Below are 57,671 nucleotides of genomic sequence, written 5' to 3' on the forward strand. Positions count from 1 at the left end.
GAACTGCAGCTCGATGTTGTCTTCGCTTTGTGAACGCAGCTCAACGCTGATATCAATATTGCCGCGCTCGGTAAACTTGATTGAGTTACCCACTAGGTTGGTTAGGATCTGCTGAATACGCAGTGGATCGCCCACCACACCTGGCGGTACTTTAGGGTCGATCTTCAGTGTCAGTTCTAGGCCTTTCTCATGAGCGTTGGTTGCTTGAAGGTTTACTACCTCTTCAAGGCTGGCTTGGAATTCAAATGGGATGTTCTCTAGGGCTAATTTACCGGCTTCAAGTTTCGAGAAGTCCAAGATATCGTTGATGATGCTAAGCAGGTTGTTTGCCGAGCGTTCAATGGTTTGCAGGTAATCGGTTTGACTGTTCGATAGGTGAGTCTTGAGCATTTGACGAGTAAAGCCAATCACACCGTTCAGCGGCGTTCTCAATTCGTGAGACATATTCGCTAAGAACTCAGACTTAACACGAGCCGCTTCTTGAGCGCGTTTCTTCGCGATGTCTAACTCAACGTTTTGAATCTCTAGCTGTTCAAGAGTTTCACGCAAATCTGATGTGGCCTGGTCGATACTGTGCTGCATCTCGACGTGATACTCTGATAGCGATACCGCCATCGCATTGATACCGTTTTTCAGCGAGTCTAGCTCACCATGCATCTTACCTTCGATACGCACATCTAGGTGACCTCGACGAATTCGGTCGACCATGTTTTTCATGTGTGTGATCGGTTGAGTGACATCGTGCATTAAGCGGAACGCAAACACGCCCGATAAACCAAGCCCGAGAATCAACACTAAGAATGCAGAGAACACTTCTTGATATTGCTGCAATCGAAGTGATGAAAGATCTAATTCAATCGCAATGTAGCCGATCGCTTGATTAGCTTGAGACTGACCGTTGGCTGAATTGATGTACTGGCCTTCGGCGATGATAGGTGTCCGCAGAATCAGCGTATTATCGAGAAGGTTCGATGAGCTTAAATGCGGGATCGGTTTATCTTTGGGGTAGGTCAGGCTTTCAAAATCGGGGTGGAAGTTTGAGGTTACAAACAACTCATGACGCTCATCAAACACCGCGATACTGCGCACTAGCTTAGAATTCTTTCGATGCGCATAGCTAATAAGCTGACGAACAGACTCTCGACTTTCGAGCTTCATGCCTGATTCACTCGTAATCGCAAGTGGCTCAATGATGCTAGTACCAGTGTTAACCACTTGACCTTCAAGGTCTTGATAGCGGTTAAATGAGAAAAATGCACTCAATAGCAACCCAATAATCAGGGTTGGAGCTAGAGTTAAGGTAATTACACGGGCTCTTAAGCCATATCTGGTCATGTTCTTTAATTACATCGAGGTCTGGATATGGGAAAATAACGCACACAATGGCGGTTAAGTGAACGGTAAGCTTAATCAAAGCCGTGACGTTCGACAATGATTCCAAGACATAATAGTGAGTCCTGGATACCAATTACTTATTAAAAGATACATTAGGCACAAGCAATGGCACGTTTTTTCCAACCAAAAAAGAAAACTCAACTCGAGACCAAGCATCAATCGGTTTTGGTTGAACGAATGGATCACAATGGCGCTGGCATCGCTTATCAAAAGAATAAACCGGTTTTCATTGATGGCGCATTGCCCGGTGAGCAGGTGGTTATTCAACTTACTGAGAGCAAAAGTAAGTTTTCGCGAGCTAAACTCATCAAGTTATTGAAGCCGAGCGAGCAGCGTTTAAAGCCGTTTTGTAAGCACTTTAATCAGTGTGGTGGCTGTCACCTTCAACACCTAGGTTACTCTTCTCAGGTTGAGCATAAATCGCAATCTCTGACGCACCTGATGAGCCAATACCAAACGGCGAACACTGAAGTTGCACAACCTATTGTCGGTGATGAAACCGGTTATCGACGTCGCGCACGTATCAGCCTATTTGTTGATAAGAAGACACAACAGCTTCAATTCGGTTTCCGTAAGAAGCAGAGTAAGCAGATTGAAAACATCACCGACTGTGCCGTGCTTGATCCTCGCCTTAATGTGTTGCTGCCAAAACTGAAAAATTTACTGAACACTTTCAACAGCCTTACGTCTTTAGGACACGTTGAATTGGTGTTGGGCGATACTGGCCCTGTTATGGTTCTACGTCACCTTAAGCCTTTGGTTGAAAAAGATGAGCAAGCGCTGATTGCGTTAGCAAAAGAAGAAGGCGCTACGCTGTACTCGATGCCTGAAACCGATAAGTTGGTCCGTCTGGTTGGTGATGCGCCTAGCTACAGCGAAACTGGCGTGACGTTACCGTTTGAGCCAAACCACTTTATCCAAGTAAACCAGAAAGTGAATCAGCAGATGGTGGCTCAAGCGATTGAGTGGCTAGAACCTCAAGCGGATGAGCGAGTGCTCGACCTGTTTTGCGGCTTAGGGAATTTCAGTTTGCCTATCGCGCAACAATCGGCGTTTGTGGTTGGCGTAGAAGGCGTTGATGAAATGGTTCAGCAAGCCACATCTAATGCAGCGTTAAACCAGTTAAGCAATACGGAATTTTACCAAGCTAACCTTGAAGAAGACTTATCTTCACAGCCTTGGGCAAAAGAGAAATTTGATAAAATCTTACTTGACCCAGCTCGTGCTGGAGCGAGTGGTGTTGTTGATCAAATTTCAGCGTTAGGAGCGAAGCGTGTGGTTTATGTTTCGTGTAATCCTGCTACTCTAGCTAGAGATTCAGAGAGCTTAGAAAAGCAAGGCTACCAATTAGCCAAACTTGGTATGTTGGATATGTTCCCACACACTAGCCATTTAGAATCGATGGCTCTCTTTATCAAGGCTTAAAGGCCCGTAAATAAGGCTTAAAAATGAATGACAAAGGCGCAGGGACACCTGCGCTGATATCAATATGGTCGAACTAACTTGGAACCAGTTAGTCATATTGAATTGGGTATAAAACAGAATAACTAGGAAGGCACGATGGTTGCGGTACGAAGCGCACATTTAAACCCAAGCGAACAGTTTGAGCTAGAAAGTTGGATTGCGTCATTAAAGCAAGACGCAAAAACCTCGAATAAACTGAACAAAGTTTATCGTCACTGTGAAGAGCTATTAAAAGATCATGAGCAAGCATCACTCTTGCTATGGCGTGGACGCGAGATGATTGAAATCTTGGTCACGCTGTCGATGGATCGTGCAACATTAGTCGCAGCACAACTCTTCCCAGTGGTATCAAGTGGCGTTTTTGAACGCGAAGCCTTCGAAGAAAGCTACGGCAAAGAAATCGTTAAGCTGATTGACGGCGTTGAAGAAATGGCGGCCTTGGGCCAGCTAAACGTGACCCTTGAAGGCAGTGCTGCCTCGGGTCAAGTTGATAACGTTCGCCGTATGCTACTGGCGATGGTCGATGATTTCCGCTGCGTAGTCATCAAACTCGCTGAACGAATCTGTAACCTTATCGAGGTAAAAAAAGCGCCTGATGCTGTGCGTCGCGCGGCCGCAAAAGAGTGTTCTAACATCTATGCCCCACTGGCAAACCGTTTAGGTATCGGCCAACTTAAGTGGGAAATCGAAGATTACGCATTCCGCTACCAACAACCAGATACCTACAAGCAGATTGCAAAACAGCTGTCTGAGCGTCGTATCGTTCGTGAACAATACATCACAGATTTCGTTGATGATTTAACCGCAGAAATGCAGCGTTCAAACATCAATGCTGAAGTGAGTGGCCGACCAAAACACATCTACAGTATCTGGCGCAAAATGCAGAAGAAAGGCTTAGCCTTCGATGAGCTTTTTGACGTACGAGCAGTACGTATTATCGCTGACCAGCTGCAAGACTGTTACGCCGGCCTTGGGGTGGTACACACTAAATACAAGCACCTCCCGAGCGAATTTGATGACTATGTGGCGAACCCTAAGCCAAATGGTTACCAGTCGATTCATACCGTAGTACTTGGCCCTGAAGGCAAGACCATTGAGATTCAGATCCGTACTAAGCAAATGCACGAAGACTCTGAGCTTGGTGTGGCGGCGCACTGGAAGTACAAAGAAGGAGCTTCAAGCGGCCGTAGTGGCTACGATGAGAAAATCACTTGGTTGCGTAAACTTATCGACTGGCAAGAAGAGATGTCGGACTCTGGCGAGATGCTGGATGAGGTACGTAGCCAAGTCTTCGATGACCGTGTATACGCATTTACTCCACGTGGTGACGTGGTCGACTTACCAATGGGCGCAACCCCGTTGGATTTCGCCTACCACATCCACTCGATGGTCGGACACCGCTGTATCGGTGCCAAAGTAGCGGGGCGTATCGTACCGTTCACTCATAAACTATCGATGGGCGATCAAGTTGAGATCATCACGCAGAAAGAGCCGAACCCATCTCGTGACTGGTTAAATCCAACCACAGGTTTTGTTCATTCTGGTCGAGCTCGAGCGAAAATCAACGCTTGGTTCCGCGCACAAAGCCGTGAGAAAAACCTAGAAGCGGGTCGTGATATCCTGGAAGTTGAGCTAGCGAAAGTAGGCGCAACCCTAAAAGATGCTGATCAATACGCACTAAAACGCTTTAACGTGAATACGCCAGACGAACTCTATGCAGGTATTGGTAGTGGCGACTTGCGTATTAACCAAGTGGTTAATCACATCAATGCGCTAGTGAATAAGCCAACGGCGGAAGAAGAAGACAAGAAAGCGCTAGAGAAACTGCTTGAGTCGGAAAACAAGCCGGCACAACAGAGTCGTCCGAAGAAAGATGCGGTAGTGGTTGAGGGCGTTGATAACCTAATGACGCACCTAGCGCGTTGCTGTCAGCCAATCCCAGGTGATGTGATTAAAGGTTACATCACTCAAGGTCGTGGTATCTCAGTGCACCGCGCTGACTGTGAACAGCTAGGCGAGCTAAGCGTGCATGCGCCAGAACGTATCATTGATACCGTTTGGGGTAATGGCTTTGTCGGTTCATACATCCTAACGCTGCGTGTTGAAGCGCTAGAACGTAATGGCTTGTTGAAAGACATCACCTCACTGTTCTCGAATGAAAAGATCAGCGTGACCACAATGAAGAGCCGCATCGACTACAAGCGTCAGCTATCGGTAATGGATTTCGATTTGGAAGTGACCAATATTGAAATTCTGAGTCGCGTTACCAGCCGAGTAGAACAAATCAAAGATGTTATGTCTGTCAAAAGGTTGGGGTAGGCCAAAATACTATCCACGTCATTCCCTACAGTGAGGGACGAACGTGATAGGGAATCTCGTAAAGCGATTTGAGATCCCCAACTCGCTCATTCTTCGCTCTTGGGGATGACGGAAAGAATAGAAAGGTGAGTGGTTTTGGCTGCTCGCCTTTTTTAGTTTTAGAAGACGTTATAAATTTAAAAATCAAAGACAGTGAATAGGAAGAAAACGATGAATCACCCGATTGAACAACTTGAACAGATTATGACTAAGCTGCGCGATCCAGAAGGTGGCTGTCCTTGGGATTTGAAACAAAATTTTGAAACAATTGTGCCGCATACTATCGAAGAAACCTACGAGGTGGTGGACGCGATTCACAACAAAGATTGGCCGAACCTACAAGAAGAACTGGGTGATCTGCTATTTCAGGTGATTTTCTACAGCCAGCTCGCCAAAGAGCAAGGGCTGTTTGAGTTCTCTGATGTGGTCGATGGCATCAATGAGAAGCTAACGCGCCGCCATCCGCATGTGTTTTCTGATACTGAGTTTGCCAGTGATGAAGAAATCAATGCCAATTGGGAAGCGGAAAAAGCCAAAGAAAAAGCACAAGCAGGCAAAACTCAAGAAAGTATTCTAGACTCAATACCAAACTCTCTACCTGTACTTTCGCGTGCTACAAAAATTCAAAAGCAGGTCGCGAAATATGGCTTTGATTGGGACTCAATTGGCCCAGTCGCCAATAAGGTATTAGAGGAAGTGGACGAGGTGCTAGAAGAAGCACTTCAAGTGACGCCAAACGAAGAATTGGTTGAAGAAGAGCTGGGGGATTTACTGTTCGCGACCGTTAACTTGGTACGACATTTAGGTAAAAACCCAGAATCGGCACTCAATAAAGCCAATCTCAAGTTTTCGCGTCGCTTTAAAGGGGTGGAACAAAAAGTTCGTCAGCAAGGTAAAAATTTGACCGATTTTTCACTACAACAGCTTGATTCCATGTGGGGTGAAGTCAAAGTGGCGGAGAAAAGATAACCAAAGCTTTTATCATGAATTGATTTGAAGCAAAAAATAAAAAATAGCAGTGTGATAGATTTCACGTTGTGGCGATAAGGGGCTTCTGGTATATTTTCATCCCGTCCAGAAGTAGTCCATTTCCCTCATTCAACCAATTTCAGGTTAAACATGACGACAAATTACATTTTTGTTACTGGCGGGGTTGTATCCTCTCTAGGTAAAGGTATTGCTGCAGCATCTCTTGCGGCTATTTTAGAAGCTCGTGGTCTTAAAGTGACTATGATGAAGCTTGACCCTTACATCAACGTTGATCCAGGCACTATGAGCCCGACTCAGCACGGTGAAGTGTTCGTTACGGAAGATGGCGCTGAAACAGACCTTGACCTTGGTCACTATGAGCGATTCATTCGCACCAAGATGACTAAGCGTAACAACTTCACTGCAGGTCGTGTTTACTCAGACGTACTCGCTAAAGAGCGTCGCGGTGATTACCTAGGTGCAACTATTCAGGTTATCCCACACATCACTAACTCTATCAAAGAGCGTGTAATTTCTGGCGCAGCTGGCCACGATATTGCGATCGTTGAAGTTGGTGGTACGGTTGGTGATATCGAATCTCTACCATTCATGGAAGCGATTCGTCAGCTAGCAGTAGAACTAGGCCGTGAACGCGCAATGTTCATGCACCTTACTCTAGTGCCATACCTAGCAGCTGCGGGCGAAGTGAAAACTAAGCCAACGCAACACTCTGTAAAAGAGCTACTGTCTATTGGTATTCAGCCAGACATCCTAGTTTGTCGTTCAGACCGCAACATTCCTTCGAACGAGCGTAAGAAAATTGCTCTGTTCTGTAATGTGCAAGAAAATGCAGTTATTTCTATGCGCGATGTTGACTCTATCTACAAGATCCCTCAGCTTATTAAAGCTCAAGGTACTGATGAACTTGTATGTAAGCGTTTCGGCATCACAGCTCCAGAAGCAGACCTGTCTGAATGGGAACAAGTAATTTACGAAGAAGCTAACCCAACGGGTGAAGTGACGATTGGTATGGTTGGTAAGTACATTGAACTACCAGACGCATACAAATCAGTAAATGAAGCGCTAAAACACGCGGGCTTGAAAAATCGCCTAAGCGTTAATATTAAATACGTAGATTCACAAGACGTTGAGTCTCGTGGCGTAGAAGTTTTAGAAGGCCTAGATGCAATCCTAGTTCCTGGTGGCTTTGGTGACCGTGGTGTTGAAGGTAAGATTCTTGCTGCTCAATACGCTCGTGAAAACAAAGTACCGTACTTAGGTATCTGTCTAGGTATGCAAGTAGCACTTATCGAGTACGCTCGTAACGTTGCGAAAATGGAAGGGGCACACTCTTCTGAATTCTGTACTGAAACTAAGTACCCAGTTGTTGGTCTTATCACTGAGTGGACTGATGGCGAAGGTAAAGTTGAAGAGCGTACAGAAACATCTGACCTTGGCGGCACAATGCGTCTTGGTTCACAGCTTTGTCACCTAGCGAAAGGGACGAAAGCTTACGAATTATACGGTAGCGCGACGATCCATGAACGTCACCGTCACCGTTACGAAGTGAACAACAATCTTCGTCCACAAATCGAAAAAGCGGGCCTAAAAGTATCGGGTCTATCTGCGGACAAGAAACTGGTTGAAGTTATTGAGAACCCGAACCACCCATGGTTCGTTGCTGCTCAATTCCACCCAGAGTTCACTTCAACACCTCGCGATGGTCACCCATTGTTTGCAGGTTTCGTTAAAGCGGCTGGTGAGTTCCAGCGCGGCGAGTTAGAGAAGTAAAAAGGAATACAGGTAGCTGCGTAAGTTGTGCTGCTACCTTTAAATTTGACATTTATATATTCAACGAGAAGGAAACATTCAATGTCTAAGATCGTTAAAGTTCTAGGTCGTGAAATCATCGATTCACGTGGTAACCCAACTGTAGAAGCTGAAGTACACCTAGAAGGCGGTTTCGTAGGTATGGCTGCTGCTCCATCTGGCGCATCTACTGGTTCTCGCGAAGCTCTTGAGCTACGTGACGGCGACAAATCACGTTTCCTAGGTAAAGGTGTTCTTAAAGCTATTGAAGCTGTAAACGGCCCAATCGCTGAAGCTCTAGTTGGTACTGACGCTAAAGCACAAGCTGACGTTGACCAAATCATGCTTGACCTAGACGGTACTGATAACAAGTCTAAGTTCGGCGCGAACGCTATCCTAGCTGTATCTCTAGCTAACGCAAAAGCTGCTGCTGCTGCGAAAGGCATGCCTCTATACGAGCACATCGCTGAGCTAAACGGTACTGCTGGTCAGTTCTCTATGCCTCTACCAATGATGAACATCATCAACGGTGGTGAGCACGCAGATAACAACGTTGACATCCAAGAGTTCATGATCCAACCAGTTGGCGCTAAAACTCTTAAAGAAGGTCTACGTATCGGCGCTGAAGTATTCCACAACCTAGCTAAAGTTCTTAAGTCTAAAGGCTACAGCACTGCAGTTGGTGATGAAGGTGGTTTCGCTCCTAACCTTAAGTCTAACGCTGAAGCTCTAGAAGTTATCGCAGAAGCTGTTGCAGCTGCTGGTTACGAACTAGGTAAAGACGTTACTCTTGCTATGGACTGTGCAGCATCTGAGTTCTTCGACAAAGAAGCTGGTATCTACAACATGAAGGGCGAAGGTAAAACTTTCACTTCTGAAGAGTTCAACCACTACCTAGCTGAGCTAGCGAACAACTTCCCAATCGTTTCTATTGAAGACGGTCTTGACGAGTCAGATTGGGATGGCTTCAAGCACCAAACTGAACTTCTAGGCAACAAACTTCAAATCGTTGGTGACGATCTGTTCGTTACAAACACTAAGATTCTTGCTGAAGGTATCGAGAAAGGCGTAGCTAACTCTATCCTTATCAAGTTCAACCAAATCGGTTCTCTAACAGAGACTCTAGCTGCTATCAAGATGGCTAAAGACGCTGGCTACACTGCAGTAATCTCTCACCGTTCTGGCGAAACTGAAGATGCAACTATCGCTGATCTAGCGGTAGGTACAGCTGCAGGTCAAATCAAAACTGGTTCTATGAGCCGTTCTGACCGTGTTGCTAAGTACAACCAACTTATCCGTATCGAAGAAGCTCTAGGTTCTAAAGCTCCTTACAACGGTCTTAAAGAAGTTAAAGGTCAATAATTCGTCCTATTTGGCACTGTAGCTGCGTTAACTGCAGAAGATTCACTAAGTCACATAGGAAACTATGCTCCATAGCTGAATCTTCTTTGTTGCCTTGCTACAGCACCAACTAGTTAGAATTATGCACTAATACTTTTGAATGCCTCGCTTATGCGGGGCATTTTTTTGTCTGTAGAAAACTGAATGAAAGAAGCTCTAGGCTCTAAAGCTCCTCCTTGTCACATATAAAGTTCGTCATTCCCTAGACTGACGAAGGAAGGAGTAGGGAATCTCATTGTTTTCCTGACAATGACTCCCCGACTTATTGATTCCCTGACACCACATATCTCGCACCAATAAGCTCATTATGGTATATATGTGCCTTATTCTAGTTCCTTCTTTTTCAACCGGCGAAAGGTGTTATGCGAATTTTTGCTTTAGTACTGCTCATAGTGTTTGGCTGGCTACAACACACACTGTGGCTCGGTAAAAATGGTATCTCTGATTACTACGGTGTGAACAACGAAATCCAAGTTCAACAGCAAGTAAATGAAAAGCTGCATATTCGAAATGCAGAAATGTTTGCTGAAATTGACGATCTACGCCAAGGCTTAGACGCGATAGAAGAACGCGCACGTCATGAACTTGGAATGGTCAAAGAAGGTGAAACGTTTTATCGCATCATTGGTGAGGAATCCCATTAATGTCGACTCAACTTCAAAGCGTGATTGCCGTTGTACCTGCGGCGGGCGTCGGTAGCCGAATGAAGGCAGACCGCCCTAAGCAATATCTCAAGATTCACGGCAAAACAATTTTAGAGCACACCATTGAGAAATTACTGTCTCACCCACAAGTCGCTCAAATTGTCGTTGCGATCAGCGATGATGACCCATACTACCCTGATCTAGCACTCAACCTGAACCCGCAAGTGATCAGAGTGTCAGGCGGAAGCGAGCGAGCGGACTCTGTACTCTCTGCGCTAAACTATATCGCTGAGCAGCAGCTTAGTGATTGGGTAATGGTTCACGATGCGGCAAGGCCGTGTGTTCAGCTAAGTGATATCGACAAGCTAATTTCCGGCGCGATGAGCCATGATGTGGGCGCTATTTTAGCGGCTCCAGTTCGTGACACGATGAAGCGCGGTGCCCAAGGGCAGATCGAGCATACCGTTGAGCGTGCCGATTTATGGCATGCACTTACGCCGCAAATGTTCAGAGCAAAGCCTCTGTGGAAGGCATTAAGTGAGGCGTTGCAACAAGGCGCTTCAATTACTGATGAAGCCTCAGCCTTTGAATGGAAAGGTTTATCGCCCGCTTTAGTGGCGGGGCGTTCAGATAATTTTAAGATTACTCAGCCTGAAGATTTAGCGCTTGCTGAGTTCTATTTAAGTCAGAATAAGGAATAATGATGATTCGTATTGGCCATGGCTTTGATGTACATAAGTTTGGTGGTGAAGGCCCGGTAATTATTGGTGGTGTAAGCATCCCTTACGAGCAAGGTCTTATTGCACACTCAGACGGTGATGTTGCCCTTCATGCGTTGTGTGACGCTCTATTGGGTGCGATTGCTGCGGGTGATATTGGTCGTCATTTCCCTGATACCGATGACGAATGGAAAGGTGCGGATAGCCGTGAGCTACTGAAAGATGTTTACCGTCGAGTAAAAGAACAAGGTTACGTGATTGGTAATGCCGATATTACTATCATGGCGCAAGCTCCAAAGATGGCGCCTCATATAGACTCTATGTGCCAAGCTATTGCTCAAGACCTAGAAACCAACATTAGCAATGTGAATGTAAAAGCGACGACCACTGAGCGTTTAGGTTTTACAGGTCGCAAAGAGGGCATCGCATGTGAAGCGGTGGTCCTAATTACTAAAAGTGCGTAAGCACCAACACGAAAAGAACAGCATGTCAGATATTTTATCTTCATTGGCTTATCTAAACGGTAAACCAACTGCGAAAGCAAAACTAAAAGCAAAAGCCGAACACTTTGTCGTTAATGAAGACTTGGGTTTTGAGTTTGCTGGTGAAGGCGAGCACCTAATGGTTCGTATTCGTAAAACTGGTGAAAACACGAGCTTCGTAGCAAACGAGCTGGCTAAAGCTTGCGGTGTTAAGTCGAAAGACGTGAGCTGGGCGGGTTTGAAAGACCGCCACGCTGTGACAGAGCAGTGGTTGAGCGTTCACCTACCGAAAGGTGAGCCTGACTTTTCAGGGTTCTTAGCACAATACCCAAGCATTGAAATCTTAGCGACAGCGCGACACAACAAAAAGTTACGTCCAGGCGATTTAGTTGGTAACCAATTTGAGTTGACCTTGTCTGAAGTAACGGATTGCGATGATGTGGTCAAGCGTTTGGAAAAAGTCGCTCAAGTCGGTGTGCCAAATTACTTCGGTGCTCAGCGTTTTGGTAATGAAGGTAACAACTTATCTGAAGCTCGTCGTTGGGGCCGTGATAACGTTCGTACTCGTAACCAGAATAAGCGCAGCTTGTACCTTTCTGCGGCTCGCTCGTGGATTTACAACCTGATCCTGTCGGACCGTATTGAGCAAGATGCGTTTGCATCGGCATTGGTTGGCGATATTGTCATGAAAGACGGCGCTCAACTGGCAGTAACAGCAGACAACATTGAAGCTGTAAACCAAGACATTGCGAACGGTTCTGCTTTGATAACTGTTGCTTTGGCTGGCGATAATGCCTTACCAACGATTGATGAGTCTCAAGCGTTAGAGCAAAAACATCTTGATTCTGAACCTGACCTAATGGCGCTGATTCGCGGTAACCGCATGCGCCATGACCGTCGTGAAGCATCGTTAAAACCAACCGATTTAACTTGGGAAGTGAACGAAGATAATGTCACTCTTAAGTTCTCTCTAGACGCAGGTTGTTTCGCAACCGCTATCGTTCGAGAGTTGGTTGAAGAAGTACACGTAGAGAGAACCTACGAGCAATAACGATTCTGCTTGGAGCTGAGTCACTTGATATTGGAATTTAAGTGACTTGGCTTAGCATGGGAACAAAAGAAAGGATACAAGATGAAGATTTTACTCAGCAATGATGATGGTGTGCACGCTCAAGGTATTCATGAGCTGGCAAATGAGCTACGTGATCTTGCTGACGTTATCATTGTTGCCCCTGACCGTAATCGCTCGGGTGCGTCAAATTCATTAACTTTAGAACAGCCTCTGCGTGTTCAAGAGATTACTGAAAATACCTATTCGGTACAAGGAACACCGACCGACTGTGTGCATTTTGCGTTAAACGAACTGCTAAAGAATGACATGCCTGATCTGGTATTAACGGGCATTAATCACGGTGCTAACCTGGGTGATGACGTGCTTTATTCCGGCACGGTGGCTGCAGCAATGGAAGGGCATTTTCTAGGCGTTCAATCGGTAGCGTTTTCTCTGGTGGGAAAAAAACATTTTAAGACAGCGGCAGCGATTGCTCGTCGTATTGTCGAACAACATTTAGCAAACCCAATCCCGACCAACCGCTTGTTGAACGTAAACGTTCCTGATTTAACCTTAGAACAATTGTCTGGTACTCAGGTGACGCGCTTAGGTGCTCGTCATCACGCTGAAGATATGATCAAGCAAAAAGACCCGCGTGGTCACGATATCTATTGGCTTGGCCCTCCGGGTAAAGAGCAAGATGCCGGTGAAGGTACCGATTTTTACGCGATTGAGCATGGCTTTGTGTCGGTAACACCGTTGCAGGTTGATCTGACGGCGCATGAGTCGTTGGGTGCGATGGCAACATGGTTAGGGGAGAAGTAAGTGAGTAATCCGCAAGCTGAGCGTTTAATTACTTTCCTGATTGAAAATGGTATTCAGGATCAAAAGGTTCTTGATGCGATTTACCAACTGCCGAGAGAGAGCTTTTTATCACAGGCGATGTATCACCAAGCCTATGATAATAATGCGCTGCCTATCGGTCAGGGTCAGACAATCTCACAGCCATACATTGTTGCTAAAATGACAGAGCTACTTGAATTACAACAAGATAGCCGTGTCTTGGAGATCGGAACGGGTTCTGGTTACCAAACTGCGGTATTGGCTCAACTTGTTGATCATGTGTATTCGGTTGAAAGAATAAAGTCGCTACAATGGGACGCTAAGCGTCGGCTAAAGCAGCTCGATTTTTATAATATTTCAACCAAACATGGTGATGGCTGGCAAGGTTGGTCCTCTAAAGGTCCTTTTGATGCGATCATCGTAACCGCTGCTGCAGAGTCTATTCCTCAAGCACTTTTGCAACAGCTGAAAGATGGCGGTCGTCTATTGATTCCGGTTGGTGATGACGAACAACAGTTATTGAAGATCGTGCGTCATGGTGATGAGTTTTTATCGAGTGTCATCGAGATGGTGCGATTTGTACCTCTGGTTCCTGGTGAGCTAGCTTAATAAAAGACTTATGGTGTAGGTGGATAGAGAGTCGATGCGTTCGAAGTTGTTAAAAGGAAGCTCCTTACTGCTTAGCTGTGCACTTGTTGGGTGTGCAGCGAATTCGCCTGCGCCAGTTTCAAGCCTAAGTAAAAACTACTCATCGATTGATCGCGGTAGCTATCGCGGCAGTTACTACGAAGTGAAAAAAGGCGATACGCTTTATTTCATCGCGTATGTCACCAATAAAGATGTACAAGATCTGATTAGCTATAACAAACTTGCAGCCCCTTATACCATCCACCCAGGGCAGAAGCTTAAGTTGTGGCGTCCTAGCTATAACGCACCAGCGTATGGTAAGACAACGGTTGCGGCAGCAGCAGTTGCTGCCCCTGCGTCGACTGCAAGTAAACCTAAAGCTACTTCGCAACAGAGCAAAAACTCTAAACCTGCGCCAGCTCAAACTACAGCCAAAGTGGCGAAAAAAGATCCACCAAAGAAGGTTGAACAATCCAAATCAAAGGAGTATGTTGGGTCTAAAGGTAAACAGAATGTTACACCGTCCACCAAACCAACAAGTGATAAAGTATCCAAATGGTTATGGCCAACAAAAGGGAGAGTAATTAAGAATTTCTCTGTAGGCGAACAAGGAAATAAAGGCATAGACATAGCAGGACAGCGAGGTCAGCCAATAGTATCTACTGCAGGGGGAACGGTTGTTTATTCGGGTAATGCATTACGAGGCTACGGCAATCTAGTGATTGTGAAGCATAATGATAATTACTTAAGTGCATACGCGCATAACGACCGACTATTAGTATCTGAAGGGCAAAGTGTGAAACCAGGGCAGAAGATTGCAACAATGGGAAGCTCGGGAGCCAGCAGTGTTAGGCTGCACTTTGAGATTCGTTACCAAGGTAAATCCGTCAATCCAAAACGATATTTACCTTAAATACAATACCAACTAATCACGTATTGTATTGAGTGACACAGTCATTTAGCGACATATGAAGTTGTAATGTCATGCTAATTTCGCCAGGGGGAGGCGTTATGAGTATAAGCAATGCAGTAATCAAAGAAGAGTTCGATCTTGACCAAGTAACCACGGAATCGGAAACACTTGAACAAGAGAAGCGAACTGCTACCAAGAAAGCCGAAGTTAAAGAAGAAACAGAAGTTACTTCCAAGAGTTTAGATGCGACGCAACTGTATCTAGGCGAAATCGGTTTCTCACCACTACTAACCGCAGAAGAAGAGGTGCTATATGCACGTCGAGCTCTACGCGGTGATGAAGCAGCACGCAAACGCATGATCGAAAGTAACCTGCGTTTGGTCGTTAAAATTTCCCGTCGTTATAGCAACCGTGGTCTAGCACTTCTTGATCTAATCGAGGAAGGTAACCTAGGTTTGATTCGCGCCGTAGAGAAGTTTGATCCAGAGCGTGGCTTCCGCTTCTCAACTTACGCGACATGGTGGATTCGTCAAACCATTGAACGTGCGTTAATGAATCAGACTCGCACTATCCGTTTGCCAATCCATGTTGTGAAAGAGCTGAACATCTACCTACGTACTGCAAGAGAGCTATCACAAAAGCTTGACCATGAACCAACGGCAGAAGAAATTGCTTCTAAGCTAGATAAGCCGGTTGGTGATGTGAGCAAGATGCTTCGTCTAAACGAAAGAGTGAGCTCTGTTGATACGCCAATTGGTGGTGACGGTGAGAAAGCGCTGTTGGATATTATTCCAGACATCAATAATTCAGATCCTGAGGTTTCAACTCAAGATAGCGATATCAAGAACTCGTTGATTTTCTGGCTTGATGAGCTGAATCCTAAGCAGAAAGAGGTGCTTGCGCGTCGCTTTGGACTACTGGGTTATGAACCGTCAACATTAGAAGAAGTGGGCCGCGAAATCAGCCTGACTCGTGAACGTGTTCGTCAAATCCAAGTTGAAGGTCTTCGCCGTCTACGTGAGATTCTTATCAAGCAAGGTCTGAATATGGAAAACCTGTTCAACGTAGAAAACGACTAATTGAACGGATGATGCTTCTCTAAATAGAAGACAAATAAAAACGCTGACTTTAAGTCAGCGTTTTTTTGTTTGTGGCTTTGGTATTTCATGCCGTCTAATCAAAATAGCAGTACGGCCATAACAAGCTACTTGGTAAGAAACTAAAGCAGCTTCTTCAAGCGGTAAAGTTCTTCTAATGCTTGGCGAGGAGTTAGATCATCAGGATCAACATTCGCTAGCGCTTGCTCTACTTCACTCGGTTCTGGGATCAGGCTCAGTTGGTTTGCGATATCGACACCGCTTGGCTTCGATGTTGGCGACTCCATACTTAACGCTTCTAACTGAGTCAGCTTCGCACGAGCATTCTTGATCACTGCTTTCGGTACGCCAGCTAAACCTGCAACCGCTAGACCATAAGATTTACTTGCAGCACCTTCTTGAACTGCGTGCATAAAGGCAATGCTATCACCATGCTCAACCGCATCTAAGTGTACGTTTGCTAAAGTTGGAAGTTGGTTAGGTAGTTCAGTTAGCTCAAAGTAGTGCGTTGCAAACAGTGTCATCGCATTGATTTGATTGGCTAGCCACTCTGCACTTGCCCAAGCCAGAGACAGGCCATCGTAAGTACTGGTACCACGACCGATTTCATCCATTAGCACAAGGCTGTTTGGTGTTGCATTGTGCAGGATATTTGCGGTTTCTGTCATCTCAACCATGAAGGTTGAACGGCCAGAAGCCAGATCATCCGATGCGCCAATACGCGTAAAGATACGGTCGATAGAGCCGATGGTTGCGCTTTCTGCAGGAACATAACAACCGATATGAGCCATCAATGCGATGAGTGCCGTTTGGCGCATGTAGGTCGATTTACCACCCATGTTGGGACCCGTGATGATCAGCATCTTACGTTGATCATTCAGGTCGATAGGGTTAGCAATGAAAGGTTCGTCCATCACTTGTTCAACAACAGGGTGACGACCGGCCTGAATTTGTACGCCAGCAGACTCTGTCACGGTTGGACGACAGTAATCAAGGGTATCTGCACGCTCAGCCAAGTTCTGTAGAACATCAAGCTGAGATACTGAAGAGGCGATATTTTGTAGGCGCTCTAGATACGGCAGTAGTAAGTCAAACAACTCTTCCCACAGCTGTTTCTCGATAGCGAGTGCTTTCGACTTAGAGTTAAGTACTTTGTCTTCGTGCTCTTTTAGCTCAGGAATGATGTAACGCTCAGCATTTTTCAGCGTTTGACGACGAACATAGTGTGGCGGCACAAGATGGCTTTGCCCACGGCTTACTTGAATGAAGAAACCATGTACGTTGTTGTAGCCAACTTTTAGCGTGTCGATGCCATGACGTTCACGCTCTTCTTGCTCAAGCTTATCAAGAAATTCAGTTGCGCCTGCTGCAAGGTCGCGCCATTCGTCTAACTCGGCATTGTAGCCTTCTGCAATCACACCACCGTCACGGATAACCACCGGTGGGTTCTCTTTGATTGCACGTTCAAGCAGCTCAGAAACCTCATCCACAGGAGAAGCATATTGAGCAAGTTGAGTTAGGTATGGGTGCTTCAGTTGCGTCAGTGTTTCAGCAAGCTCTGGCAAATATTCCATTGCTTGGCGAAGACGCGCCATATCGCGAGGGCGAGCAGAGCGAAGTGCTAATCGAGCGAGAATACGTTCGATATCACCAATCTGTTTTAAGGTTGGCTGTAGTTCTGTGAATAGAGCCAAATCTTTCATTTCACCAATTGCATCTAAGCGCTGATCAAGTGCAGAGATATTGCGCATTGGTTGATGTAACCAACGCTTAAGCATACGGCTACCCATTGCTGTCGCAGTGTGATCAAGTACTTCGGCAAGGGTGTTATCAGTACCACCCCCAAGATTTTGCGTGATCTCCAAATTACGACGAGTTGCAGCATCAAGGATCACCGAGTGATCTTGTTTATCCATCGTGAGTGAACGGATATGAGGGAGGGCAGTACGTTGGGTATCTTTCACGTATTGGATCAAACAACCAGCCGCACATAGACCCAGTTTCGCGCTTTCTACGCCAAAGCCAACCAGATCGCGAGTACCAAACTGCTTATTCAATTGCTGCTTAGCGGTGTCTAATTCAAATTCCCATACAGGGCGGCGGCGGTTGCCATTACGGCTTGCCATTAAATCGACGGGTTCGAAATCTTCAGGGAACAGCAGCTCACGCGGAGAGGTTCTTTGTAGCTCAGCGGCCATCGCTTCTTCTGTTTCTGGCTCGCAAAGTTGGAATCGGCCAGAGGTAATATCAAGTGTCGCATAACCGAATTTACCGTTGTGGTGATAAATGGCTGCAATTAGGTTATCAACGCGTTCAGAAAGCAAGGCTTCGTCGGTTACGGTACCCGGTGTCACGATACGCACTACTGCGCGCTCAACAGGGCCTTTTGAAAGTGCTGGATTACCAATCTGTTCACAAATTGCTACGGACTCACCAAGTTGCACTAACTTTGCAAGGTATCCTTCAACCGCATGGTATGGAACACCTGCCATCGGGATCGGTTCACCATTTGATGAGCCACGCTTAGTCAGTGAAATATCGAGGAGTTGAGAGGCTTTTTTAGCGTCATCGTAGAAAAGCTCGTAGAAATCGCCCATGCGGTAGAACAGCAGAATTTCTGGGTTTTCTGCTTTCAGTTTTAGATACTGCTGCATCATGGGAGTATGTTTTTGATCGGCTTTCACAGTTAACTTCTTTCGTTTATTTCTATTGCGGCTTAGGATACGTGAAAGCGTTTCGTGCGAAAAGCGGCTGATGCGAAAAGATGCGAATCCAAATGATATGACAGTAAATAAAGGGAAGCAGATGATGCAGATGACTCAAGACCTTAGTGAGCAGCTTGGACATTTACTCGCTAAACACAAACACGTGTTAGTGACGGCTGAATCTTGCACTGGCGGAGGTGTCGCGAGTGCAGTCACCGATATTGCGGGCAGCTCTGGATGGTTTGATCGCGCTTTTGTTACGTACAGCAATGAAGCCAAACAAGAGATGATCGGTGTACAGCTTAAAACCTTAATGGAGTTCGGCGCCGTGAGTGAGCCTGTCGTAATAGAAATGGCGAGCGGGGCATTGCAACATTCAAACGGGACGATCTCTGTATCAATCAGTGGCATCGCTGGCCCAGGTGGCGCGACCGAAGATAAGCCTGTTGGTACAGTATGCTTCGCGTGGAAAGCGCTAAATGGCTGGGATAAAGTAGAAACGCATGTATTTACAGGCGACAGATCACAAGTACGCCAACAAGCCACGCACCATGCCCTGCAAGTTATTTATGATTACCTATCAATGGAAGGTAAGTAACATTTGTACAAATTATTTTCATACAGGTATAGACACTGTATGAATCAACAGTATAATGAAAGCCAATTAGTCACCCCTATGTGGGTTAGAAATAGATTCTAGATCGCTTGTTGAGACAACCGATTATGTGGAGATAGAAATGGACGAGAATAAACAAAAAGCGTTAGCCGCAGCCCTTGGTCAGATTGAAAAGCAATTTGGTAAAGGTTCTATCATGCGTCTTGGTGATAACCGCACAATGGACGTAGAAACTATTTCTACAGGTTCTCTATCTCTAGATATCGCACTAGGTGCTGGTGGCCTACCGATGGGACGTATCGTAGAAGTTTACGGTCCAGAATCATCAGGTAAAACAACGCTAACGCTTGAGCTTATTGCTGCAGCACAGAAAGTGGGAAAGACGTGTGCATTCGTTGATGCGGAGCACGCACTAGACCCTATCTACGCTCAAAAGCTTGGTGTTGATATCGATGCACTTCTTGTTTCTCAACCAGATACTGGTGAGCAAGCGCTGGAAATCTGTGATGCACTGGCTCGTTCAGGTGCAATCGACGTTCTTGTTATTGACTCAGTAGCAGCCCTAACACCAAAAGCAGAAATCGAAGGCGAAATGGGCGACAGCCACATGGGTCTTCAGGCTCGTATGCTTTCTCAAGCAATGCGTAAGCTGACGGGTAACCTTAAGCAGTCTAACTGTATGGCTATCTTCATTAACCAAATTCGTATGAAAATTGGTGTGATGTTCGGTAATCCCGAAACAACAACAGGTGGTAACGCACTTAAGTTCTACGCATCTGTTCGTCTTGATATTCGCCGTACTGGTGCGATTAAAGATGGTGATGAAGTTGTTGGTAACGAAACTCGTATCAAGGTCGTTAAGAACAAGATTGCTGCACCATTCAAACAAGCTGAGACTCAAATCCTTTACGGTAAAGGCTTCAACCGCGAAGGTGAGCTTATCGACTTAGGTGTTAAGAATAAGCTAGTAGAAAAAGCAGGCGCTTGGTACAGCTACAAAGGCGATAAGATCGGCCAAGGTAAAGCTAACGCTGGTAAATACCTACGTGAAAACCCAGAAGTTGCTCTAGAGATCGATACTAAACTTCGTGAGTTACTACTGACTCCTGCTGTTCTTGAAGAGAAAGACGTAGAGAAAGAAGAAGAAAACGAAGAGCTATAAGCTCACGTTTTATAGAGTGGATGTTTGAAAGAAGCATCCGCTTTGAAAGAATTTAAAGCCTCGCATATTTTATGCGGGGCTTTTTTATTGGATCTGCTCCGTCGAGCATGTCTTTGGTCAAATCTCTCTCGTTGACTGAGTTTCTTCGGTACTAGGTCGTCAATTTAGTTCTGCTTTTCCACGGCAAGATATAGTGGAATATTCTTCATTTTATCGAATTCCCACTAAAATCCTGCCCAAGGGTGTCTTTTCTACAAGAAAACTAGTCGAAGCCTTAACCATGATCTACAATACGGCAAAATTCTAACTCGACTATTTTCAGGAAGAGCTGCATGTACATGAGCACTGATGAGGTTCGCAACGCGTTCCTTAAGTTCTTTGAGAGCAAAGAACACCAAATCGTAGACAGTTCATCGTTAGTTCCACATAACGATCCAACCCTGCTATTCACTAACGCAGGTATGAACCAATTCAAAGATTGCTTCTTAGGCGCCGAAAAGCGTGCCTACACTCGAGCAACTACGGCTCAGCGTTGTGTACGTGCGGGTGGTAAACACAATGACCTTGAAAACGTAGGTTTCACGGCTCGTCACCACACGTTCTTCGAAATGCTAGGCAACTTCAGCTTTGGCGACTACTTCAAAGAAGAAGCGATTGGATTTGCTTGGGAATTCCTGACTGAAACTCTTCAACTGCCAAAAGATCGTCTACTGGTAACGGTATACGAGACAGATGATGAAGCATTCGATATCTGGAACAAGAAAGTAGGTGTTCCTGCTGACCGTATCGTTCGCATTGGCGACAAAGAAGGCGGTAAACAGTTCGAGTCTGATAACTTCTGGACGATGGGTGACACAGGTCCTTGTGGTCCATGTACTGAAATCTTCTACGATCACGGTGAGCACATCTGGGGCGGCCGTCCTGGTACACCTGAAGAAGATGGTGACCGTTTCATCGAGATCTGGAACAACGTATTCATGCAGTTCAACCGTCACGCTGACGGCACAATGGAACCGCTACCTAAGCCTGCTGTAGATACAGGTATGGGTATTGAGCGTATTTCTGCAATCATGCAGGGCGTTCACTCTAACTACGAAATTGATGTATTCCAAAAGCTAATCAAAGCGACTGCGGAAGTTGTTGGTCATGACGATCTATCTAACCAATCGCTACGCGTTATTGCTGACCACATCCGTTCTTGTTCATTCCTAATTGCTGACGGTGTTATGCCTTCAAACGAAGGTCGTGGCTACGTTTTACGTCGTATTATTCGTCGTGCAGTTCGTCACGGTAACAAGCTTGGCGCACAAGGCGTGTTCTTCCACAAACTTGTGGGTGTACTAGCTGAAGTTATGGGCTCTGCGGCAGATGAACTTAAGAAACAGCAAGAGCTTGTTGAAAAAGTACTTCGCATTGAAGAAGAGAACTTTGGTCGTACTCTAGAGCGCGGCATGGTTATTCTTAATGACGCACTAGATGCACTTGAAGGCAAAGAGCTTGACGGCGAAACAGTTTTCAAACTTTACGATACATACGGCTTCCCAGCTGACCTGACTAACGATGTAGCTCGTGAACGCGACTTTACTATCGATGAAGAAGGTTTTGAGAAAGCGATGGAAGCACAGCGTAAGCGTGCACGTGAAGCAGGCCAATTCGGCACGGATTACAACGCGACAATCAAAGTAGACACCAACACTGAGTTCTGTGGTTACACAGCAACTGAAGGTGCTGGTGAAATCTCTGCGCTATTCGTTGACGGCGAAGAGGTTGCTTCACTATCGGCTGGCGACAAAGCAATCATCATCCTTGAAGAGACACCATTCTACGCTGAGTCAGGCGGTCAATGTGGTGATGCTGGTACACTAAAAACAGCGTCGGGCCTTTTCAAAGTACAAGATACTCAGAAGCTAGGTAACGCATTTGCGCACCACGGTGAGCTAGTTGAAGGTGTATTTGCTAAGGGCGATAAAGTAGAAGCAACGGTTGACGCTGAGCGTCGTGCTGCTATCTCACTAAACCACTCTGCAACTCACTTACTTCACTCTGCACTGCGCGAAGTGCTAGGTGAGCACGTTGCTCAGAAAGGTTCTTTAGTTAAGCCAGACAACCTACGTTTTGACTTCTCTAACCTTGAAGCGGTAACACCGGCACAGATTAAAGAAGTAGAGCGTTTGGTTAACGCACAAGTTCGTAAGAACCACGTGATTGAAACCAACATCATGGACATCGAGTCAGCGAAAGAAAAAGGTGCAATGGCACTGTTTGGCGAGAAGTACGATGATGAAGTTCGCGTTCTATCTATGGGCGATTTCTCTACTGAACTTTGTGGTGGTATCCACGCAAGCAACACGGGTGATATCGGCCTATTCAAGATCACTTCTGAAGGTGGTATTGCTGCGGGTATTCGTCGTATTGAAGCGGTAACGGGTGAAGCTGCTCTAGATGCGGTCGAAGCTCAGGCTAACGCTTACGAAGAGAAACTTGCTGAATCAGCTAAGAAAGCGAAATCGCTAGAGAAAGAAATTCAACTGCTTAAAGAAAAGATGGCTGCTGCAGAAAGCGCAAACATTATGGGCAAAGTAGAAGACATCTCTGGTACTAAAGTTTTGGTTGCTGCAATTGAAGACGCAGACAACAAGAACCTACGTACTATGGTTGATAACGCTAAAAACCAAGTAGGTAGCGGCATCATCCTGATCGCGAACGTAGCAGACGGTAAAGTTGGCTTGATTGCTGGTGTAACCAAAGACCTAATCGGCAAAGTAAAAGCGGGTGATCTCGTTAAGATGGTTGCTGAGCAAGTTGGCGGTAAAGGCGGCGGTCGTCCTGATATGGCTCAAGCGGGCGGTACAGATGTTGAAGCACTGCCAGAAGCGCTTAAATCTGTACGTACTTGGCTAGAAGAACGTCTTTAAGCTTAAGTAATTGATACAAAGATGCCCAATCAGTTGATTGGGCATCTTTTATTTTGCTTATTGGAAGTGTGTTTAAACAAGGTTTGATTGAGATTAACCAAGAAGTCTAATGGTGGCGTTAAACTCCTTGGTTAATTTTTTATTGCTTCGCCCTGACGCGGAGTATGTGTTTTTTTGTCATATATAGACATTGGTCTTGGGAAGGTGAGGACGGGTGAAAATGCCTCTTATCGTGCAGAAATTTGGTGGAACGTCGGTGGGTTCAATTGAACGAATCCATCATGTAGCAGAAAAAATCATTGAAGCGAAAAATGAAGGGAACCAGATCGTGGTTGTCGTTTCTGCTATGTCTGGTGAAACAAATCGGTTAGTTAACTTAGCTACACAAGTTGATAGCGTACCAAACGCTAGAGAACTGGATGTGTTGTTAACGGCTGGCGAGCAAGTTTCCATGGCCTTGTTAGCAATGACGTTACACAAGTTAGGTTATGAAGCGACATCGATGACTGGCTATCAAGCCAAGATACACACGGATTCTAATCATAATAATGCAGCGATTGAGCGTATTGATACTGCTCCGATTCAAGCTCTGCTAGATGACAACCAGATTGTTATTGTTGCAGGCTTTCAAGGATTCAATGCGAAAGGTGATATCACGACATTAGGCCGCGGTGGTTCAGATACTACAGCGGTCGCGCTTGCAGGTGCCTTGCAGGCGAAAGAATGCCAGATCTATACTGATGTAGATGGTGTTTACTCTTGTGACCCTAGAGTCGTAAAACAATCTCAGAAATTAGATACTTTAGACTTTCCTTCTATGGAAGAGATGGCTCGCCGAGGCGCTAAGGTATTGCACCTTCCTTGTGTTCAGTATGCATGGCAGCACAACGTGTCATTGCGAGTGCTTTCAAGCTTTGAACAAGGCGAGGGCACATTGATCGCGGGTAATCAGTGTTTGAATGATATTGCTGGCATCGCCATCCAAAGAGATATGGTGCGTATCGAGTGTTTGAATGAAGATTTACCGTCTTTCATTTCACATTGCCAACTGTTGGGGATCGAAGTCTGTAGTGTGATCGAGGAAACAGAACGGGCAGCACTCATTATTAAACAAGACATAAGTGCCAAATTAAAACTAGTTTTTGCTGAGAAAATCCGTAATAGTGAACAGGTTAGTTTGTTAACTGTGGTAGGAAGCCGAACACAAGAAATTGTGGTCAGTTCACATGGATTGTTGTCTGAAGGCGAAATTGATGTACAGCATCACTTATTGCAGCAGCAGTCTTTAACTTTGGTGATATCACCAACGCAAGTCGATATGGCTGCTAACATATTACACAATGCATACATCGTAGCGCGTGAAACACAGGGTTATCCTAAAAAAGAAGTGCATTTTGGTTAAATAAACTCAATCGATAGTTTACGAAAATATAACTTTTGTTGGATAATGCTCTCGTAGCTAGATAAATTTAGAGATTACTCAAGGAGCAAAGAATGCTAATTTTGACTCGCCGCGTTGGCGAAACACTGATGATTGGTGATGAAGTAACAGTTACTGTACTAGGCGTTAAAGGTAACCAAGTACGTATCGGTGTTAACGCACCTAAAGAAGTATCTGTTCACCGTGAAGAGATCTACATGCGCATTCAAGCTGAAAAAGGTAATGGTAATGTTGCATCTGGCAACTACTAATACTTTTGCGTAGAGAAGAGGCTAGCATTGTTGCTAGCCTTTTTTGATCTTGGGGAACCGAAACACTGATTGGGACATAGATGGGTTGGATAACGGATCGGTCTCAAAGTGGTGAAGTGAATGCTTTGTGATGCTGCGAGATACAGACAAGGTTGAACAGAACTGTTGCTCTGTATTTTGTTTGGCAAAACTCAAGATTTATTCGCTTCCCCTATGGCGAAAATACGCATCCCGTAGTATTGTGCCATCAGCGGTAGCACTTGCTGCTGGAGAAATTAGATAATTGTTTTCGGCTGTTTATTATTGCCAATCTTTCACCTTAATTTTTAAGGGAAAAAGCGCGATTTGAATCTTATAAGTTCAATTTGCAAGCGCTTTGATTAAATAGCAAACGGTTGAGTGTTTTTGTCCAATTTTTTTCAATAAAGTGTTTGACATATTTTCGGTAAAACGTAATATGTGCCTCCGCAAGACGGTGAGGTGGCCGAGAGGCCGAAGGCGCTCCCCTGCTAAGGGAGTATGTGGTTTGTAGCTGCATCGAGGGTTCGAATCCCTCCCTCACCGCCATTTCTTGCGAGTCTAAAATTAGCAATTTAGACAATGTAAATGTGCGTCCTTAGCTCAGCTGGATAGAGTACCTGGCTACGAACCAGGCGGTCGGAGGTTCGAATCCTCCAGGACGCGCCATTCTCTCTTCTCTTACTTGTAAGTGATTTGAGAATAATGAATTAGGTGAGGTGGCCGAGTGGCCGAAGGCGCTCCCCTGCTAAGGGAGTATGTGGTTTGTAGCTGCATCGAGGGTTCGAATCCCTCCCTCACCGCCATTCATTACAGGCCGATGGCCTTTTTTTTTCTTCGTAGCAAGAAGAATGTGATATATTTCACAACTTCATTCTTAATGAATGAACACCGTGCGTCCTTAGCTCAGCTGGATAGAGTACCTGGCTACGAACCAGGCGGTCGGAGGTTCGAATCCTCCAGGACGCGCCACTATTTAAGGGTTTATTTCTTTTAAGAATGAAAGTCCTTGTATTGACTAAGTTGATACTAAAACCGTGCGCTCTTAGCTCAGCTGGATAGAGTACCTGGCTACGAACCAGGCGGTCGGAGGTTCGAATCCTCCAGAGCGCGCCACTATTTAGGGTTTAGTTCTTATAAGAATGTGAATCCTGATATTGATAAATCGTTCGTCGAAAATTAATATCAAAAACCGTGCGTCCTTAGCTCAGCTGGATAGAGTACCTGGCTACGAACCAGGCGGTCGGAGGTTCGAATCCTCCAGGACGCGCCACTATTTAGGGCTTCTTTCTTATAAGAATGAAATCCTTATATTGATCTGTTGTTAGTAACAATGAATTGATATTAAAACCGTGCGCTCTTAGCTCAGCTGGATAGAGTACCTGGCTACGAACCAGGCGGTCGGAGGTTCGAATCCTCCAGAGCGCGCCACATTATTAGAAAAAGCCTCGTTTATACGAGGCTTTTTTTATGTCTGCTGCAAATTTGTTGCGACAATGTTAAATTTGTTCGTTGTTTAACTTGTTGTATTTAAAGTAGTTCTTGATTGCTTCTTTGTTATTCCACCTTTCTCATATCAATCCCCAGAAAAGCCCCGTTTAAGTCACAGTTTAAATATCTAAAAATGACGTATTTGACAGATTTATGTGATCTGATAGGCGAATAATTAACCTTATGTGTGCGTTATCCGTAACAGAACCTTAAACAAAATTGACAAACTTTTACCAATCGAGATAATCCATGGGTCGGGATCACTATTCGCTGAAATCCTGTACGTATGTCAGGATGACGAAGAAAGGAAGCAACATGACTAATATTGGAAGCCTGCTAGGAGATGCGGCGACTCTAATGATAACGGGGATGTCCGTTGTCTTTATTTTCCTAACTATTCTAGTTTACCTCGTTCGGTTGATGTCAAAACTGGTACCAGAAGAAGTACCAGAGCCGATCGCAGCACCTAAAAAAATTCAAAAATCACAATCAAACCCTTCAGCTGTTAGTCCACAGGTAGTGGCTGCAATTTCGGCCGCGGTTCATCAATACCGTGCGTCTACTGCTAAGTAGTATTTAAAGGATTAAAAAGGAGTTTATGAGCATGTCTAAACCACTAGCTATCACAGATGTGGTACTTCGTGACGCGCACCAGTCACTATTTGCTACTCGTATGCGTATCGAAGATATGCTGCCAATTGCGGCAGAACTGGATAAAGTCGGTTACTGGTCACTTGAGACTTGGGGCGGCGCGACGTTTGATTCGTGTATCCGTTTTCTTGGCGAGGATCCATGGGAGCGTTTGCGTGAGCTGAAAAAAGCGATGCCAAACACACCAATGCAGATGCTACTGCGTGGTCAAAACCTATTGGGCTACCGTCACTACGCGGATGATGTAGTAGAAAAATTTGTTGAACGTGCCCATAAAAACGGCATGGACGTATTCCGTATCTTTGATGCGATGAATGACGTGCGTAACTTTGAAAAAGCAGTGAAAGCAACGATCGACGTTGGTGGCCACGCTCAAGGTACGTTGTCTTACACAACCAGTCCGGTCCACAATTCAGATACTTGGGTTGATTTGGCTAAGCGCCTAGAGGACCTAGGTTGTCACTCACTATGTATCAAAGATATGTCAGGTTTATTAAAGCCGTATGAAGCAGAAGAGCTGATTACACGTATCAAAGCATCGTGTGACGTTCCTCTAGCACTGCATAGCCACGCGACAACTGGTCTATCGACTGCAACAGCGGTTAAAGCCGTTGAAGCGGGTATCGACATTCTAGATACCGCTATTTCTTCAATGAGCTGTACTTACGGTCATACGCCAACCGAAACGGTTGTTGCGATGTTAGAAGGTACAGAGCGCGACACGAATCTTAAACTAGACCAAATCGAACCCATCGCGGCTTACTTCCGTGATGTACGTAAAAAGTACGCGAAATGGGAAGGTCAGCTAAAAGGTGTCGATTCTCGCATCTTAATCGCTCAAGTTCCTGGCGGAATGTTAACTAACATGGAAGGCCAGCTTAAAGAGCAAGGCGCCGCCGATCGCATGGATGAAGTTCTAGAAGAGATCCCACGCGTACGTAAAGAGCTTGGTTACATTCCTTTAGTAACACCAACTTCTCAGATTGTCGGTACTCAAGCGGTTATTAACGTCTTAACGGGCGAACGCTATAAGAGCATCACGAAAGAGACTGCTGGTCTACTGAAAGGTGAATACGGTCAAGCTCCTGCTGAAGTGGATGCTGAACTGCAAGCGAAAGTTCTAGACGGTGCAGAGCCGATTACTTGTCGTCCTGCTGATTTACTTAAGTCTGAAATGGATACGTTAACGACGGATCTGTTAGAGAAAGCGAAATCAGAGGGTATCTCTCTAGCTGAAGATACGGTTGATGATGTACTGACTTACGCGCTCTTCCCACAAGTGGGTCTTAAGTTCCTTAAGAACCGTCGTAATCCTGAAGCATTTGAACCTGCACCAACGCTAGAAGTTGCGGCTCCAGTTGCTGCAGCTCCTGTACAAGCTTCTGGTGGTATTGAAAGCTACAGCGTGAAGGTTGATGGTCAAGTTTACGATGTTGAAGTTGGCCCACAAGGTGAACTGACATCGGTGGCGCCATCTGCAAAACCTGCTCAGGCTGCACCAGTAGCAGCGTCTGACGCTGAAGCGGTTCCAGCTCCATTGGCGGGTAACATCTTTAAAGTAAACGTTCAGGCGGGTACTGAGGTTTCTGAAGGCGACGTTCTACTAATCCTAGAAGCGATGAAGATGGAAACGGAAGTTCGTGCTGCTCGTGGTGGTATCGTTCAAGAATTGAATGTTAAAGAAGGCGATGCAGTTACTGTAGGCGCTCCACTACTAAGCTTAGCGTAAGGGAGTACCATGGAAGGATTGATGACCTTATGGTCTGAAACAGGGATTGCGAACTTTGAGTTCGGCCAGATCTGTATGATGCTGGTTGGTTGCTTACTGTTGTTTTTGGCAATTCGTAAAGGATTTGAACCGTTACTTCTACTGCCTATTGGTTTTGGTGCTGTATTAGCAAACATTCCAAATGCTGGGTTTACTGATCCAGGTGGTTTGCTCTACTACGTCTACTACATTGGTATTGAGACAGGTATTTTCCCACTGCTGATCTTTATGGGTGTTGGTGCGATGACGGACTTCGGTGCGTTGATTGCGAACCCTAAAACGTTGTGGCTAGGGGCTGCGGCTCAGTTTGGTATCTTCGCGACGCTATTTGGCGCGATCTTGCTGAACTACGTTCCAGGAATGGAGTTCTCGATGGCCGATGCTTCGTCAATTGCGATCATTGGTGGTGCCGATGGCCCAACTGCGATCTTCTTGGCGAGTAAGTTATCTCCGGATCTTTTAGGTGCCATTGCAGTAGCGGCTTATAGCTACATGGCTTTGGTTCCGATCATTCAGCCACCAATCATGAAAGCGTTAACGTCTCCTGAAGAGCGCAAAATTAAGATGGCTCAACTTCGTCACGTTAGCAAAGCCGAGAAGATTCTTTTCCCGCTTGCTGTACTATTGATGACGATTTTGTTCCTACCTTCAGCAACACCTCTAGTTGGTATGTTCTGTTTGGGTAACTTAATGCGTGAAGCGGGTGTGGTTGATCGCCTTTCAAAAACAGCTCAAAACGAACTGATTAACGTTGTAACTATTTTCCTAGGTCTAGGGGTTGGTTCTAAGCTTCAAGCGGATACGTTCTTGAACTTAGAAACATTGGGTATTCTAGGTTTAGGTGCGGTCGCGTTCAGTATCGGTACGGCGGGTGGTGTATTGATGGCTAAGGTGTTGAACCGATTCTCGAAAGAGGACATCAACCCACTGATTGGCGCAGCTGGCGTATCAGCGGTTCCAATGGCGGCACGTGTTGTGAACAAGGTTGGTCTTGAGGCAAACCCTCAGAACTTCTTGTTGATGCATGCAATGGGCCCGAACGTAGCCGGTGTACTTGGTAGTGCGGTTGCGGCGGGTATTCTATTAGCTCTCGTGGGCTAGTGGATTTGCTGGGTCATGTATCGTTACGTTAATTGGTCGTCAATTTACGAATGAGCGGTTAACTTAGCCTTATTAAATGGTTTATAGTCAAAGGGATGCTTTCGCATCCCTTTCTTTTTATTAATTAGGGTGCTTGCTCACTAGGGCTTTTATCAATCAAGGAAATGTGGAAATGGAAAATAAACAGATTGCGATTACTCAATTCGGCGGCGTCGAAAACCTAAGTATTCAAACCAGTGCGATCCCTGAGCCTAAGGCTGGAGAAGTGGTGGTTAAAGTTTCCTTTTCAGGCATTAATCCGATTGATGTCAAAACCCGAGCGGGTCTTGGTTGGGCGGCAGCACAAAACAAAGATAACCTGCCTTGGGTGCCTGGCTACGATATTTCAGGGCAAATTGTCTCGCTAGGCGAACAGGCTGAACGCTTTACTGTTGGTGATAACGTGGCTGGCTTTATTGGTTTTCCACTGCAAGGTGGCGGTTACAGCCAATATGTGTGTGTTCCAGAAGCTGCATTAAGTATGGTTCCTGATTCTGTCACTCTAGAAGCGGCAGCTGCATTACCACTTGCGAGTCAAACAGCGGCACAAGCGCTCAACAAAGCCGAAGTGAAAGAAGGCGACCGCGTGCTTATTTTAGCGGGCGCGGGCGGCGTTGGTCACCTTGCGGTTCAAATTGCAGTGGCAGCAAAAGCTGAGGTTTACACAACCTGCAGCGAAGCCAATCTTGATTACCTTGCGACGTTAGGTGCTCACGCAATTAACTATAAGTTTGCGCCAGCGTCGGAAAGAGTTTCTGATGTTGATGTGTTGATTGATTTGGTCGGTGGCGATACCGCGCTTGATGCGTTGAAGTGCCTGAAAGATGGCGCGCGAGTAGTGACAGTACCGACTCTATCTGCAGAACTTATCTGTGAGAAAGCAACACTATTAGGTTTTACTGCATCAGGCATGCTGGTTGAACCAAACCCTGAGCAAATGGACACCATGCTTTACATGGTCAGTGTCGGATTGCTCAAAACAGAAATTCAAGGTATCTACCAGTTAGACGAGGCGCAGTCGGCGCACCTGCAGGTTGAAACCGGACACACCAGAGGCAAGGTGCTACTTAAAATGCAAGAAAGTTGATAGGCAGTGTTAGAATTTTTTAACTCCCTTTTTGAAAATATCGCGCTGTGGTTCTCGGACTCGGCGCTGTGGGTACTCTTCATCAGTGGCTTCTTGAGTGCCACGTTACTACCCGGTGGTTCAGAAGCTAGCCTTGTGGCTGCATTGAGCTTAGATCAGTTTTCAACCTCATCGATCATTCTAGTGGCGACATTAGGCAATACCTTAGGCGGCCTGACTAACTATTGGATTGGTTTGTGGTTGCCTAATCGAACTCAATCTGAAAAGCATGGTCATAAGGCTATGGCTTGGCTGAGTCGCTATGGCTACTGGACACTGTTATTTAGTTGGTTACCGATCATTGGTGACCCTTTGTGTCTCGCTGCGGGTTGGCTAAGAATGAAATTCATCCCTAGCGTTATTTTGATAGCGATTGGCAAAGCCGCTCGCTATAGCTTACTTGCTGCTATCTACTTCGGTTTTTTCTAAGGAGAACCTATGAAAAAGGTTTTACTTGGTACATTTTCTCTTATCGCCATTGCAGGCTGTTCTTACAATGTACCTAGCTCAACGCCCTTCTTTTCCTCGTTACCTGAAGGTGTCACTCTGTTAGAAGAGGTAAAGCCCTCTAAAGATAAAGTGGTGATTCCTTACACCAAGTATCAGCTTGAAAACGGCCTGACAGTTATTCTTTCCCCTGATGATTCCGATCCGTTGGTGCATGTTGATGTGACTTATCACGTCGGTTCAGCACGTGAAGAGATAGGCAAGTCGGGCTTTGCTCACTTCTTTGAGCACATGATGTTCCAGGGTTCAGAGAACGTTGGTGACCAACAGCACTTTAAGATCATTACCGAAGCGGGTGGCTCGTTAAACGGCACGACCAACCGTGACCGCACCAACTATTTTGAAACTGTTCCTTCTAACCAACTTGAGAAAATGTTGTGGTTAGAATCAGACCGAATGGGCTTCTTGTTGGATGCTGTTTCTCAGAAGAAATTTGAGGTTCAAAGAGGCACGGTCAAGAACGAGCGAGCGCAGAGCTACGAAAATCGTCCTTACGGCTTGATGTGGGAACGCATGGGCGAAGCGCTTTACCCTGAAGGTCACCCTTACTCTTGGCAACCAATCGGCTATGTTGAAGATCTTGACCGTGTTGACGTGAATGATCTTAAAGCGTTCTTCCTGCGTTGGTACGGCCCAAACAATGCCGTGTTAACGATTGGTGGTGATATCGACGTTGATGACACGCTAGAATGGGTTAACAAGTACTTTGGTTCAATTCCTCAAGGCCCTGAAGTGAAGGCGGCAGAGAAGCAACCTGCTGTTCTAACAGAAGATAAATACATCACCTTAGAAGACAATATTCGTCAGCCGATGGTGCTGGTGGGGTGGCCAACAACGTATCGCGGTGAAGAGACGCAAGCTTCACTGAATGCATTGTCTAACGTGTTAGGTTCAGGTACCAACAGTTACCTATATCAAAACCTCGTAAAAACGCAGAAGGCCGTCAGCGCTGGCTCTTTCCATGATTGTGCTGAGTTGGCGTGTACCATGTACGTGTATGCAATGGGCAACTCAGGTGAAAAAGGCGATTTGACGGTTCTCAATAAAGAGCTGATGGATACCCTGGAGCAATTCTCGAAAGAGGGCGTTGAGCAAGAGCGTTTAGACCAGATCACTGGCATGGCCGAAGCGAATGCTGTTTTTGCATTGCAAAGCGTTAAAGGTAAGGTGTCGCAACTCGCGTCGAACCAAACCTTCTATGGTCAGCCTGATCGCATTGAATCACAACTCGATCAAATCCGAGCGGTGACGCCTGAGAGCGTGAGCAAGGCATACCAAGATTTCATCGAAGGTAAGCACAAGGTTACCTTGAGTGTGGTTCCTAAGAAAAAGCTCGATTTGGCGGTTCGTGAAGCGACCTTTACCACGCCACCACGTACGTTGCCGGAATACAGCAAGGTGACGGAAGATCAACTGGATTTCAGAAAGGCACCGGATACCTTTGATCGCAGTGTGATGCCAGAAGTGAACTTTGGTGTTGAGGCGACCATGCCTGAGTTGTACCGCATGCACTTTGCAAATGGCACTGACTTAATTGGTACCGTGACCAGTGAAACGCCGACAGTACAGCTGCAAATTCAATTGCCTGCAGGCGAACGCTATGTTCGCAAAGGGCAAGAAGGCCTAGCGAACCTAACGGCTTCGATGATGGAAGAAGGCTCAACTAAACGAACCGTTGAAGAGTTACAAGCGACCTTAGATAAACTTGGTAGCAGCGTGAGCATTAGTGCGGGCAGCTACACCACAGATATTTCAGTCTCGACGCTAGAGAAAAACTTGCCTCAAACCTTAGCGATTGTGCAAGAGGTTCTATTCGATCCTAAGTTCGATGAGCAAGATTTTGAGCGCGTTAAGAAACAGATGCTAGAAGGCGTTGTGTATCAGCATCAGCAGCCAAGCTGGATGGCTTCTCAAGCAACCCGTGAAGTGCTGTTTGGTGACACTGTTTTTGCTCGTGCAAGTGATGGTACTAAGGAATCTCTATCGAAATTGACCTTAGACGATGTGAAAAAATTCTATGCGCAACATTACACACCAGAAGGTGCCAATATTGTTGTGGTGGGAGACATCTCGAAGAAAGAGGCAGGGAAACAGCTACAATTCTTTGAAGAGTGGCAAGGCGATGCGGCACCATTAACGCGTCCACAGATCGTTAAAGAGCTTTCTGGTCAGCACCTGTACTTAGTTGATAAACCGGGTGCGCCGCAAAGCATTGTTCGCTTGGTTCGTAAGGGCCTGCCGTTTGATGCGACGGGCGAATTGTATTTGAGCCAGTTAGCTAACTTTAACTTAGCGGGCAACTTCAATAGCCGTATCAACCAGAACCTACGTGAAGACAAAGCCTACACTTACGGTGCAAGCGGTTACTTCGCAAGTACTCGTGAAACTGGCGCAGTGGTATTTAGCGCGCAGGTAAGGGCGAATGCGACGGTTCCATCGATTCAAGAGTTTATTAATGAGCTGAATGAGTTTAGCCAAAGTGGATTAACTGACGAAGAGGTGAAATTTATGCGCCTTGCCGTCGGTCAACAAGATGCACTTAAATACGAAACGCCAAGTCAAAAGGCGGGGTTGTTGAGTAATATTGTTGCATTGAGCCTTGATGAAGATTACCTACAACAGCGTAATCAGATAGTTGAAACGGTTTCAAAAGAGACCTTAAACGAGCTATCTAAGAAATGGTTTGACCCGAATGATTATCAAATAATCGTTGTTGGTGACGCGACTTCGCTTCGCCCGCAATTAGAAAAGTTAGATATTCCAATAGAAGAGCTTGAAATCATTCGTTAGAGTACACATTAAAGGGGGAGGGAAGAGACTCTACTTTTCTCCTCCAACCTAATTTATGATAGTTCTAATCAGAACAATATAAGATAAGTGAACTGAATTTTGACTGATTTTGCTGCGCGACTAAAGCAAGTTGCAACCAACCCTAAGACCTTCTCTCAATTTGGTCGTGGTGTTGAAAGGGAAACATTACGCTACACGGAAGATGGGCACCTTGCTACTGGGCCGCACCCTGAGGCTTTGGGATCTGCGTTGATGAACGAATGGGTAACGACCGATTTCTCTGAGTCGCTACTGGAATTTATCACGCCTGTTTCTAACGACGTTCCGACGCTTTTGAATCAGTTGTCTGATATCCACCACTTCACGCAAACCAAGTTAGACGGCGAAAAACTATGGCCGCTTTCTATGCCTTGTTACGTTGGCAGTGAAGATTACATTCAACTAGCGCAATACGGCACCTCTAACAACGGTAAGATGAAGACGCTATATCGTGAAGGCCTAAAACGTCGTTACGGTAGCTTGATGCAGATTATCTCTGGTGTTCATTTCAACTTCTCTTTCCCTGAAAGCTTTTGGGATAGCCTGTTTGGAGAGCAAACAGAAGAAGCGCGTTGTGAATCTAAGTCAGATGCTTACTTCGGTTTGATTCGTAACTACTACCGCTTTGGTTGGTTAATCCCATACTTCTTCGGTGCTTCACCTGCGCTATGTTCTTCTTTCATCAAAGGAAGAGAAACAAACCTACCTTTTGAAAAGGTTGGTGAGACATTGTATCTGCCAAAAGCAACGGCGCTGCGCCTGAGTGATCTTGGTTACACGAACAGTGCGCAAAGTGTATTGAAGATTGGCTTCAACAGCCTGGGTCAGTACCTTGAAGGTTTGAATCAAGCGATTCGTACGCCATCAGAAGAATTCGCCGAAATTGGCACTAAGGTTGATGGTGAATACCGTCAGCTAAATAGCAACGTACTGCAAATTGAGAATGAGCTTTACGCTCCAATCCGTCCTAAGCGTGTCGCGAAAAGTGGTGAGAAGCCATCTGAAGCGTTGGCTCGCGGAGGTGTTGAGTACATCGAGGTGCGTTCTCTCGATGTAAACCCATTCAGCTCAATCGGTATCACCGAACAGCAAGTTCGCTTCTTGGATCTATTCCTAACGTGGAGTGTACTAACAGACTCTGCTGAGATGGATAACTGCGAACTTGAGTGCTGGCGCGACAACTGGAACAAGGTGATCTTAGAAGGTCGTCAAGCTGGTCTAGAGCTGCAAATTGGTTGTCATGGCGAGCGCTTGTCTCTGCAAGATTGGGCGAAGCGTGTCTTTAAAGACCTACGCTCTATTGCCGAAATGATGGACGCTGAACAAGGTGGTCGTGCATATCAAGAAACCTGCGATACGCTTGAAGCTTGGATTGATAACCCAGAGCTGACCATTTCTGGCCAGTTGCTAGAAGAGACTAAGAAGTTAGGTGGTTTAGGTAAAGTGGGCTGTACGTTAGGTAAAACGTATGCAGAGCAGCACAAAGCACACCAATACAAAGTTTACTCAGCTGAGTTGATGGAAGCAGAAGTTCAACGCTCTGTGACTGCTCAGCAACAAAGTGAAGAAGCAAGCACTCAAGATTTTGATAGCTTCTTAGCGGATTATTTTTCGTATTTAAAAGCATAGCGAGACTTTGGTGGAAAGGAAGCAAGCCTTATTAGGTCAGCCTACTCGTGTGAGTAGTAAATGGTTACCTGTGGTGACTGTTGGTGTTGTCTCTAGCCTATTGGTTGGATGTGCAACGCCACCGCCAAAGCTGCAAGATAATTTGTGTAGCATCTTTCGAGAGCACCCTTCATGGTATGAAGATGCTTTGGATATGCAAGAAGAGTGGGGCACGCCGATTAACGTTGCGATGGCTTTTGTGAAACAAGAGAGTAGCTATCGTCATGATGCGCGCCCACCTAAAGATTACATTCTTGGCTTTATACCGTGGGGGCGTGTAAGCAGTGCCTACGGTTATGCACAAGCTCAAGATCCTGCTTGGGAAGACTTCCAAAAGGCGACCAATAACGGTGGCTCAAGAACCAACTTTGATGATGCATTGATGTTCATCGGTTGGTATACCAGCGAGACGCGTCGTCAATTGGGCATCTCACTATGGGACCCATATAACCAATACCTGGCTTATCATGAAGGCCGTGGTGGTTATAAGCGTAAGTCATACAACAGCAAGCCATCGCTAATTAAGGTGGCGCGCAAAGTCGAACAGCAAGCAAAAGATTATGGATGGCAGCTGAAACAGTGCCGCAAAGAACTAGAAGACAATCGAAGCTGGTTTTTCTAAAGCCAGCCGTCATGGAGAAGAGCAATGCCTTTATTAGATAGTTTCACTGTTGATCACACACGCATGAACGCACCTGCCGTTCGTGTTGCTAAAACAATGCAAACCCCAAAAGGGGATACCATCACTGTGTTTGACCTGCGTTTTACTGCGCCAAACAAAGACATCCTATCTGAGAAAGGTATCCATACTCTAGAGCACCTATACGCTGGTTTCATGCGTAATCAATTGAACGGTTCAGATGTAGAGATCATCGATATCTCACCGATGGGCTGTCGCACTGGTTTCTACATGAGCCTGATTGGTACGCCTACAGAACAACAAGTGGCTGACGGTTGGTTGGCAGCGATGCAAGACGTACTGAAAGTTGAGAACCAGAATAAGATCCCTGAGCTGAACGAATACCAATGTGGTACCGCGGCAATGCACTCTTTGGATGAAGCGAAAGAGATCGCGAATGCGATCATCGCTGCAGGCATCTCTGTAAACAAGAATGATGAACTGGCACTGCCAGAGTCTATGCTGCAAGAGCTTAAGATCGACTAGTCATTGATAGCTACCCTAGATAGGGCGAGTTAGATACTAAAAGGCCCGGTTTAATGAACCGGGTCTTTTGTTTATGTGAGCTTCAGTGATATCTCAGTTAGCCGTTCACGATCTGTGGGAACACGCGAACCAGTTTGATGCGGTTCTCTTCAAGCTCAACAATTTCCATTGGGTGGCTGGCTACCTGAACACTGAGGTGACTCTCTGGAATATCTTCAAGGTGTTCCAGTATCAAACCATTCAGAGTTCTTGGGCCATCGGTAGGCAGTGCCCACTGTAAGCCTTTGTTGATATCTCGGATATTGGCACTGCCTTCAATCAAGAAGCTGCCATCGCTTTGCGGAGTAATCTCTTCAGATAAGCTTGGGGTGATTGAGGTGGTAAACTCACCTACGATCTCTTCTAGAATATCTTCTAATGTAACCAAACCATTGATGTCGCCATACTCATCAACAATCAAACCGATGCGCTGCTTATTGCGTTGAAACTTAAGCAGTTGAATATTGAGTGGTGTCGCTTCAGGAATAAAGTAGATCTCATCCGCGGCACGCAACAGGGTTTCTTTATTGAATTCGTTCTTTTCAAGCATCAGACGGTAAGCTTCACGCAGCCTAAGCATGCCGACCACTTCATCTATTTGGTCACGGTAGAGAACCACACGACCATGAGGAGAGTGGGTCAGTTGGCGAACAATCGATTTCCAATCATCATTAATGTCGATACCGGTAATCTCATTACGCGGCACCATGATGTCGTTCACGGTCACGTGCTCTAAATCTAGAATCGACACCAACATATCTTGGTGACGTTGAGGGATTAAGCTACCGGCTTCATTTACCACGGTTCTAAGCTCTTCGGAGCTCAAGTGGTCGGTTGCATCATGGCTGGCTTTGACACCTAAGATACGAATGAAGCCATTGGTAATGAAGTTAACTAAAATCACCAACGGTGACAGTACCTTCATCAGCACCATCAAAAGGATGCTACTGGCGTAAGAGACACGTTCAGGAAATAGAGAAGCGATAGTCTTTGGGGTTACCTCGGCGAATACGAGGATCACGAGAGTCAGGGTACCAGTAGCGATAGCCACACCGATATCCCCGTAGATGCGCATACCAAGAATAGTAGCGATCGCAGATGCAAGAATGTTGACGAGATTGTTGCCGATGAGAATGAGGCCAATCAATCTGTCTGGGCGGTTCAGAAGTTTTTCTACGCGTTTGGCACCTTTATGACCCGTATTGGCCAAGTGCTTTAAACGGTAGCGGTTCAAGGACATCATGCCCGTTTCGGAACCAGAGAAATAACCAGAAATTACAATGAGACACGCGAGTAGCGCAAATAAGATACCCGTTGATATGTCGTCCAAAACTATTCTTTTCCTATTTGTGTATCTTGATTAATTTATGACCGAACATGGTCGAGATGTCAATTGAATCTAACGGACTCAATATTTTAAAGGCAAGGTGTGTGAGACCTTGCCTTTATTTTACAGACTAGTTCAGGATGATTTCCTGAACGAAGCGGCTACCGAAGTAGGCCAATGTGAGCATGCTGGCGCCGGCAAGTGCGAACCAAGTGACTTTCTGTCCACGCCAACCTTTTTGGTAGTGACCCCATAAAAGGATGGAGTAGATAACCCAAGCGATAAAAGACAATACCGCTTTGTGCGCCTTTCCTTGAGCAAACATATCTTGTACGAAGATAAGGCCAGTCAGCAAAGTACCCGTTAATAAACCATTACCAATCAGAATGATCTTGAAAAGCTGTCTCTCTACCATCATTAAAGGAGGTAGGTTAGGGTTTATCACTAAGGCTTTTTTCTTTTTAAGTTTGTGATCTAGCCAAGCAAGTTGCAGGGCGTATAGCGCGCCGATAGTTAACGTTGCGTATGAGAATAGAGCCAAAGAGATGTGCACGAGCAGTTTTGGGTCATTCTCTAGATGTTTGATGAAGGTGCTTGGAAGAAAAGTGGCAGCCATCAAGTTCAGCGCAGCGAAGCTATAGACGACGGGTAAGATAAACCACAGACGGGTTTTGAGCATTGCACCGCTCATTACCACAGATATGATTAAACTGATTAATGAAGCAACGTTCAAGATACTGAGGTTTTGGCCACTGGCATTAAAAATCAAATCGCCAAGCAACCAAGCATGGAAAGCTAGAGCAAGTAATGCGCTGATAAACACCGTTTTTACACGGATTCCTGTTTGGTGCACGAGACCTGGAATGATCGTGGAAATCGCCATTGTATAAAGAAAGGCTGCTGCGATCGCAATAAGACTGTCCATGGTATCCATTTTAATGATTACTAATTGGCGAATTATACCTCGCATCGCTCTTTGGGGCTATGGCGAACCTCATTCAATTCCAAGTGAATAATGTCTCACATCACAAGCACGGATGATTAACGCTCTACAACGGGTATGACTCTAATCCGCGCTAATGTATACTCACAGTAATAGTCGCAGTTTTGAGCGAAGAGAAAACTATGTTTGATAATTTAACGGATCGTCTATCCAAAACGCTGAAGAACATCAGCGGTAAAGGTCGTCTGACCGAAGACAATATTAAAGAGACGCTGCGTGAAGTACGTATGGCGCTACTTGAAGCCGACGTTGCACTGCCCGTTGTCCGCGATTTTGTTAAGCGCGTAAAAGAAGGCGCTGTGGGTGTTGAGGTTTCTAAATCTCTAACGCCTGGTCAAGAATTCATTAAGATCGTTCAAGCTGAACTTGAAGCGGTGATGGGTGAGTCTAACGAGGCTCTTAACCTAGCAGCGCAGCCGCCAGCCGTTATCTTAATGGCGGGTCTACAAGGTGCGGGTAAAACCACATCGGTAGGTAAGCTATCTAAGCTTCTAACTGAGCGTGACAAGAAGAAAGTCTTGGTTGTGTCTGCCGACGTTTACCGTCCAGCGGCAATCAAACAGCTTGAAACGTTAGCAAGCGATGTTGGCGTAGACTTCTTCCCATCTTCAGCTGATCAAAAGCCTCTTGATATTGCAAACGCTGCAATCGACCACGCGAAGAAGAAATTCTACGACGTGCTACTTGTCGATACTGCGGGTCGTTTGGCTATCGATGAAGAGATGATGGGTGAGATCAAAGAGCTTCATACTGCAATTAAACCAGTAGAGACACTGTTCGTTGTTGATGCAATGACAGGTCAAGATGCTGCGAACACTGCAAAAGCCTTTGGTGATGCGCTACCACTAACCGGTGTTATCTTGACGAAAGTTGATGGTGATGCGCGTGGTGGTGCTGCTCTGTCTGTTCGTCATATCACAGGCAAGCCGATTAAATTCTTGGGTGTTGGTGAAAAGACTGACGCACTAGAACCGTTCCACCCAGATCGTGTTGCTTCTCGTATCTTAGGTATGGGCGACGTACTGTCTCTTATTGAAGACCTACAGAAAAACGTTGATACCGAGAAAGCAGAGAAACTGGCTAAGAAGTTCAAAGAGAAGAAAGGCTTTGACCTTGAAGACTTCCGTGAACAACTAGGTCAGATGCAAAACATGGGCGGCATGATGGGCATGATGGATAAGCTTCCAGGCATGTCTCAGCTACCAGATAACGTTAAAGATAAAGTTGATGACAAGATGTTCAAGCAAATGGAAGCGATCATCAACTCTATGACCATGAAAGAGCGTCAACGCCCTGACCTAATCAAAGGCTCTCGCAAAAAGCGTATTGCCGCTGGTTCTGGTACACAGGTACAAGATGTAAACCGTATGCTTAAGCAGTTCACCCAAATGCAGAAGATGATGAAGAAGATGCAGAAAGGTGGCATGAAAGGCATGATGCGCAACATGCAAGGCATGATGGGCGGCGGTGGAGGTATGGGCGGAATGGGTGGTGGCTTTAACCCGTTTGGTCGATAATCTACAAATGTAAGCTTTAGCTACGTTACTTTTCATAGTGTTAGCCGTGTCACAGAAAGTGTACGGCAGCTATGTTGGTGAAAAAATAGCTAAAGCCCTTGCATTGCACCGGAATAAGAGTAAAATTCCGGGGCTTTAATTTGGCACGAGACCCCAAGCTATTTACTTATACTTGGGGTTAATTATTTTATTAAGAAAGCAAAGAGGACGACATGGTAACCATTCGTTTGGCACGTCACGGTGCAAAGAAGCGCCCATTTTATCAAATCGTAGTTGCGGATAGCCGTAACGCTGCAACTGGCCGTTTCATCGAGAAAGTAGGTTTCTTTAACCCTACAGCTCAAGGTCAAGAAGAAGGTCTACGTCTAGACCTAGATCGTGTTAACCACTGGGTTGGTCAAGGCGCATCTCTATCTGATCGTGTAGCTAAGCTAGTTAAAGACGCTCAAAAAGCGGCTTAATTCTTTTTTAAAGAGAAATAGCTTATGTCGATGAAGGGTAAAGAAACTATGAGCGAGCAAAATAATAGAATTGTCATGGGTAAACTTGGGTCTACCTATGGTATTCGTGGCTGGCTCAAAGTGTTCTCCTACACAGACAATGCTGAAAGCATATTTGATTACAGCCCTTGGTATTTAAACCTAAAGGGTAAGTGGGTTGAGTACAAAGTTGAGAGCTGGAAACGTCATGGCCAAGGTTATGTATGTAAGCTAGCGGGATTAGATGTTCGTGAAGACGCGCAACTGATGACTAACTTTGAAATTGCTATTGACCCTGCTTCGTTACCTGAATTGTCAGAAGATGAATTCTACTGGCGCGAATTGTTCGGTATGCAAGTTTTTACCACTAAAGGTTACGACCTTGGTGAGGTCACTGACCTATTAGAAACTGGCTCGAACGATGTTCTAGTAATCAAAGCAAATCTTAAAGATGCTTTTGGCCAAAAGGAACGGTTAGTACCGTACCTTGAAGAGCAAGTGATCAAGAAAGTTGATCGCGAAGCTCGCCGGATCGAAGTTGACTGGGATCCTGGATTCTAACTCCAAATTACAGAGCGAGAGAACACATGTGGGTTGGCATTATTAGCCTTTTTCCTGAAATGTTCCGTTCTGTTACTGATTTTGGAGTAACAGGTCAAGCGGTTAAAAAAGGTCTTTTATCTATTGAGACATGGAATCCTCGTGATTTCACTCATGATAAACATCGCACTGTTGATGACAGACCTTACGGTGGTGGTCCTGGCATGTTAATGATGGTTCAGCCTTTGCGCGACGCTATCACAACGGCCAAGCAAGCAGCACCGGGAAAGACGAAAGTTATCTATCTTTCACCTCAAGGTCGTAAACTCGACCAGAAAGGTGTTGAAGAGCTGGCAACAAACGAGAATTTACTTCTTATTTGTGGTCGCTATGAAGGGGTAGATGAGCGCATCATTCAATCTGAAGTTGACGAAGAATGGTCGATTGGAGATTTTGTGATGACGGGTGGCGAACTGCCAGCCATGACGCTGATTGATTCAGTATCTCGGTTTGTTCCGGGTGTACTTGGAGATTTCGCTTCAGCAGAAGAAGATTCTTTTGCAAATGGTTTGCTAGATTGTCCCCATTATACGCGCCCTGAGGTGCTAGACGATAAAGATGTACCATCGGTACTCAAGTCTGGAAACCATAAGGACATTCGTCGCTGGCGATTAAAACAATCGTTGGGCCGAACTTGGCTAAGAAGACCAGAACTCCTGGAAAACCTAGCTCTGACTGACGAACAGGAACAATTACTGGCTGAATTCATTAAAGAGCAACGCTCTTAACGAAAAGCAAGCAGTAACCTATTAAATTTAGTATCAGTTTATTCTAGGAATTTATACAAATGAGCAACATCATCAAGGCTCTTGAAGAAGAGCAACTAAAATCAGACCTTCCTAAATTCGCACCAGGTGACACTGTTGTAGTTCAGGTTAAGGTAAAAGAAGGTGACCGTGAGCGTCTACAGGCTTTCGAAGGCGTTGTAATCGCTATTCGTAACCGTGGTCTACACTCTGCATTCACAGTTCGTAAGATCTCGAACGGTGAAGGCGTAGAGCGTGCGTTCCAAACTCACTCTCCAATGGTTGATAGCATCGAAGTTAAACGCCGTGGTGCAGTACGTCGTGCCAAGTTGTACTACCTACGTGAGCGTTCTGGTAAGTCAGCTCGTATTAAAGAGAAGCTTACTAAGAAGTAATTCTTTTTGCATTCTATCGATAAAAGCGGAGCCATTTGGCTCCGCTTTTTTGTGTCTGTTATTTGGAGTTTCGCAGGTAAGAGATCCCCAATTAGCTCATTCCTCGCTCTGGAGGATGACGGAACAAACCGAAACTCATATTTAACCGTCATTCCCTAGACTGACGAAGGAAGGAGTAGGGAATCTCTACTAACGCCGTGTTATAGGCAATAAAAAAGGATTGACGTTAAACGCCAACCCTTCAAAATCTACTCGCTACTCGCTACTCGCTACTCGCTACTCGCTACTCGCTACTCGCTACTCGCTACTCGCTACTCGCTACTCGCTACTCGCTTAGTACGGATCTTCCGACCAACCATCGCTATCCGACATATCTGGTGCGCCAGCGATGCTGTTCTCTTCGTCTGCCCATTCACCGAAATCAATCATCTGACATTGCTTGCTGCAAAACGGGCGGTGCGGGCTTTGTTCGCCCCATTCAACGTCAGCATTACATTGAGGGCATTTAACGATGGTGATTTTCTTCGACATAGTGATTCTTAATTTGAAGGTGTAATAATAGTGAGTTTAGGCTCGAGTGAGGACTCAAGCCAAACTATAAAAGGAAATTAATTAGGTGCAGATTGCCAATTCAAATTCGATGTCTTGAGTACAGGCTTGCCCAGTTTCAAAGCTCATGAACTTAACAGCAAAGCGGTTCTTGTGACCGGAGATCATCGGGTAGGCACCGTATTGCATCGGAATAGAAAGACGAAGGATATTCGCTTCATCGGCATCGCTCTGGAAGAAGCCAGCACGAGCGATTTGCTCTTTGAAGTGACCCGTCTCTCTGGTGAGCTTCAACCACAGTGTTAGCGCTTCATACAGAGGCTGTAGGCTATCCATCCAAGCTTTGGCATCTCGCATTCTCTTATCGAGAGGAAGGTGCAGCCAATAATGCAGTGCGGGCAGATCAAAGCAGCATGAACCACCTGGAAGATTAAAGCGTTGGCGAATTGCACTTAGGAAGCGGTCTTCTTTAAGTGACTGGCCAAAACGCTCTGCCTGCATCAGATCACGATAGATGTTACCAATGTCATTAAGTAGTGATGTCAGCATCTCTTGATCGACACCTTCAACACCCAACCAACTTTTGTAGGTTACACGTTGCTTCTCAATATCTTTTGCGAGTTCGCTCTTGAGTTGGATCTGTTCGAAGATTTCAATCAGATCAAAGATGGAACGGAAAAAGAGTTGATACTGTTGAGCATCGGAAAATGTAGAAGACAAGTGTAGCTGCCTCAAGAGTGATTCGACTCTTAAGTAGATGCGTGTTTTCTCATTTAGAGGATGTTCAAATTTATGGGTGATCATCGAGCAAACCTTCATTCAACATTGTTCTATTCTGACCCATCTACAGCACTGATTGCCAGATACTTTTGATGTAAATCTGTGATTTGAGGCAAAAGTTCTTGGTTTTTAGTATGGTTTTTAATCACGTCATCTGCAACTGCTAAGCGTTGTTCTCTTGAAGCCTGTGATTTTAAAATTGATGCAACTTGTTCCCTAGAAACATTGTCACGACTCATCGTACGTTCTATTTGAACTTCTGCTGGCACATCAACAATTAATACGCGATCGGCCATGCCTTGCATTTGGTTTTCCACCAATAGCGGTGCAACTAATAAACCATACGGGGATGTGATTTTAGACAGGTCACTGTCAATTTTGTCACGGATCATGGGATGAAGAAGATCATTGAGCCACTGCTTTTCTTTAGGATCTGAGAAGATCAGCTCACGCAGCCTACTTCGGTTGAGTGTTCCATCGTCAAGCAAGATAGACTCACCAAAGTGTTCTGTAATCTGTTTTAAGCCGACACTGCCCAGCGCAACCACTTCACGTGCCACGATATCAGCATCAACAATATCTATATTAAAATGCTCATTGAACAGGTTAGCGACCGTAGTTTTGCCACTGGCGATACCACCGCTTAATCCGATAATGATTGCCATGGTTAAATTCCTAGTACAGAAGTGAAATACCAACCCATGATGTCGTTACCCCACATCAAGCTTACCCAACCCGCAATCGCAAGGTAGGGCCCAAATGGAAAGGCTTTATCTATGCCTTGCTGTTTCAAGCGAAGTTGAATCAAACCAAACACAAGGCCAACAAGCGAAGATAAAAGGATGATCATCGGTAGGTGCTGCCAACCAAGCCATGCGCCAAGCGCAGCCAGGAGTTTGAAGTCACCGTAACCCATGCCTTCTTTGCCTGTCAGTAGTTTGAACAACCAATAAACAGACCACAGAGCCAGGTAGCCAGCCATTGCGCCAACCACAGAATCTTGCAGCGATACTGGGCTGATATTAAACAATGCTAAAGCGATACCGGACCATACTAAAGGCAAGGTGATTTGATCGGGTAACAGCATGGTATCGAGATCGATAAAGGTCGCGGTAATCAGTGCGAAGGTGAAAAAAATCAAAGCAATGGCGTAGTAACTGAAACCAAAGTGGCTAGCAACCATTGTGCAAAGTATTGCGGTAAGCAGTTCGACCAAAGGGTAGCGAGCACTGATTGGATTAGCACAGCTATGGCACTTACCCTTTAAGAACAACCAGCTTAAGACTGGGATATTGTCGACGATTCTTAATTGGGTTTTGCACTTCGGGCAGGTAGAGCGAGGAATGCTGAGGTTGAACTTTCCCTCTGGCGCTGGAATTTTATATTGAGAGAAATATTCCGAGCACTCTTGTTGCCATTCACGTTCCATCATAATTGGCAAACGGTGTATGACTACGTTGAGGAAGCTGCCGATAAGAAGGCTAAAAATGAAAGCTAATACGGGGAATAGCCAAGGATAGTAGTGAAATACTTCCATAGTGTCCTTTACCACTTAATCAAGGTGAGCAGAGATTGTTGCTCATGGGTGTTTAGTTGCTTTTAACTATCCTAACACACTCATAAGATTAAAGATCGGTAAGTACATCGCAACCACAAGCCCGCCAACAACTGTCCCTAAAAATACGATGATCAGTGGCTCTAGAATCTTGCCTAAATTGTCGACGGTGTTGTCGACTTCAAACTCGTAAATGGAGGCTACTTTATTGAGCATATCATCAAGGTTTCCTGACTCTTCACCGATCATCACCATCTGTAACACCATTTCAGGAAAGGCGTTGGTATTGCGCATTGCGATATACATTGGCATGCCAGCAGCCGTTTCTCGGTGAACCTCAATGATGGCCGATTCATAATGCAGGTTGCCTGCGGTTTTGGCTGTGGTTTTAAGGCTCATTAAAATCGGAATGCCAGAACTAAAGCTGGTTGATAAGGTTCGGCTGAATTTGGCAATAGAGGCTTTGGCTAATACGCCACCAAGAACAGGAAAGCGTAATCCTAGCCGACTAACAGACAGTTTGATCGAGTGGGAACGCTGACACAGTTGGTAAATAATCAGGACAACAAGCCCTATGCCTACGGCAGTATAAAAGCTGTAAGCCTGCATCCAATGGGAAAGGTAGAGTACTTGTTGAGTGAACCAAGGCAGGTCGGCGCCAAAGCCGGAAAACATCGACTCAAACTCTGGAATCACCATGGTCAGCATTAAGTAGGAAACGGTAAGGGCGACCGCTACAACCATTGCTGGGTAGATGAGAGCCTTTATAACCTTGGATTTTAGTTGCTCACTCTTTTCACGATAGGTCGCCAAGCGTTCAAATACTTGTGCAAGGTTACCGGAGAGCTCGCCTGTGGCGACCAAATCAGTGTATAGGTCATCAAAGTGACGGCTTGCGGTTCGCATTGCTTTTGAGATTGGCGTTCCGGCTTCTACACCTTTGCAGATATGCGATAGAATCGATTTCATTTCAGCTTTGCGGTGATTGTCCGACACCAACTTGATGGCTTGTACGATAGGCACACCAGTGGCCAGCATGGTAGCAAGCTGCCGAGTCAAAATAGTGATGTCTTTGGCTTTTACTCTATGGGTTAAACGAGTGACGGCTGAAATACTTTTCTTTTTGATTTTCTTAATCTGAATATGCTGTTCTTTGAGCTTTTCTCGTACTTCCAATTCGGTGAGCGCTAACGTTTGCCCAGACACTTTCTTGCCTGAGCTGTTAATGCCTTTCCAGTGATAGCTTTTTAATTGTGATTGTTTGGACTTGCTACTCATTGGTGCTCCATTGGTTTATATGTACAGAACACGTTGCAGCTCTTGATAGCTGGTGGTGCCTTCAAGCAATTTATCTAGCCCCGACTCTTGCAGAGTTCTCATGCCTTCTCGGCGAGCCAAGTTTTCAATGGCCAACGCGTTCGGTTTGTCGATCAGGCTGCTTTTCAGTTGATCGCTAAACGGCATCACTTCATAGATACCCACTCGCCCCGAATAACCCTGGTTACACTCATTGCAACCTTTAGGACTCGCTTTGTAGATGGTTTGGCTGTTAGGAATGGAGTGACGCAGGAATATGTCTGGCGAGTCGTCATTTTCTTTGCAGTGGTTGCATAATCGTCTTGCCAGTCGTTGGGCGATAATCAAACTCAATGATGAAGCGAGGTTAAAGGGTTCTATACCCATATGTGCGAGTCGGGTGACGGTTTCTGCGGCGGAATTAGTGTGCAGTGTCGAAAGCACTAAGTGACCGGTTTGCGATGCTTTGATCGCGATCTCTGCGGTTTCCAAGTCGCGGATCTCTCCAACCATCACAACATCAGGGTCTTGTCGTAAAAATGATCGCAGTGCTTCAGCAAAACCAAAGCCGATCTTAGGTGTTACTTGTACTTGATTGATACCACACAGGTTAATCTCCACTGGGTCTTCAGCTGTCGAGATATTGCGTTCCGTAGTGTTAAGCACTCGAAGGCCTGTATAAAGGGAGACGGTTTTTCCGCTGCCGGTAGGTCCTGTCATTAAGATCATACCTTGTGGGCGTTTCAGGGCATCGAGGTAGAGTGCTTTTTGATCTTCGGTGTAACCTAACTTATCGATATCTAGATTGGCCGCACTACTATCAAGCAGTCGAAGAACGATCTTTTCACCCCATAAGGTCGGAAGTGTTGATACACGCATATCAATTGCCAAGTCGTTATTTAGACGCAGTTTAATACGACCATCTTGAGGCAAGCGACGTTCAGCGATATCAAGCTTGGCGAGGATCTTTAAGCGAGCTGATAGACGACGACTTAAGTGAGAGGCGGGTTGCTGTATTTCAACAAGGATGCCATCACAACGCAGGCGTACTCGGTAGTGTTCTTCATAAGGTTCGAAGTGGATATCTGAGGCGCCCTTACGTACCGCATCAACCAGTATCTGATTGATAAATCGGCTGACTGGGGAATCGTCTTGGCTAAGATCTTCAATCGATGCTATCTCGTCGTCAGACACTTCAACAAGATTGGCGAGTTCGTCTTGAGTGATCTCTTTGCGTTTCGAGTCTTGCCCTGAAATAGAGCGGCCATACAGCTTTCTTATTGCACCTTCTAATTCGGAGTAGTTGGCGACGACCAATTCGATCTGCAACCCTGTCGCGAATCTAAAGTCGTCTTCCGCTTGTAAATCGGTCGGGTCGGCGGAGGCTAGTGTGAGAGTCGAGCTAGAGACTGAAATCGGGATCGCGTGATATTTGGTGATCAGCTCGCGAAGCCCTAATTGGTCGCACAAGACTTCATAGTCAATGTTGGCAAGTTGTACTAACGGTAAGCCGAAGATGGTTTTAATGTTGTTTGCTAAGGAATCGCCGCTGAAGAAATCTAGAATGAGCAAAGCTTCAGGTGTTGAAATACCTGAAGCTTGTACATGTTCCGCAACAACTTGTTCTTGAGTCAGGCTAAGCAAACCAGCCTGACGGAGAACAGTTGGGAGGTTGGTGAGCATTGAATATTATAACTTACAGTTTTTTGGTAATAGTGCGTCCTCGACACCATCTGTTGCATCGCTATCACATTCCCATTCGCCATCCCCTGAGCGGCTTAATACAAAAACTTTATCATGTAAAATGGTACTAACTCCGGAGCTTGCGAATGTAAATACGATGGTGCCAACACCAGCTGATGCGTCAGGATCAAATGTAATCGCTCCAACTGGTATCTTTGATGGGACACCTAGCTCATCAGTTAAGCTATTAGCAGGAAAAGCCCCGTTTTCCGCGGCATAAGCCTCTACATTAGTTTTTATACCTGTCATTGTAGCAAGAGCTGAAGCAACTTCTGCTTTGGCTACATATTTTTGATATTGAGGAATGGCAATCGCAGACAATACGCCAATTACAGCCACAACAATCATCAATTCAATCAGCGTAAAGCCTTTCTGATTTGTTCTTTTACTTTTGTTATTCATTGTTCTATTCCATTGTTTAGTTTGTTTCAGTGCAGGCACTGGTTGATGGAAAGAATAGAAGTTGATATGGGGTTGTGGAATGGTGTTCAGGTGTGGTCGCGAGTGGTTTGGTATTTATTGGTGTAGTGTTTCATATAGCACGCAAATTTATGCGATCAACTTAAATAACTGCTTGAAATACTGATAATTCAGGCAATAAAAAAGGCACCGTCACAAACAGTGCCTTTATAGAAATTATTTATTATTCAGTCAATTACGCTTTGAATCTCATTGATAGATCCATTGCTTTTAGGTGCTTAGTTAGTGCGCCTACAGAGATGTAATCAACGCCTGTTTCAGCGAACTCTGCAATGGTATCTAGCGTCACGTTGCCAGAGTTTTCTAGTGCTGCACGTCCTGCGTTGATTTTCACAGCTTCACGCATCATGTCTGTGGTGAAGTTGTCTAGCATGATGATGTCTGCGCCAGCGCTGATCGCTTGCTCTAGCTCTTCTAGGCTTTCGGTTTCAACTTCTACTGGTTTACCTGGGTTCAGCTCTTTTGCAGTAGAGATAGCCTTCTCAATGCCACCACAAGCGATGATGTGGTTTTCTTTGATTAGGTAAGCATCGAACACACCAATACGGTGGTTGAAACCGCCACCACAAGCCACTGCGTATTTCAGTGCGCTGCGTAGGCCAGGAATCGTTTTACGAGTATCCAACAGGCGGCATTCAGTGTGTTTGATTTTGTCTGCGTAGATAGCAGTAGCAGTCGCACAGCCAGATAGCGTTTGAATGAAGTTCATTGCGTTACGCTCACCGGTTAATAGCGCGCGTGCTGGGCCAGTTAGCGTGCAAAGCGTTTGGTTTCGTTCAACCTTGTCGCCATCTTCTACATTCCACTCGATAGTCACTTCACCGCCCAGTTGCTTAAACACTTCATCAGCCCAAGCTTTACCACAGAATACGCCGTGTTCACGAGTGATGATGGTTGCACTGTTGATAGCGTCAGCTGGGATTAGACTTGCCGTAATATCAGCCGCTGGATCTAACGTACCGCCAAGGTCTTCTTTGATTGTTTCTGCGACTGCACGAGTGATCTCGAGAGGCAGTTGCTCTTTTAAGTAGTCAAGGCGTTGGTGGCTGTTATGTGTGTTTTTCATCGCAAATCTAATCTTGAAAGGGAGTGGGAATGGAATGATACTCTTGCTTAACTTCAAATTAAAGAGGCTAGCGCGACTGCTCTATGGGCAAGGTCACAATCTACTGTGCTAGCAAAAAAGAAAGCGAGACCAAGATGACGATCTGCTCCAAAGGATGGTACGAAAACGCTCGGCATGTTCCTTCTCCGTATTTTGACGCTCGACCGAGTGTCGATGATATCTCTCTGCTGGTGGTCCACAATATTAGCCTGCCACCGGGGCAATTTGGTGGGCCTTATATCGAGCAGTTTTTCACGGGCAAGCTCGATCCAGCGGAACACCCGTTTTTCAAGGTGATTCATCAAATGGGGGTATCTGCTCACTGCTTGATTCGCCGTGATGGTGAAGTGGTGCAGTTCGTTTCTTTCCTAGACAGGGCTTGGCATGCTGGCCAATCGAGCTTTGCCGGCCGTGAAAGGTGTAATGATTACTCTATTGGGATTGAATTAGAGGGCAGTGACTTTATTGCCTATACAGAGCAGCAGTATCAAGCCTTGACTGAGCTAACGGAAACACTGGTCTCAAGTTTTCCTCAGATCACTAATGAACGTATCACTGGCCATCAATACATAGCACCTTTACGTAAAACAGACCCTGGGTTGGTCTTTGACTGGACAAAATTTAAAGGCAAATTGCGCTTCTAATCCCTAATCTTATTTATGGCTCTGCCAATTGCAGAGCCTTGCTTAATCAACGCTTAGCATAACCACTTGTGATTTTTTGTTGTTGCAATGTAAAGAAAGTGGTTCGTTGATGGGTATCAATAAATCAAGAGTGTGACGAGCTTATCAAACACCCAGATATTAAAGCTTATGAACAGAAATTTCCCCTCAAATGTGCGCTTGGTTCGATTTTTGACCGACTTGGACTAATCTTTCTGAAACAATTCATTTTTATCCTGAAACTTTCTAGCACGAGTACTCCCCAAAAGTATTACCGCTGTAAATGGTAAGACCAATTTGGTTGCTGTTTTAAATTTCATTTGTTAAATCGTGGTTAATTCACACTGCGTTCTATGATGCAGGTCAATTTTACGCTGGACAGTGGCGTTTTAATTATGTTAATTTCTGCCCAACTTAAAATTGGTATTACCAATTGTCAGCGAAGAAAAAGAAGAACAACAAACTATGGCTTATCAAAGGATTCGTCAGCCAAAACTCTCCGATGTTATCGAACAAGAGTTAGAAAGGTTGATTGTGGAAGGAACACTGGCTCCAGGGCAGCAGCTGCCGCCTGAGCGCGAACTGGCGAAACAGTTCGATGTGTCTCGTCCTTCAATCCGAGAAGCGATACAACGTTTAGAAGCAAAACGCTTGCTTACTCGCCGTCAAGGTGGAGGTACGTTTGTTAGCGAAAATATCTGGAAAAGCTTTTCAGATCCTTTGCTTAATTTGTTGTCATCCCATTCTGAAACCCAACTAGACTTGTTGGAATCGCGTCATGCGATGGAAGGGATTTCGGCTTACTTCGCGGCATTGCGTGGAACCGATGAAGACTTTGCTCGTATTCAAGCCTGCCAAGAAAAAATTCACGGCGCGCAAGAAAAGGGTGATATTGAAGCCGAATCTGCAGCGGTGATGGCTTTTCTTATTGCTTTAACAGAGGCAGCGCACAATGTGGTGTTATTGCACATTGTTCGTAGTTTGGCTCCGTTACTCGAACAAAACGTCTTAGAAAATTTAAAGCTGTTGCATCGTCGTAAAGACGTTGTGGAGAAAGTGAGTATACATCGAGCTAATATCGTAGATGCGATCGTTTCTGGCCAGCCTGAGAAGGCGCGTGAAATGTCACACTCTCATTTAGCTTACATCGAAGAAACATTGCTGGATTTGACGAAGGAAGAGTCGCGCCGCGAACGTTCTCTACGTCGAATTCAACAGGGTAAATAGCCGTAATACTTCGGCTTTTTACGTGTTTAGTAGAATCCAACTAACAAAAAGGATAGATCGCCATGTCTGACATGAAGCATGACGTTGATGCTCTGGAAACTCAAGATTGGTTAGAAGCTCTTGAGTCAGTAGTACGTGAAGAAGGTGTAGAACGTGCACAGTTTTTACTAGAACAAGTTCTAGATAAAGCGCGTTTAGATGGCGTTGATATGGCTACAGGTATCAACACAAACTACATCAACACAATTCCAGCAGCGCAAGAGCCAGCTTACCCTGGTGACGTAACTCTTGAGCGTCGTATTCGTTCGATTATTCGCTGGAACGCAATCATGATCGTATTGCGTGCTTCTAAGAAAGACCTAGACCTAGGTGGTCACATGGCTTCTTACCAGTCAGCAGCAGCGTTCTACGAAGTTTGTTTCAACCACTTCTTCCGTGCTCCAAACGAGACGGACGGTGGCGATCTAGTTTACTACCAAGGCCACATTTCTCCTGGTATCTACTCTCGTGCATTCGTTGAAGGTCGTCTAACTGAAGAGCAGCTAGATAACTTCCGTCAAGAAGTTGATGGTAAAGGTATCCCTTCTTACCCGCACCCTAAACTAATGCCTGAGTTCTGGCAGTTCCCTACGGTATCTATGGGTCTAGGTCCGATCTCTGCGATCTACCAAGCTCGTTTCCTTAAGTACCTAGAAGGCCGTGGTCTTAAAGATACTTCTGCTCAACGTGTATACGCTTTCCTAGGCGACGGTGAGATGGATGAGCCAGAATCACGTGGTGCTATCTCTTTCGCTGCGCGTGAGAAACTAGACAACCTATGTTTCCTAATCAACTGTAACCTACAGCGTCTAGACGGCCCTGTAATGGGTAACGGTAGCATCATCCAAGAACTTGAAGGCCTATTCAAAGGTGCAGGTTGGAACGTTGTTAAAGTTATCTGGGGTAGCAACTGGGATTCTCTACTAGCTAAAGACACTACTGGTAAGCTTCTTCAACTAATGAACGAAACTATCGATGGTGACTACCAGACATTCAAATCTAAAGATGGCGCATACGTACGTGAGCACTTCTTTGGTAAGTACCCAGAAACAGCTGCACTAGTTGCAGACATGACTGACGACCAAATCTTCGAACTGAAGCGTGGTGGTCACGATTCTTCTAAACTGTTCGCTGCATTCAACAATGCAAAAGAGACAGGTGGCAAGCCAACAGTAATCCTAGCTAAGACAGTTAAAGGTTACGGCATGGGTGAAGCTGCAGAAGGTAAGAACATCGCACACGGTGTTAAGAAGATGGACATGACTCACGTACAATACCTACGTGATCGTCTAGGCCTACAAGACATCCTTTCTGATGAGAAAGTGTCTGAGCTTCCTTACCTGAAACTGGAAGAAGGTTCTGCTGAATACGAATACCTACATGCTCGTCGTAAAGCCCTACAAGGTTACACGCCAGCACGTCTGCCAAAATTCACTCAAGAATTCAAAGTACCAGAGCTAGAAGAGTTTGCTCCTCTACTAGGTGCACAGAAGCGTGAAATTTCAACGACTATGGCTTACGTACGTACGCTAAACATCCTACTGAAAGACAAGAACATCGGTAAGAACATCGTTCCTATCATCTGTGATGAAGCTCGTACATTCGGTATGGAAGGTCTATTCCGTCAGGTTGGTATCTACAACCCACACGGTCAAGAATACACACCTGAAGATAAAGGCATCGTTTCTTACTACAAAGAAGCAACATCTGGTCAAGTTCTTCAAGAAGGTATCAACGAGCTAGGTTCTATGGCTTCATGGGTTGCAGCTGCAACTTCATACAGCACGAACGACCTACCAATGATCCCGTTCTACATCTACTACTCTATGTTCGGTTTCCAACGTATTGGTGACATGGCATGGCTAGCAGGTGACCAACAAGCTCGCGGCTTCCTACTAGGTGCTACAGCTGGTCGTACAACACTGAACGGTGAAGGTCTACAGCACGAAGATGGTCACTCGCACATCCAAGCGAACACTATCCCGAACTGTATCTCTTACGATCCAACATTCGCTTACGAGCTAGCAGTAATCATGCAAGACGGTATCCGTCGCATGTACGGCCCTGAGCAAGAGAACGTTTACTACTACCTAACAGTAATGAACGAGAACTACGCAATGCCAGCAATGCCAGAAGGCGCTGAAGAAGGCATCCGTAAGGGTATCTACAAGCTTGAATCTCACGCTGGTGCTAAGGGCAAAGTTCAACTAATGAGCTCTGGTACTATCATGAACGAAGCGCGTAAAGCTGCTGAAATTCTAAGCGAAGAGTACGGCGTAGCATCTGACGTATTCTCTGTAACGTCGTTCAACGAACTAACTCGTGACGGCCAAGCGGTAGAGCGTGACAACATGCTTCACCCAGAAGCTGAAGAGAAAGTACCGTACATCACAACTGTACTTGGTAAAGAACCTGCAATCGCAGTGACTGACTACATGAAGAACTACGCTGAGCAAGTACGTGCTTACATGCCAAGCGAGTCTTACAAAGTACTTGGTACTGATGGTTTCGGTCGCTCTGACAGCCGTGCAAACCTACGTCGTCACTTCGAAGTTAACGCTGGCTACATCGTAGTGGCAGCTCTAACTGAACTGGCTAAACGTGGTGATATCGAGAAATCTGTAGTTGTTGAAGCAATTGCTAAATTCGATATCGACACTGAAAAAACAAACCCACAATACGCTTAATACAGCGCTTAACTAGAAGGTAAATAAGCAATGGCAATCGAAATTAATGTACCTGACATCGGTGCGGATGAGGTTGAAGTTACTGAGATTCTTGTAAGCGTTGGCGACAAGGTTGAAGAAGAACAGTCTCTGATCACTGTTGAAGGCGACAAAGCTTCTATGGAAGTTCCAGCGTCTCAAGCAGGTATCGTTAAAGAAATCAAAGTAGCTGAAGGCGATTCAGTTTCTACTGGTTCTCTTATCATGATCTTTGAAGAGGCAGGCTCTCCTGCGGAAGGTGCTGCAGCAGCACCGGCTGCGCCAGCAGTTGAAGCGGCGGCACCAGTTGCTGCAGCTCCTGCAGCGGCGGCTGAGCTTAAAGAAGTTCACGTACCAGACATCGGCGGTGATGAAGTTGAAGTAACTGAAATCATGGTTGCAATCGGTGATGCAGTAGAAGAAGAGCAATCTCTTCTTACTGTTGAAGGCGACAAGGCTTCTATGGAAGTTCCTGCACCATTCGCTGGTATCGTTAAAGAAATCAAGATCGCTTCTGGTGATTCAGTTTCTACTGGTTCTCTAGTAATGGTATTCGAAGTGGCTGGTTCAGCACCTGCAGCAGCTCCGGCTCCTGCGGCGGCAGCACCAGTTGCAGCGGCTCCAGCAGCATCTGCTGAGAAAGAAGTAAACGTTCCTGATATCGGTGGTGACGAAGTAGAAGTTACTGAAATCATGGTAGCGGTTGGCGATACAGTAGAAGAAGAGCAATCTCTAATTACTGTTGAAGGCGACAAAGCTTCAATGGAAGTTCCTGCACCATTCGCTGGTACAGTAAAAGAAATCAAGATTGCAGCTGGCGACAAAGTGTCAACTGGCTCTCTAATCATGACTTTCGTCGTGGCCGGCACTCCGGTTGAAGGCGCAGCTCCTGCTCCTGTTGCAGCACCTGCACAAGCAGCAGCTCCAGCGGCGGCACCTGCTCCTAAAGCAGAAGCACCTGCAGCGGCTCCAGCAGCAGCTGGCGACTTCCAAGAGAACGGTGACTACGCGCACGCTTCTCCAGTAGTTCGTCGTCTAGCTCGTGAATTTGGCGTTAACCTTTCTAAGGTTAAAGGTACTGGTCGTAAGAGCCGTATCCTTAAAGAAGACGTTCAGTCTTACGTTAAAGATGCACTTAAGCGTCTTGAGTCTGGTGCAGCTGCATCTGGCAAAGGCGGCGACGGTTCTGCTCTTGGTCTACTACCATGGCCAAAAGTTGACTTCAGCAAGTTCGGCGAAACTGAAGTTCAGAAGCTTTCTAAGATTAAGAAGATCTCTGGCGCTAACCTGCACCGTAACTGGGTAATGATCCCTCACGTTACACAGTGGGACAACGCAGACATCACTGAGCTAGAAGCATTCCGTAAAGAACAGAACGCAATCGAAGCGAAGAAAGACACTGGCATGAAGATCACTCCACTTGTGTTCATCATGAAAGCTGTCGCTAAAGCGCTAGAAGCATTCCCAGCGTTTAACTCTTCTCTTTCTGAAGATGGCGAAAGCATCATTCTTAAGAAGTACGTAAACGTGGGTATCGCTGTTGATACACCAAACGGTCTAGTTGTTCCTGTCTTCAAAGACGTGAACAAGAAAGGCATTTACGAGCTATCAGAAGAGCTAATGGCTGTTTCTAAGAAAGCACGTTCTGGTAAGCTAACAGCGGCAGACATGCAAGGCGGTTGTTTCACAATCTCTAGCCTTGGTGGTATTGGCGGTACTGCATTTACTCCAATCGTAAATGCTCCAGAAGTAGGTATCCTAGGTGTATCTAAGTCTGAAATTAAGCCAGTTTGGAATGGTAAAGAGTTCCAACCACGTCTACAGCTTCCACTGTCTCTATCATACGACCACCGTGTGATCGATGGTGCTGAAGGTGCACGCTTCATTACTTTCCTAAACAGCGCACTATCTGACATTCGTCGTCTAGTACTGTAATTGAGAAAGTAATTATTAAGGTGACTTTCGGGTCACCTTAATTCTTTATATAAAGACTATTTTTAGAGAACAGTTTCCTGCATTTCTCATAATCTGATAGGGAATTGTTGTCTAGCTCACAGGCTAACTTAAAGCTACTTTCACACTGTTAACATCTCTGTAAAATGTTTCCTGTTTGAAAGCCCAATAATTTTAAGAACATCTACTCAGCCTGTTAGGGATAATGACTACAAGAGGTCACAATGAGCAAAGAAATTAAAGCCC

49 protein-coding genes and 7 tRNA genes (2 of these 56 only partly in view) are annotated in these 57,671 nt (G+C 45.6%); 44 read left to right on the plus strand and 12 right to left on the minus strand.

Annotated features, from left to right (window positions below):
• Positions 1-1,335, minus strand: partial view of a two-component sensor histidine kinase BarA gene (barA, locus tag F0229_RS05500; RefSeq protein WP_171732420.1) — the start only. It extends 1,479 nt beyond the left edge of the window; only the first 1,335 of its 2,814 coding nucleotides appear in the window; its start codon is at positions 1,333-1,335; its stop codon lies beyond the left edge, outside the window.
• Between the two features lie 165 nt (positions 1,336-1,500).
• Between barA and rlmD the strand changes: the two genes are divergently transcribed.
• From rlmD to rpoS, 13 genes are all read left to right on the plus strand, one after another.
• A complete protein-coding gene (gene rlmD, locus F0229_RS05505) occupies positions 1,501-2,820 on the plus strand; it encodes a 23S rRNA (uracil(1939)-C(5))-methyltransferase RlmD (protein ID WP_017059037.1) in 1,320 nt (439 codons plus the stop codon).
• Between the two features lie 135 nt (positions 2,821-2,955).
• Positions 2,956-5,178 (plus strand): GTP diphosphokinase, encoded by a 2,223-nt coding sequence (gene relA, locus F0229_RS05510; protein WP_017063212.1) that lies wholly within the window; start codon positions 2,956-2,958, stop codon positions 5,176-5,178.
• Positions 5,179-5,388: 210 nt separating this feature from the next.
• Positions 5,389-6,186: a nucleoside triphosphate pyrophosphohydrolase gene (gene mazG / locus F0229_RS05515; RefSeq protein ID WP_171732421.1), complete on the plus strand. Its 798-nt coding sequence runs from the start codon at positions 5,389-5,391 to the stop codon at positions 6,184-6,186.
• A 150-nt stretch (positions 6,187-6,336) separates the two neighbouring features.
• Positions 6,337-7,977 (plus strand): CTP synthase, encoded by a 1,641-nt coding sequence (locus tag F0229_RS05520; protein ID WP_017063214.1) that lies wholly within the window; start codon positions 6,337-6,339, stop codon positions 7,975-7,977.
• Positions 7,978-8,058: 81 nt separating this feature from the next.
• Positions 8,059-9,357, plus strand: a complete 1,299-nt coding sequence (gene eno, locus F0229_RS05525; RefSeq protein ID WP_017063215.1) for a phosphopyruvate hydratase — start codon at positions 8,059-8,061, stop codon at positions 9,355-9,357.
• 401 nt (positions 9,358-9,758) lie between these two features.
• Positions 9,759-10,040, plus strand: coding sequence for a cell division protein FtsB (gene ftsB / locus F0229_RS05530; protein ID WP_010435786.1), 282 nt, complete (start codon positions 9,759-9,761; stop codon positions 10,038-10,040).
• The gene (gene ispD / locus F0229_RS05535; protein WP_017067355.1) at positions 10,040-10,741 is read left to right on the plus strand and encodes a 2-C-methyl-D-erythritol 4-phosphate cytidylyltransferase; all 702 of its coding nucleotides are present in this window, start codon (positions 10,040-10,042) and stop codon (positions 10,739-10,741) included. Before ftsB ends, ispD begins: the two co-directional genes overlap by 1 nt.
• Before the next feature lie 2 nt (positions 10,742-10,743).
• Positions 10,744-11,223 carry a 2-C-methyl-D-erythritol 2,4-cyclodiphosphate synthase gene (gene ispF / locus F0229_RS05540; protein ID WP_171732422.1) on the plus strand — a complete coding sequence of 160 codons (480 nt, stop codon included), beginning with the start codon at positions 10,744-10,746 and terminating at the stop codon, positions 11,221-11,223.
• Between the two features lie 22 nt (positions 11,224-11,245).
• Positions 11,246-12,292, plus strand: coding sequence for a tRNA pseudouridine(13) synthase TruD (truD, locus tag F0229_RS05545; protein ID WP_171732423.1), 1,047 nt, complete (start codon positions 11,246-11,248; stop codon positions 12,290-12,292).
• 81 nt (positions 12,293-12,373) lie between these two features.
• On the plus strand, positions 12,374-13,117 hold the full coding sequence (gene surE, locus F0229_RS05550; RefSeq protein ID WP_171732424.1) for a 5'/3'-nucleotidase SurE: 744 nt from the start codon (positions 12,374-12,376) through the stop codon (positions 13,115-13,117).
• Positions 13,118-13,744, plus strand: a complete 627-nt coding sequence (locus F0229_RS05555; protein ID WP_171732425.1) for a protein-L-isoaspartate(D-aspartate) O-methyltransferase — start codon at positions 13,118-13,120, stop codon at positions 13,742-13,744.
• Between the two features lie 34 nt (positions 13,745-13,778).
• The gene (gene nlpD, locus F0229_RS05560; RefSeq protein ID WP_171732426.1) at positions 13,779-14,675 is read left to right on the plus strand and encodes a murein hydrolase activator NlpD; all 897 of its coding nucleotides are present in this window, start codon (positions 13,779-13,781) and stop codon (positions 14,673-14,675) included.
• Between the two features lie 98 nt (positions 14,676-14,773).
• Positions 14,774-15,754, plus strand: a complete 981-nt coding sequence (gene rpoS / locus F0229_RS05565) for an RNA polymerase sigma factor RpoS (protein ID WP_171732427.1) — start codon at positions 14,774-14,776, stop codon at positions 15,752-15,754.
• A gap of 140 nt (positions 15,755-15,894) precedes the next feature.
• Here rpoS and mutS read toward each other — a convergent pair whose 3' ends face one another.
• Positions 15,895-18,456, minus strand: a complete 2,562-nt coding sequence (mutS, locus tag F0229_RS05570; RefSeq protein ID WP_171732428.1) for a DNA mismatch repair protein MutS — start codon at positions 18,454-18,456, stop codon at positions 15,895-15,897.
• A 124-nt stretch (positions 18,457-18,580) separates the two neighbouring features.
• Here mutS and pncC point away from each other — a divergent pair, with 124 nt between their 5' ends.
• The 21 genes from pncC (at position 18,581) to luxS (ending at position 37,225) form a co-directional block, all read left to right on the plus strand.
• Positions 18,581-19,075 carry a nicotinamide-nucleotide amidase gene (pncC, locus tag F0229_RS05575; protein WP_029235458.1) on the plus strand — a complete coding sequence of 165 codons (495 nt, stop codon included), beginning with the start codon at positions 18,581-18,583 and terminating at the stop codon, positions 19,073-19,075.
• Positions 19,076-19,214: 139 nt separating this feature from the next.
• Positions 19,215-20,255, plus strand: a complete 1,041-nt coding sequence (gene recA / locus F0229_RS05580; RefSeq protein ID WP_017056586.1) for a recombinase RecA — start codon at positions 19,215-19,217, stop codon at positions 20,253-20,255.
• Between the two features lie 332 nt (positions 20,256-20,587).
• Positions 20,588-23,170 carry an alanine--tRNA ligase gene (alaS, locus tag F0229_RS05585; protein WP_171732429.1) on the plus strand — a complete coding sequence of 861 codons (2,583 nt, stop codon included), beginning with the start codon at positions 20,588-20,590 and terminating at the stop codon, positions 23,168-23,170.
• A 220-nt stretch (positions 23,171-23,390) separates the two neighbouring features.
• Positions 23,391-24,572, plus strand: a complete 1,182-nt coding sequence (locus tag F0229_RS05590; RefSeq protein ID WP_017063224.1) for an aspartate kinase — start codon at positions 23,391-23,393, stop codon at positions 24,570-24,572.
• Positions 24,573-24,664: 92 nt separating this feature from the next.
• Positions 24,665-24,862 carry a carbon storage regulator CsrA gene (gene csrA, locus F0229_RS05595; RefSeq protein WP_004415691.1) on the plus strand — a complete coding sequence of 66 codons (198 nt, stop codon included), beginning with the start codon at positions 24,665-24,667 and terminating at the stop codon, positions 24,860-24,862.
• Between the two features lie 474 nt (positions 24,863-25,336).
• Positions 25,337-25,429 (plus strand) — tRNA-Ser (locus F0229_RS05600).
• Between the two features lie 43 nt (positions 25,430-25,472).
• Positions 25,473-25,549: transfer RNA gene (locus F0229_RS05605), tRNA-Arg, on the plus strand.
• 44 nt (positions 25,550-25,593) lie between these two features.
• A tRNA-Ser gene (locus F0229_RS05610) sits at positions 25,594-25,686 on the plus strand.
• Between the two features lie 89 nt (positions 25,687-25,775).
• A tRNA-Arg gene (locus tag F0229_RS05615) sits at positions 25,776-25,852 on the plus strand.
• A gap of 67 nt (positions 25,853-25,919) precedes the next feature.
• A tRNA-Arg gene (locus F0229_RS05620) sits at positions 25,920-25,996 on the plus strand.
• A gap of 80 nt (positions 25,997-26,076) precedes the next feature.
• Positions 26,077-26,153: transfer RNA gene (locus F0229_RS05625), tRNA-Arg, on the plus strand.
• 81 nt (positions 26,154-26,234) lie between these two features.
• Positions 26,235-26,311 (plus strand) — tRNA-Arg (locus F0229_RS05630).
• Positions 26,312-26,686: 375 nt separating this feature from the next.
• Positions 26,687-26,944, plus strand: a complete 258-nt coding sequence (locus F0229_RS05635) for an oxaloacetate decarboxylase subunit gamma (protein ID WP_004741884.1) — start codon at positions 26,687-26,689, stop codon at positions 26,942-26,944.
• 31 nt (positions 26,945-26,975) lie between these two features.
• Positions 26,976-28,751 (plus strand): sodium-extruding oxaloacetate decarboxylase subunit alpha, encoded by a 1,776-nt coding sequence (oadA, locus tag F0229_RS05640; protein ID WP_017059560.1) that lies wholly within the window; start codon positions 26,976-26,978, stop codon positions 28,749-28,751.
• A 9-nt stretch (positions 28,752-28,760) separates the two neighbouring features.
• Complete coding sequence (locus F0229_RS05645; RefSeq protein WP_019825842.1) at positions 28,761-29,891, plus strand: sodium ion-translocating decarboxylase subunit beta; 1,131 nt, start codon at positions 28,761-28,763, stop codon at positions 29,889-29,891.
• Between the two features lie 172 nt (positions 29,892-30,063).
• A complete protein-coding gene (locus tag F0229_RS05650; RefSeq protein WP_017065778.1) occupies positions 30,064-31,017 on the plus strand; it encodes an NADP-dependent oxidoreductase in 954 nt (317 codons plus the stop codon).
• Positions 31,018-31,023: 6 nt separating this feature from the next.
• A complete protein-coding gene (locus tag F0229_RS05655) occupies positions 31,024-31,485 on the plus strand; it encodes a YqaA family protein (RefSeq protein WP_017059555.1) in 462 nt (153 codons plus the stop codon).
• Between the two features lie 9 nt (positions 31,486-31,494).
• Positions 31,495-34,353 carry a pitrilysin family protein gene (locus F0229_RS05660; protein WP_171732430.1) on the plus strand — a complete coding sequence of 953 codons (2,859 nt, stop codon included), beginning with the start codon at positions 31,495-31,497 and terminating at the stop codon, positions 34,351-34,353.
• A gap of 99 nt (positions 34,354-34,452) precedes the next feature.
• Positions 34,453-36,021, plus strand: coding sequence for a glutamate--cysteine ligase (gene gshA, locus F0229_RS05665; protein ID WP_171732431.1), 1,569 nt, complete (start codon positions 34,453-34,455; stop codon positions 36,019-36,021).
• A 10-nt stretch (positions 36,022-36,031) separates the two neighbouring features.
• A complete protein-coding gene (locus tag F0229_RS05670; protein WP_171732432.1) occupies positions 36,032-36,682 on the plus strand; it encodes a hypothetical protein in 651 nt (216 codons plus the stop codon).
• 24 nt (positions 36,683-36,706) lie between these two features.
• On the plus strand, positions 36,707-37,225 hold the full coding sequence (gene luxS / locus F0229_RS05675; protein ID WP_017056597.1) for an S-ribosylhomocysteine lyase: 519 nt from the start codon (positions 36,707-36,709) through the stop codon (positions 37,223-37,225).
• Between the two features lie 97 nt (positions 37,226-37,322).
• Here luxS and F0229_RS05680 read toward each other — a convergent pair whose 3' ends face one another.
• A complete protein-coding gene (locus F0229_RS05680; protein WP_017068872.1) occupies positions 37,323-38,594 on the minus strand; it encodes an HlyC/CorC family transporter in 1,272 nt (423 codons plus the stop codon).
• Positions 38,595-38,721: 127 nt separating this feature from the next.
• The gene (locus F0229_RS05685) at positions 38,722-39,516 is read right to left on the minus strand and encodes an inner membrane protein YpjD (RefSeq protein ID WP_019825854.1); all 795 of its coding nucleotides are present in this window, start codon (positions 39,514-39,516) and stop codon (positions 38,722-38,724) included.
• 200 nt (positions 39,517-39,716) lie between these two features.
• Between F0229_RS05685 and ffh the strand changes: the two genes are divergently transcribed.
• The 5 genes from ffh to rplS all read left to right on the plus strand — a co-directional run bounded on the left by ffh (position 39,717) and on the right by rplS (position 43,331).
• A complete protein-coding gene (ffh, locus tag F0229_RS05690) occupies positions 39,717-41,111 on the plus strand; it encodes a signal recognition particle protein (protein ID WP_010435884.1) in 1,395 nt (464 codons plus the stop codon).
• Positions 41,112-41,323: 212 nt separating this feature from the next.
• A complete protein-coding gene (gene rpsP / locus F0229_RS05695) occupies positions 41,324-41,572 on the plus strand; it encodes a 30S ribosomal protein S16 (RefSeq protein WP_004410028.1) in 249 nt (82 codons plus the stop codon).
• 24 nt (positions 41,573-41,596) lie between these two features.
• Positions 41,597-42,151 carry a ribosome maturation factor RimM gene (rimM, locus tag F0229_RS05700; protein ID WP_017063236.1) on the plus strand — a complete coding sequence of 185 codons (555 nt, stop codon included), beginning with the start codon at positions 41,597-41,599 and terminating at the stop codon, positions 42,149-42,151.
• A gap of 26 nt (positions 42,152-42,177) precedes the next feature.
• Positions 42,178-42,918, plus strand: coding sequence for a tRNA (guanosine(37)-N1)-methyltransferase TrmD (gene trmD, locus F0229_RS05705; RefSeq protein ID WP_017061056.1), 741 nt, complete (start codon positions 42,178-42,180; stop codon positions 42,916-42,918).
• Positions 42,919-42,977: 59 nt separating this feature from the next.
• A complete protein-coding gene (gene rplS, locus F0229_RS05710) occupies positions 42,978-43,331 on the plus strand; it encodes a 50S ribosomal protein L19 (protein ID WP_004735514.1) in 354 nt (117 codons plus the stop codon).
• A gap of 333 nt (positions 43,332-43,664) precedes the next feature.
• Here the strand turns inward: rplS and yacG are convergent, their stop codons facing one another.
• The 8 genes from yacG to nadC all read right to left on the minus strand — a co-directional run bounded on the left by yacG (position 43,665) and on the right by nadC (position 50,800).
• Positions 43,665-43,862: a DNA gyrase inhibitor YacG gene (gene yacG / locus F0229_RS05715; RefSeq protein ID WP_010435916.1), complete on the minus strand. Its 198-nt coding sequence runs from the start codon at positions 43,860-43,862 to the stop codon at positions 43,665-43,667.
• 81 nt (positions 43,863-43,943) lie between these two features.
• The gene (gene zapD / locus F0229_RS05720; RefSeq protein ID WP_171732433.1) at positions 43,944-44,684 is read right to left on the minus strand and encodes a cell division protein ZapD; all 741 of its coding nucleotides are present in this window, start codon (positions 44,682-44,684) and stop codon (positions 43,944-43,946) included.
• A gap of 26 nt (positions 44,685-44,710) precedes the next feature.
• Positions 44,711-45,325 (minus strand): dephospho-CoA kinase, encoded by a 615-nt coding sequence (gene coaE / locus F0229_RS05725; protein ID WP_017058946.1) that lies wholly within the window; start codon positions 45,323-45,325, stop codon positions 44,711-44,713.
• 2 nt (positions 45,326-45,327) lie between these two features.
• The gene (locus F0229_RS05730) at positions 45,328-46,197 is read right to left on the minus strand and encodes an A24 family peptidase (protein ID WP_017058945.1); all 870 of its coding nucleotides are present in this window, start codon (positions 46,195-46,197) and stop codon (positions 45,328-45,330) included.
• A 66-nt stretch (positions 46,198-46,263) separates the two neighbouring features.
• A complete protein-coding gene (locus tag F0229_RS05735) occupies positions 46,264-47,493 on the minus strand; it encodes a type II secretion system F family protein (protein ID WP_017065898.1) in 1,230 nt (409 codons plus the stop codon).
• Between the two features lie 15 nt (positions 47,494-47,508).
• Complete coding sequence (gene pilB / locus F0229_RS05740) at positions 47,509-49,194, minus strand: type IV-A pilus assembly ATPase PilB (protein WP_171732434.1); 1,686 nt, start codon at positions 49,192-49,194, stop codon at positions 47,509-47,511.
• 6 nt (positions 49,195-49,200) lie between these two features.
• Positions 49,201-49,656: a pilin gene (locus F0229_RS05745; protein WP_017071017.1), complete on the minus strand. Its 456-nt coding sequence runs from the start codon at positions 49,654-49,656 to the stop codon at positions 49,201-49,203.
• 253 nt (positions 49,657-49,909) lie between these two features.
• A complete protein-coding gene (nadC, locus tag F0229_RS05750; RefSeq protein ID WP_171732435.1) occupies positions 49,910-50,800 on the minus strand; it encodes a carboxylating nicotinate-nucleotide diphosphorylase in 891 nt (296 codons plus the stop codon).
• 83 nt (positions 50,801-50,883) lie between these two features.
• On the opposite strand from nadC, the gene ampD reads away from it, so the two are divergent.
• The 5 genes from ampD to lpdA all read left to right on the plus strand — a co-directional run.
• Complete coding sequence (gene ampD, locus F0229_RS05755) at positions 50,884-51,483, plus strand: 1,6-anhydro-N-acetylmuramyl-L-alanine amidase AmpD (RefSeq protein ID WP_171732436.1); 600 nt, start codon at positions 50,884-50,886, stop codon at positions 51,481-51,483.
• Positions 51,484-51,966: 483 nt separating this feature from the next.
• Positions 51,967-52,728, plus strand: a complete 762-nt coding sequence (gene pdhR / locus F0229_RS05760) for a pyruvate dehydrogenase complex transcriptional repressor PdhR (RefSeq protein WP_008222726.1) — start codon at positions 51,967-51,969, stop codon at positions 52,726-52,728.
• A gap of 62 nt (positions 52,729-52,790) precedes the next feature.
• Positions 52,791-55,454, plus strand: a complete 2,664-nt coding sequence (gene aceE / locus F0229_RS05765; protein ID WP_061032475.1) for a pyruvate dehydrogenase (acetyl-transferring), homodimeric type — start codon at positions 52,791-52,793, stop codon at positions 55,452-55,454.
• Between the two features lie 30 nt (positions 55,455-55,484).
• Positions 55,485-57,407 (plus strand): pyruvate dehydrogenase complex dihydrolipoyllysine-residue acetyltransferase, encoded by a 1,923-nt coding sequence (gene aceF / locus F0229_RS05770; RefSeq protein ID WP_171732437.1) that lies wholly within the window; start codon positions 55,485-55,487, stop codon positions 57,405-57,407.
• A 242-nt stretch (positions 57,408-57,649) separates the two neighbouring features.
• Positions 57,650-57,671, plus strand: partial view of a dihydrolipoyl dehydrogenase gene (gene lpdA, locus F0229_RS05775; protein ID WP_048659365.1) — the 5' end (the start) only. Its footprint extends 1,409 nt past the window's final position; 22 of the gene's 1,431 nt are visible here — the first part of the coding sequence; it begins with the start codon at positions 57,650-57,652; its stop codon lies off the right edge, out of view.

Source organism: Vibrio sp. AIC-3, assembly GCF_013114515.1.
GTDB lineage: Bacteria > Pseudomonadota > Gammaproteobacteria > Enterobacterales > Vibrionaceae > Vibrio > Vibrio crassostreae_C.

Excerpts from the sequence above, each read along its gene's own strand:
- rlmD (WP_017059037.1), top strand. The coding sequence starts at position 1,501 with ATGGCACGTTTTTTCCAACCAAAAAAGAAAACTCAACTCGAGACCAAG.
- relA (WP_017063212.1), top strand. The coding sequence starts at position 2,956 with ATGGTTGCGGTACGAAGCGCACATTTAAACCCAAGCGAACAGTTTGAG.
- mazG (WP_171732421.1), top strand. The coding sequence starts at position 5,389 with ATGAATCACCCGATTGAACAACTTGAACAGATTATGACTAAGCTGCGC.
- F0229_RS05520 (WP_017063214.1), top strand. The coding sequence starts at position 6,337 with ATGACGACAAATTACATTTTTGTTACTGGCGGGGTTGTATCCTCTCTA.
- eno (WP_017063215.1), top strand. The coding sequence starts at position 8,059 with ATGTCTAAGATCGTTAAAGTTCTAGGTCGTGAAATCATCGATTCACGT.
- ftsB (WP_010435786.1), top strand. The coding sequence starts at position 9,759 with ATGCGAATTTTTGCTTTAGTACTGCTCATAGTGTTTGGCTGGCTACAA.
- ispD (WP_017067355.1), top strand. The coding sequence starts at position 10,040 with ATGTCGACTCAACTTCAAAGCGTGATTGCCGTTGTACCTGCGGCGGGC.
- ispF (WP_171732422.1), top strand. The coding sequence starts at position 10,744 with ATGATTCGTATTGGCCATGGCTTTGATGTACATAAGTTTGGTGGTGAA.
- truD (WP_171732423.1), top strand. The coding sequence starts at position 11,246 with ATGTCAGATATTTTATCTTCATTGGCTTATCTAAACGGTAAACCAACT.
- surE (WP_171732424.1), top strand. The coding sequence starts at position 12,374 with ATGAAGATTTTACTCAGCAATGATGATGGTGTGCACGCTCAAGGTATT.
- nlpD (WP_171732426.1), top strand. The coding sequence starts at position 13,779 with ATGCGTTCGAAGTTGTTAAAAGGAAGCTCCTTACTGCTTAGCTGTGCA.
- rpoS (WP_171732427.1), top strand. The coding sequence starts at position 14,774 with ATGAGTATAAGCAATGCAGTAATCAAAGAAGAGTTCGATCTTGACCAA.
- pncC (WP_029235458.1), top strand. The coding sequence starts at position 18,581 with ATGCAGATGACTCAAGACCTTAGTGAGCAGCTTGGACATTTACTCGCT.
- recA (WP_017056586.1), top strand. The coding sequence starts at position 19,215 with ATGGACGAGAATAAACAAAAAGCGTTAGCCGCAGCCCTTGGTCAGATT.
- alaS (WP_171732429.1), top strand. The coding sequence starts at position 20,588 with ATGTACATGAGCACTGATGAGGTTCGCAACGCGTTCCTTAAGTTCTTT.
- F0229_RS05590 (WP_017063224.1), top strand. The coding sequence starts at position 23,391 with ATGCCTCTTATCGTGCAGAAATTTGGTGGAACGTCGGTGGGTTCAATT.
- csrA (WP_004415691.1), top strand. The coding sequence starts at position 24,665 with ATGCTAATTTTGACTCGCCGCGTTGGCGAAACACTGATGATTGGTGAT.
- F0229_RS05635 (WP_004741884.1), top strand. The coding sequence starts at position 26,687 with ATGACTAATATTGGAAGCCTGCTAGGAGATGCGGCGACTCTAATGATA.
- oadA (WP_017059560.1), top strand. The coding sequence starts at position 26,976 with ATGTCTAAACCACTAGCTATCACAGATGTGGTACTTCGTGACGCGCAC.
- F0229_RS05645 (WP_019825842.1), top strand. The coding sequence starts at position 28,761 with ATGGAAGGATTGATGACCTTATGGTCTGAAACAGGGATTGCGAACTTT.
- F0229_RS05650 (WP_017065778.1), top strand. The coding sequence starts at position 30,064 with ATGGAAAATAAACAGATTGCGATTACTCAATTCGGCGGCGTCGAAAAC.
- F0229_RS05660 (WP_171732430.1), top strand. The coding sequence starts at position 31,495 with ATGAAAAAGGTTTTACTTGGTACATTTTCTCTTATCGCCATTGCAGGC.
- luxS (WP_017056597.1), top strand. The coding sequence starts at position 36,707 with ATGCCTTTATTAGATAGTTTCACTGTTGATCACACACGCATGAACGCA.
- F0229_RS05685 (WP_019825854.1), bottom strand. The coding sequence starts at position 39,516 with ATGGACAGTCTTATTGCGATCGCAGCAGCCTTTCTTTATACAATGGCG.
- ffh (WP_010435884.1), top strand. The coding sequence starts at position 39,717 with ATGTTTGATAATTTAACGGATCGTCTATCCAAAACGCTGAAGAACATC.
- rpsP (WP_004410028.1), top strand. The coding sequence starts at position 41,324 with ATGGTAACCATTCGTTTGGCACGTCACGGTGCAAAGAAGCGCCCATTT.
- rimM (WP_017063236.1), top strand. The coding sequence starts at position 41,597 with ATGTCGATGAAGGGTAAAGAAACTATGAGCGAGCAAAATAATAGAATT.
- trmD (WP_017061056.1), top strand. The coding sequence starts at position 42,178 with ATGTGGGTTGGCATTATTAGCCTTTTTCCTGAAATGTTCCGTTCTGTT.
- rplS (WP_004735514.1), top strand. The coding sequence starts at position 42,978 with ATGAGCAACATCATCAAGGCTCTTGAAGAAGAGCAACTAAAATCAGAC.
- yacG (WP_010435916.1), bottom strand. The coding sequence starts at position 43,862 with ATGTCGAAGAAAATCACCATCGTTAAATGCCCTCAATGTAATGCTGAC.
- zapD (WP_171732433.1), bottom strand. The coding sequence starts at position 44,684 with ATGATCACCCATAAATTTGAACATCCTCTAAATGAGAAAACACGCATC.
- coaE (WP_017058946.1), bottom strand. The coding sequence starts at position 45,325 with ATGGCAATCATTATCGGATTAAGCGGTGGTATCGCCAGTGGCAAAACT.
- F0229_RS05730 (WP_017058945.1), bottom strand. The coding sequence starts at position 46,197 with ATGGAAGTATTTCACTACTATCCTTGGCTATTCCCCGTATTAGCTTTC.
- F0229_RS05735 (WP_017065898.1), bottom strand. The coding sequence starts at position 47,493 with ATGAGTAGCAAGTCCAAACAATCACAATTAAAAAGCTATCACTGGAAA.
- pilB (WP_171732434.1), bottom strand. The coding sequence starts at position 49,194 with ATGCTCACCAACCTCCCAACTGTTCTCCGTCAGGCTGGTTTGCTTAGC.
- F0229_RS05745 (WP_017071017.1), bottom strand. The coding sequence starts at position 49,656 with ATGAATAACAAAAGTAAAAGAACAAATCAGAAAGGCTTTACGCTGATT.
- nadC (WP_171732435.1), bottom strand. The coding sequence starts at position 50,800 with ATGAAAAACACACATAACAGCCACCAACGCCTTGACTACTTAAAAGAG.
- ampD (WP_171732436.1), top strand. The coding sequence starts at position 50,884 with ATGGGCAAGGTCACAATCTACTGTGCTAGCAAAAAAGAAAGCGAGACC.
- pdhR (WP_008222726.1), top strand. The coding sequence starts at position 51,967 with ATGGCTTATCAAAGGATTCGTCAGCCAAAACTCTCCGATGTTATCGAA.
- aceE (WP_061032475.1), top strand. The coding sequence starts at position 52,791 with ATGTCTGACATGAAGCATGACGTTGATGCTCTGGAAACTCAAGATTGG.
- aceF (WP_171732437.1), top strand. The coding sequence starts at position 55,485 with ATGGCAATCGAAATTAATGTACCTGACATCGGTGCGGATGAGGTTGAA.